The sequence below is a fragment of the Nocardia ignorata NBRC 108230 genome (assembly GCF_001612905.1).
In the GTDB taxonomy this organism is placed as follows: domain Bacteria; phylum Actinomycetota; class Actinomycetes; order Mycobacteriales; family Mycobacteriaceae; genus Nocardia; species Nocardia ignorata.
Map to the genome: position 1 here is coordinate 1 of NZ_BDBI01000052.1, position 42285 is coordinate 42285.

The window sequence follows — 42285 nt, forward strand, 5'->3', positions numbered from 1 at the left end:
CCGGACCAAATTCAGCCGTCGAGCTGGGCGGATGCGCCGCTCGTTGCTTGATTGTTATCGCCGACAACAAATCCTTTGCTCAATCCGCTGTGCAATCGGACGGGCTCGAATAAGTTGTCGAGCACAACATTCGCTCCAGCTCGTCCGCCCAGGCGGGCGGTGGTTCCACGAAAGGCCCACCCTCATGCGTCAGGGGATCTTCGGCATCGCGGCCGTCTCGATCGCACTTCTCACCTCGGTCACCGCCTGCGGTGGTGACGACAGCAGCTCCAGCTCAGGCAGCGGCGCCAGGATCGGCGTGATCCTGCCCGACAGCAAGACCTCGGCGCGGTGGGAGACGGCGGACCGCAAGTACCTGCAGCAGGCGTTCGACGAGGCCGGGATCAAGGCCGACATCCAGAACGCGCAGGGTGACAAGAACGCCTTCCAGACCATCGCCGACCAGATGATCACCAACGGCGCCTCGGTGCTGATGATCACCAACCTCGACAGCGGCACCGGCAAGGCCGTGATCCAGAAGGCCAAGGCTCAGGGTGTCACCGTCATCGACTACGACCGGCTCACGCTGGGCGGCGGTGCGCCCTACTACGTCTCGTTCGACAACGTGAAGGTCGGCGAGCTGATGGGCAATGGTCTGGCCAAGTGTCTGACCGACAAGCAGGCCGTGAAGCCGGTCGTCGCGTATCTCAACGGCGGTCCGACCGACAACAACGCGACCCTGTTCAAGAACGGCTACGACGGTGCCCTTGCGCCGAAGTTCGCCGCGGGTGAACTGGTGAAGGGGCCGGACCAGGCCGTGCCGGAGTGGGACAACACCAAGGCGGGCACGATCTTCGAGCAGATGCTCACCGGCACACCGAACCTCGGCGGCGTCGTGGCGGCGAACGACGGGCTGGCCAATGCCGCCATCGCGGTGCTGAAGAAGCAGAAGCTCAACGGTCAGGTGCCGGTGACGGGCCAGGACGCGACCGTGCAGGGACTGCAGAACGTGCTCGCCGGCGATCAGTGCATGACCGTCTATAAGGCGATCGAGCTCGAGGCCGCCGCGGGCGCGAAGCTCGCGATCGCGCTGGCCAAGGGGGAGAAGGGCGAGGCGAACAGCACCGTCGACGATCCCGAGTCGAAGACGAAGGTGCCCGCGGTACTGCTGGAGCCGAAGGCGATCTTCAAGAACAACGTCAACGATGTGGTCGCGGACGGATTCGTCGACAAGGCCGAGCTGTGCGCTGATGAGTTCGCCAAACTCTGTGCTGACAACGGCGTGCGCTGATGGACACCCCGGTCATCGAATTACGGGGCATCGACAAGAGTTTCGGCCCCGTCCACGTCTTGCACACGGTTGATTTCTCGGTCTACCCAGGCGAAGTGACCGCGCTGGTCGGCGACAACGGCGCCGGCAAATCGACCCTGGTCAAATGCATCGGCGGCACCCATCCGATCGATGCGGGCGAGATCCTGTTCGAGGGCGAACCGGTGCAGATCGGCAACCCACGTGACGCCGCCGAGCTCGGCATCGAGATCGTGTATCAGGACCTTGCGCTCTGCGACAACCTCGACATCGTGCAGAACATGTTTCTCGGCCGTGAACGCAAGCACGGGATCGTGCTCGACGAATACGGCATGGAGGAACTGGCCGGGCGCACCCTGGCCGGGCTGTCGGTGCGGACCGTCAAATCGGTGCGGCAGAAGGTGGCGAGCCTGTCGGGCGGTCAGCGTCAGACCGTGGCCATCGCCAAAGCGGTGCTGTGGAACAGCAAGGTGGTGATTCTGGACGAACCGACCGCCGCACTCGGCGTCGCCCAGACCCAGCAGGTGCTGGAACTGGTGCGCCGGCTGGCCGACAAAGGTCTTGCGGTGGTGCTGATCTCGCACAACATGAACGACGTGTTCGCGGTCTCCGATCGGATCGCGGCGTTGTATCTGGGCCGGATGGCCGCGCAGGTCCGCACCACCGACGTGACCCATTCGCAGGTGGTCGAGCTGATCACCTCCGGCCGCAGCGGCAGTCTCGGGGTGAAGGCATGAGCACGACGGTGACGGAGAAGAGCACGGCCGTGACGGCTCCGGTCAGCGAACTGGTGAACTCGTATGTCGGACGGGTGCGCAGTGGGAACATGGGGGCGTTGCCCTCGGTGATCGCGCTTGTGGTGCTGTCGGTGGTGTTCTGGATCGCGCGGCCGGTGTTCATGACGCAAGGCAATATCGCGAATCTGTTCACCCAGGGCGCCGCCATCGCGGTGATCGCCATGGGGTTGATCTTCGTACTGTTGCTCGGCGAGATCGACCTGTCGGCCGGGTTCACCAGTGGAGTGTGCGCGGCGGTGCTCGCGGTGCTGCTCACCGACAAGGGCTGGCCCTGGTATTCGGCGGTGCTCGTCGCGCTGCTCACCGGTGTGGTGATCGGGCTGGCCATCGGGGCGATCGTGGTGAAGATCGGGGTGCCCTCGTTCGTGGTGACCCTCGCGGCGTTCCTGGCGCTGCAGGGCGTGGCGCTCAAGATCATGGACAACGGGCGCAATATCTCCATCCACGACGAGACCATCCTCGCCATCGCGAACAAGAACGTGCCGCCGCTGCTCGGCTGGGTGATGTACGCGGTGCTGCTTGCCGGGTTCGGGTTCGTGCAGTACCGGAAGCTGCGGGCACGTACCCAGCTCGGGCTCACCGGCGAGAGTGCCGCGGTGGTGACGTTGCGGATCGCGGCGGTGGCGGTGGTCGCCGGTGTCGCGGTGGCGATCCTCAACGACGAACGCAGCCGCAATCCCGAAGTCAACTCGTTGCAGGGCATGCCGATCGTGGTGCCGATCATCGTGGCGTTGTTGCTGCTGTGGACGTTCGTGCTCAATCGCACCTCGTTCGGGCGCCACATCTACGCGGTGGGCGGCAATGTGGAAGCGGCTCGGCGCGCGGGTATTCCGGTGGACCGGATCAAGATCAGCGCCTTCGTGCTCTGTTCGACGATGGCCGCGGTCGGCGGTTTGATCGCCGCGTCGCGAGCCAACTCGGTCGATCCGAACACCGGTGGGTCCGATGTGCTGCTGACGGCGGTCGGTGCGGCGGTGATCGGCGGCACCAGCCTGTTCGGTGGTCGCGGCCGGATGCTCGACGCGGTGCTCGGTGCCGCCGTGGTCGCGGTCATCAACAACGGGATGGGCCTGATGGGCTACAGCGCGGGCACGAAATTCGTTGTGACAGGATTTGTTCTGCTGCTCGCGGCGGGGGTGGACGCGCTGTCGCGCAAGCGTTCGCTGCCAGGAAGTTGACCGACGACGGGGAAGGGAGGGCCGGATGAAAGCAGCACCCTCCCCGGACGAGATCCGCCGCCGGAATCTCGCGGTGCTGCTGCGCCACGTCCACGTGAGCGGACCGTTGTCGCGGGCGGAGCTCGCCGAGCGAATGGGCTTGAACCGCAGCACGATCCTCGCCCTGACCACCGACCTCGCCGCCGCGGGGTTGGTGCGGGAGGAGTTGCCGGGACAGACCGGGAAAGCGGGGCGGCCGTCGCTGGTGGTGCGCCCCGAATCCGACCGGGTCTACGTCCTCGCGCTGGACGTGGGTGCCGACCGGCTCGCGGTGGCGCGCGTCGGTTTGGGTGGCGCGATCATCGACCGGTGCGAAATGCCGCGTGACGCGGGTACTTTCGATCCGGATGTGGTGATCGCCGAACTGGCGCGGATGACGGAATCGATGATGCACGCGGCGCACAAGGGTGCGGTGTGCGTCGGTGTGGGGCTCGCGTTCTGCGGGATGGTGCGCGAGCGCGACGGGGTGGTGCGGTACGGGCCCAATATCGGGTGGGTGGATGTGCCGGTCGGGGCGTTGCTGTCCGAAAGGCTCGGTGTGCCTGTCGCGGTGGGCAACAACGCGAACCTCGGGGCGATCGCCGAGCGTGAACGTGGTGTCGGGGCGGGGGTACGCGACCTGATCTATCTGCACGGTGAGGTCGGGATCGGTGGCGGCGTCATCATGGGTGGCGAACTGCTCGGTGGCGAAGGCGGATACGGGGGCGAGGTCGGGCACATGATCGTGAATCCCGGCGGCCGGGCCTGCCGATGCGGCTCGCGGGGTTGTCTGGAAGCCGAGGCCGGTGAGCTCGCCCTGATCGCGGCGGCCGGTCGCAACGACCTGACCGGCCGGGCGGCGGTCGCGGCGATCGTCGACGCGGCGGCGCGCGGCGACGCCGACGCCCGCGACGCGCTGCACCAGGTGGGGGACTGGCTCGGGTACGGCGTGGCCAACCTGGTCAACGTGTTCAACCCGACCATGGTGGTGTTCGGTGGGGTCCTGCGTGAGATCTACCTGGCTGCCGCGGCGCAGGTGCGCAGCCGGCTGGCGGTCGACGGGCTGCTCGCGGTCCGCGAGCGGGTCCGGTTGCGCACCTCCGCGCTCGCCGACGACGCCCCGCTCGTCGGCGCCGCCGAACTGGCCTTCGCCGAGCTGCTCACCGATCCGTTGCAGACCCTGGCCCGCGCGCAAAACAGCTGACCTGCGTGCGAGCACCGAGTAGATTTGCCGATATGCCAAGTGACCTGCAGCTGAAGATCATGAACGGCGTTCACCGTGCGCTGCTCGCCGTCACCGGTGGGCGAATCGGCAAGACCGTGATGGGGATGCCGTCGCTCGAACTGACCACGATCGGACGCAAGTCGGGTCAGCCGCGTTCGGTAATGCTCACGGCTCCGATCCTGGAGGAGGACCGGATCGTCGTCGTCGCCTCGCGCGGCGGCGATCCCACCCATCCCGCCTGGTTCCTGAACCTGCGCGACAACCCCGAGGTCGAGGTCGCCGTGCAGAACGGTCCGCGCACACCGATGATCGCCCGCGTCGCGACGGAAGCCGAACGGGCGGACCTGTGGCCGCAGGTCGTCGCGACGTACAAGGGATACGGCGACTACCAGACCAAGACCACCCGCGAGATCCCGCTGGTCCTGCTCACCCCGCGCTGACCGGTCAGCGCACCGCGTCGTCGGCGCGTGGGACCACGGTCGAGGCGGGCACCAGATTCCAGACCTCCAATCGCTTGCGGATCTGCTCGGCGGCGTCGATGTTGAGCGGTCCGCTCGTCCACAGGGCGTAGGGCAGATTGAAGAAGCGGCTCTCCCGCACCGCCCGCAGGTTGTTGATGCCGGGCTTGCCGCGCAGTATGTCGACCTTCTGCGCGTAGGTCTGGCCGGGGTAGTCGACGAACATGATGGCGTCGGGGTCGGCGGCGGCCAGGCGCTCCCAGGAGACCTTGGTCCAGGTATCGGCGACGTCGTCGAGGATGTTGCGGGCGCCCGCCGCCTCCAGGATCGCCTGGGGCGCACCGAATTTCCCGCTCGAGTAGATGGTGTCGGTGCCGCTGTCGAAGAGGAAGACGGTGGGGGCCTTCGCCGGTTTCGGTGCGGCCGCCAGGGCCGCCAGCCTGGTGTCGAGATCGGCGGTGATCTCGCTCGCGCGGGCGGTGCGGCCGGTGATGACACCCAGATCGGTGAGATCGGTGCGCAGCGCCGTCCACGGTTCGACGGTGCCGCGCGCGGCGCCCCCGTCGGCCTGGCGGCAGCTCTCGGTGAGTACGTAGGCGGCGATGCCGTCCTTGCGCAAGGCGGCGGGGGTGAGGTTGCTCGCCTCGTCGTAACCATAGCTCCAACCGGCGACCATCACGTCGGGCCGTTGGGCGAGAACCGTTTCACGCGAAGGATATTCGGGAGCGACATCATTGAGGCCGTCGACGATCTCGGCGCCGTAGTGGGCGCGCAGGGTGGCCGCGTCGCGTTGGACGCTGGAGACCGCCGCCACCTGATCCTGGGCACCCAGTGCCAGCACCATGGAAATGAGATTGCCGTCGTTGACGAACATGCGCTGCGCGGGTGCCGGAAAACGATTCTCCACACCGCAATTGCGGACCGTCACGGCGGTCGCGGATTCGGCGGACGTTCCGGCGCAGGCCGCGAGTACGGCGGCGAGTGCGGTGGTGGCCAGGATCCGGCCGGGGTTCTTGTTCATCGTCGTGCCTCTCGCGGGGTGATCAACAAATGGTCCTCGCCGGTGACCGGATGCCGGACCCGGTTGGCGTCGACACCGAACACCTCGGCGACGACGGCGGGAGAGAGCGCTTCGGCCGGCGGTGCGGGCGGACGCGCACGTCCCTTGTGCAGCACGATGATCCGATCGCAATAGCGGTCAGCCAGCGACAGGTCGTGCAGGGCGGCCACCACCGTGCGGCGCAGACCGCGGACCAGGGTGAGCAATTCGAGCTGATGGGTGACGTCGAGATGGTTGGTCGGCTCGTCGAGCAGCAGGACGGGGGTGTCCTGGACGAGTGCGCGGGCCAGCAGGACCCGTTGACGTTCGCCACCGGAGAGTTGGCGCACCGGTCGTCCGGCGAAGCCGTGCAGATCGACCGACGCCAACGCCTGTGTCGCACGCTGTTGTTCGCGTGGTGCGTCCAGACCCCACGGCGGCAGGTACGGGGTGAGCCCCAGCGCCACGACCTCGCCGACCAGCATGTCGTCGGGTGGTATCTCGTCCTGGGCGACCAGCGCGACGGTCGCGGCGCGGCGGCGGGGCCGCAGATCGTGCAGGACCCGGTCGTCGACGAGTACCCGGCCGGAACGGGGGCGGTGCACACCGGACAAGGTACGCAGCAGCGTGGTTTTGCCGCTGCCGTTGGGGCCGACGATGCCGACGGTCTCACCCGGCTCGATCGAGAAGTCCACCTCCGCGAGAACAGTGCGTCGGCCGATGGCGCAGGTGAGCTCGCGCGCATGGAGCCTGCCGTGTTCGAGAAGCGGCGGCTCGGCGGCCGGTTCGTCGGTGCTCATGAGGTGCCGAACCGGTAGCGGCGTCTGCCCATCAGCAGCAGGAAAGTGGGGGCGCCGATGAGGCCGGTGAGGACACCGACCGGAATCTCGGTGGGGCGCACCAGCACCCGGGTGGCGGCATCGGCGACCACCAGGAACAACGCCCCGCACAGTGCGCAGGCGGGCAGCAGATCGCGATGCCGTGGGCCGACGATCATGCGCGCGGCATGCGGGACGACCAGGCCGACGAAACCGATCCCACCCGACACCGCGACCAGCACACCGACGAGCACCGCGAGCAGCACGAACAACCCGATCCGCAGGCCGGTCACCGGCACACCGAGCGAGGAGGCGGTGTCGGCGCCCAGGGTGAGGGCGTCGAGCCAGCCCGCGATCGCGACCAGGATCGTGGCACAGAGCGCGACGACGATCAGCGGGAGGGCGAGGGTCGACCAGTCGGCGCCCGCGAGGCTGCCGAGCAGCCAGAACAGCACCGATTCGGCAGCGGCGGGATCGGTGCTGCGGAACACCAGGTAGCTGCTGCACGCGGCGAATGCCGAGCCGAGCACGGTACCGGTGAGCACCAGCCGCAACGGGGTGAGTCCGCCCTGCGCAAGGGCGATGAGGAACACGAGGGTCGCCGCACCGAAAGCGCCCGCCAGCGCACCGCCGGACAACGCCCACATGCCTGCTCCCGCGAACAGGCCGGAGGTGATCACGGCCGCCGCACCGACGGCCGCGCCGGAGGAGACACCGAGCAGGTAGGGGTCGGCGAGCGGGTTGCGGACCAGGGTCTGCATCGCGGCACCCGCCACCGCGAGACCGGCACCGACCACGGCGGCGAGGATGGTGCGCGGGACGCGTAGCTGCCAGACGATGGTGTCGATGCCGGGGTCGGTGGGGGTGGTTCCGGTGAGCCGGGCGCCGAGGGTGTCGAGCACCGCGCGCACGGGAACGGTTTCCGCGCCGAAGCCGGTGGCGGCGATCATGGCGACCAGCAGCAACACCGCGAGCACGGGTAGTGCGAGCGAGATCCGTGCACGGATCATCGCGGATTCTCCAGAGGCAAGGCGCGGCCCTTTCAGAGGGTGCCCGGCGAGGGAGGTCTGACTTTCGCCGTGAGGCGATCACAGTGGCGCGACCGTCCCGGAATTGCACCGGATTCCCGCACCCACCGGGGATGACCCACCGACTGTAGCGCGGCACCGGGTGCCGGCACAGCGCCGGGTTCGGCTCACGGTAAGGCAAAGGGTGTTCGCCGAACACCTCTGGGCACGGCCTGCGTGGCCGCGTCACCGCCGCGTTTCTCGCGGTGGCCACCGCCGCGACTCTCGGCCTGACCGGATGCGCGGGCGGTGACGACAAGCCGCTCGGCACCCCCGACGCGCCGCCGCCGACCCGAGGTTCCGCCGGGTACCACCCTCGTGGTCGCCGCCCAGCAGGAGCGGTTTGCAGCATGCGCTTCGGCTCTCGGGGGAGCTGGACAAGCTGCCGTTCAAGATCGAGTTCGCGAACTTCGTCGGCGGGGCAGGACGTGCCGATCGCCGGCTCGTACCAGACCAACCCCCAGGCGCTGAAACTCGCTGTCACTCCGGGCTTGTCGATGCGGCGCCGCTGATCGAACCGAATGTGACCAGGTTGCTGCCCACCCTCCGGCACTTCGCTGATCCCGGATTCGGAGACGAGCGGCATCTACAGCGGGCTCGCCTATCTGTACGCGCGGCGTGCCATGGTGCAGGATCCGGCGAAGCGGCCGCGAGCCGGGCGTTGGTCGGCGCGTTCGTGCGGGCCTGGCACTGGACCAACACCCACAGCGCCGAATGGGCCGACGCGTACTACGTGCGCAACCAGGAGGTGAGCCCCGACGACGCGCGGCGGATCGTGGAATCGCTCGGCACCTATACGTTCCCGCACCTGGACCGGCAGCCGGTCGCACGTCAGCAGAGCACGATCGACGCGATCGATGCCGCCGGTGAGTTGCCGCAAAAGATCACCGCCGCCGACGGTTTCGACCTGCGTTTCGATGCGGCGATCACCGAGGCCGTCACCGCGAGCGGCGTGTCATATTGCGGGGTATAGATATTGCGATCCATCGCGGAGAGTCCCGGACGGCGCGCTGTCGTGTTCCAGGATTCGCGGCTGCTGCCCCTTGTCACGGGTACTCGACAAGGTGGCGCTCGGACTCACCGACCGCGCAGGCACGCCCACCCGCACCTATTACGAGCCGTACAACCTCGCACGGTTGTTCTCCTCGCTCGACCACATCTCGGGCGGCCGAACGGGCTGGATCATCGTCGCCACCGGAACCGACGTGGCGGCAGCCGATTTCGGCCTCGACCGGGCGGCAGGCATCTACGCGGACGCGGACAAGATTCACTCGATCGATTTCGTCGCTGAATATCTGCGCGTGCGTGGGCCTTTCAACTCGGGCCGGACACCCAGGGGCGGCCCGCGCTGGTGCAGGCCGGTGCCTCCAACGAGGGGCCGTGCGTTCGCGAGCCGGTACGCCGAGGCGATTCATCACGGCGCACCAGCGCCTTTCGGATGCCCAGTTCTTCTACGCCGATATCAAGGCGAAGGCCGCGGAGTACGGGCGTGTCACCGGCGTCGCCAGCGGCACTGTTTCGCCGCCGGTTACGCGGCACTGCCTTTCACCGATTCCGTACTCGCCATGGGCGCGGCCACCATGCTGCTCGGTCCGGCGAACGGGTTGAGCAACGGTCTCATCATGACCGTCGGGCGTTCGCAGCCCCACCGGACCGGGGGCCACGGTTGTCCGCTATCGCGCGGGTGGCTGCCACTCAGGGTCGCGACCGGTGACACCGAGGATGCGTTCGATGAGGGGGGCATCGGGGGAGACCGGCACTTCGGGACCGTAGATACCCATGCCGCGCCCTTGCTCGGCGGTGGCGGCGGTTTCGGCGTAGACGTCCGCGAGGAGATCGTCGTCCCACGACACCGGCGTGCCGAGTGCTCGGGACAGGTCCCAGCCGTGCACGATCAGCTCGCCGACGACCATCCCGCCGATCATCGCCGAGGGCAGTTCCGTCGGGCCACCCATATGGGTGACGCCGTCCCACGCGGCTGGGTCACGCCAGATGGTGGCGAGTTCGTCGAGCTGCGTTTCGAGGGCCGCCGCCCAGTCTGCGGTGACCAGGTCGACGTCGGATTCGGCAGGGGCAGGCGGCGGAACACTTTCCTTACGACCCGCCCCGATCAGCGACGGGCCCCAGAACAACAGGTGATTGAGCAGAGCACGCACATCGAACTCGGCACATGGTGTCGGCGCGGTCAGCTGATCCGGTGTGACAGTACGGATGATCTTCGACAACGGCACCGCAGCGCGGGCCACACGTTCGTTCTCGGACATAGGGCCAGCCAACCACCGGGCGCCCACCCGTGTCTTGAACAAACGCGACATACACTCCCGGCGTGCAGCGAGACCCACGGGAACTCGGCGGTGCGTGGCGGACCTCGCAACGCCACACCTTCAACGAGCCGCCCGCCGAGCTGGCGGGATACGTGGAACGGTTCTGGGCGGTCGCCTGGAATTACGACCGGCCCTACCGCCAGCTGGTCGTACCGCTGCCCAATGTCCACCTCACCTGTCGGGACGGACGCGCCGAACTGCACGGCCCGTCGTCCTCACACGTGTATCGCGAGCTCTCCGGCATCGGCTCCGTGTTCGGGGTCGCCTTCCGGCCGGGAATGTTCCGGCCGTTCCTCGGCGCATCCGTCGCGTCGTTGCGCGACCGGACGATCGACGCCACAACGGTTTTCGGACCCGGCGTGACAAGTCTCACCGATGCCGAAGCGGCCTGCCGGTTCCTCGAAGCCCGGCTGCCCGAGCCCGATTCCCGCGCCGATCTCGCGGCGCGGGTGGTGGCCGGTATCGCCGCCGACCCCACCGTGACCAGGGTCGACGAGGTGGCGGATCGGTTCGGGACCACGGTGCGCGGGCTGCAGCGGCTGTTCGCGGAGTACGTCGGAATCAGTCCGAAATGGGTGATTCGGCGGTATCGGCTTCGGGAGATCACCGAGCGCCTCGCGACCGGGGAGGAGGTCGACTGGGCGGGGCTGGCCGCCGACCTCGGATACGCCGACCAAGCCCACCTCAGCCGGGATTTCCGCACCGTTTTCGGGGAGCCGCCGACGGGTTACGCACAGCGATACGACGGCTTCGGCGGCTGACGATCGTCGGGCCGGGCCCGCGGCGGGCGCCCCTACAGTGGAGATATGTCGACGTTCGAGCGGCATCCGTCCACCGTCGCGGACTACGACGACGCGCGACGGCGGGCACGGCTGCGTGAAACCCGGGTAGGACTCCGGCGCTGGGGGCGCGTCCGGATGATGGCGATGCGAGCGGTGGGGGTGGTCCTCGTCGGGCTCATCGTGTTCGCCCAGTACTGGAAGTACGACGTGATGCCCGAGCGGGCTCGGCTCGACCAGACCGCACCCGATCTGCTGCCGGTGTCGTTGCCCGCCGACTCCCGGGATTGGGATACCGCGGTGGTCGATCTGGTCGGTCTCGGTGGGGTGAACGCCGTCCCGACCGCGTCGGCGCTGCCCGTGCTGAACCGGCTCGGTGTGGTGTGGGCGGTGCGTTACGACGATGCCGGTATCGACACCAAGGTCATCGCCGACATGATCGTGCGTGCCGCCCGCTACGGCGCCGTGCGCAACATCGTGCTCGTGGGGCACAGCATGGGCGGGGTGGTCGCGCTCGAGGTGGCCCGCCACATCCATCTGGGCAGTGACCGGCGATTGGTCGGGGTGGTTCTCGACTGCACGCCGATCGATCTCCATGCAGTTCGCCCCGAAAGTCGCAGTCGCGGAGCCGAACTGCTGCGCTGGACCGGCTGGCTGCCGGGCGCGCGGGAGAGCAGGCTGCTGCGCTTCACTGTCGAAATGGCGGCCAGGCGTGAACGTTTCACCGTGCCCGGTGCCCCGTTGCCCGGAATCGACTTCGGTGAGCTGCGCGAGGTGGCCGAAGAAGTGTTGCGCGACAAGATCTTCTCCGAGAACGCGGCGAGCAACGGCCTGATCGAATCGCAGTTCCTGGCCATCGTTGCCGGCGGTGGCGCCGCCGATCTGCGGGCGCTGGCTCGCCCCAACCCTGACCGTGAACGTCCGGCCATCGTGTTCATCCGCCCCCGCGACGCCGCTCGCGACGACGTAGTCGACGTCGAGTCCTCGCATCGGGTGCTCACCGAGCACGCGGGCGGGCCCGGCGGCAACTTGCTCGTGGTGCGGGCGAACGGAACCGGTCACGCGAACCCGATCCAGCGTCCGCGCGAATACAACGCCGCGATCGAGTCGCAGGTGCTGCCGTTTCTGTTCCGCTATCAGCAGGCGGTCCGCGACCGCCGGTGAGGAATCAGCGCACCCGGGAACCGAGGATGGTGCGCACCCCGGCGATGAACAACTGCAGGCCGAAGTCGAATCGTGCGGTGGCGTCCGGTGTCTCGAACAGGGGAGTGTTGTCGGCGGGCAGGGCACCGACCGAGTCCATCTGCATGCGCGACTGTTCGTCGACGGTTTGGCCGAGTACGTAGTAGAGCAGGGTGTAGGCCGTGAGTTCGGCTTCCTCCCTCGTCATGCCCGCCCGGATCACGATGCCGGCCAGCCGTTCTCGCGCCTTGCTCGTGGTCAGCCGTGACGCGTAGGTCGCCGAGACCAGTTCGGCGCCGTCACGGTAGGCGAGCAGGCAGTCGCGCAGCCGATGCGCGAGCTCGGTGAGCTGCTCGGGCCATTCGGTGGCGGCGATCGGCTCGTCCATGGGTGCGAGGATCCGGTCGGCCACCGCACCGAGCAGCGATTGCTTGTCCTTGACGTGCCAGTACAGCGCCCCCGGCTGCACCTGTAGCGACCCGGCCAACCTGCGCATCGTCAGATCCGCCAGCCCGTACTGATCCAGAATCGTCACCGCGGCATCGACCACGTCCGTCTTCCGCAGCTGCACAGGTGTCCTTCCGCCGATTCGCGACCCGAGTGTCGTGACTCACTACTTCCCGCTACCCTATCCTGAACACCGTTCAAGTTGCACGGCCACCACCATCACCAGCGGCGCGTGCACGCCCCCGACGAAGGGACATCACGTCGTGACGCAGGCACCCGTCCGTACCGACATTCTCGCCATCGCCCGTGAGCAGGTGCTCGAGCGCGGCGTCGGCCTCACCGAGGAACAGACCGTCGAGGTGCTGCGCCTGGGCGACGACCAGCTCGAAGCGCTGCTCGAGCTGGCCCACGAGGTCCGCATGAAGTGGTGCGGGCCCGAGGTCGAGGTCGAGGGCATCATCAGCCTCAAGACCGGCGGCTGCCCCGAGGACTGCCACTTCTGCTCGCAGTCGGGCCTGTTCCAGTCGCCCGTGCGCGCCGCCTGGCTCGACATCCCCAGCCTGGTCGAGGCCGCCAAGCAGACCGCCAAGACCGGCGCCACCGAGTTCTGCATCGTCGCCGCCGTGCGCGGGCCCGACGAGCGGCTGATGGCACAGGTCGCCGCCGGTGTGGAGGCCATCCGCAACGAGGTCGACATCCAGGTGGCGTGCTCGCTGGGCATGCTCAACCAGGAGCAGGTCGACCAGCTCGCCGCCATGGGCGTGCACCGCTACAACCACAACCTCGAGACCGCCAAGTCGCACTTCCCGAAGGTCGTCACCACCCACACCTACGAGGAGCGCTGGGACACCCTGCGCATGGTGCGCGAAGCCGGCATGGAGGTGTGCTGCGGCGGCATCCTCGGCATGGGCGAGACCATCGAGCAGCGCGCGGAATTCGCCGCGCAGCTGGCCTCGCTCGAGCCCGACGAGGTGCCGTTGAACTTCCTCAACCCGCGTCCCGGCACCCCCTTCGGTGACCTCGAGGTGCTGCCCGCCGCCGACGCGCTGCGCGCGATCGCCGCGTTCCGGCTCGCGCTGCCGCGCACCATTCTGCGTTTCGCGGGCGGCCGCGAGATCACCCTCGGCGACCTCGGCGCCAAGCAGGGCATGCTCGGCGGCATCAACGCGGTGATCGTCGGCAACTACCTGACCACCCTCGGCCGCCCCGCCGAATCCGACCTCGACCTGCTCGGCGAACTGAAGATGCCGATCAAGGCGCTCAACGAAACGCTGTAAATCGCTGTGTACGATCGGGAATCGACCAGGGCCGACACGGCGACCGAGGAGGTGACCGCCATGGACGAACGCTACAACCCGTTCACGGGCAAGCGGATCGTGCCAGGGCTCGACGACGCGATGCCTGCGGCCGCCGCGCTCGGGCTGGAACCGCCACGGTTCTGTGAGCAGTGCGGGCGCCGGATGGTCGTGCAGATCAGCCCCGACGGCTGGTGGGCCAAGTGCTCGCGGCACGGCGTCACCGAATCGGCCCAGCTGGAACGCCGGTAGTGGACGCGGTGAGCGAGCCACGGCCGCAGGTGCTGCGCCGCGAGGTGATCGGCGTCGGTGCCGTGATCGTCGCCGTTCTCGCGGTGAGTGCCGCCGCCGGTGTGGTGTGGGGTCTGCTCGCGCCGACCGAACGGTTGCGGGTGACCCAGCCCGGCCGGGCCGCGGTGCTCACCGGGGAGAGCATGCACCTGTTCGACGCCGTCGGCATGTTCCTCTGTATCGGTGCGGCGGTGGCGGTGCTCACCACGATCGCGGCCTGGCGGGTGCGAATCGTGCGTGGGCCCGCGCTCGTGCTCGGACTGCTGTTCGCCTCGGCGCTCGGTGCGGCGATCATGATGTGGATGGGGGAATGGGTTGCGGGCCTGCGGTATCCGCGGCCCGATGACCCGCCTGTCGGCCAGATCATCGCCCTGCCCGCCGAAATCGGTACCGACATGGCGCTGCTCGTGCAACCGTTCCTCGCCGCGCTCGTGCTGCTGTTCCTCGCGGCCCTGCATCCCGCCGCCGACCTCGGATCGGGAGCGGTGGGGCTGCTCGGCGATCTGCGCCCCGCCGATTTCGACGACGACGAGGACTATCGCCTGCCCTACGGAGCCGAACAGTATCGGCCCAGCGGCGATTTCGACCCGAGTTCGCAACCTCGGGGCTGAGCCTCCCCACCGCGCTACCATCGGCATATCGGCAGGTAGAGAGACTGCGCGCGGCTCGAGAGGAGCAGTCGTGGCATTCATCGGTGGTGGTCCCGTCGTCGAGGGGATCGATCCGAAATTCTGGCGGCTCACCCAGCCGCTCACCTATCGAGGTGCGGTCGAAACTTTCACCGTGCCCGCGGGATTCCGCACCGACTTCGCCTCGGTGCCCCGTGCGCTCGTCTGGCTCATACCCCGCTACGGCGCCTACACCCGCGCGGCGATCCTGCACGACTATCTGTGCCGCACAGGCGAAGTCGGGCCGGCGGACGCCGACGGACTGTTCCGGCGCAGCCTTCGGGAAGCCGGTGTGTCGATACCGCGCCGCTGGATGATGTGGGCCGCGGTGCGATTCGGTTCGCGCCTGCGTGGAGCGACAGCGGGCGATGTCCTCGGCTGGTTTTTGATCGCGGTGCCCTCGGTGCTGTTCCTCGCCGTCCCGGTCGTGGTGGTGACCACCGCACTCGTGGTGTTCTGGTTCGTGGAGCTGCTCTTCTGGGCGGTCGGCCGGGTCGCCACCCACAGCGAGGTTCCGCCGCCCGCGCCACAGATGAAAACGGCCTGACCCGCATACCGTGCGGGCCGGTAAATCGGTGGATTCCGTCGGACCCGCTGCCTACCCTGGGGACGACGAATTTCGGGGGAGGACCTGGACATGAAGACCGAAGACAAGCAGGCGCCGACCGAGCGGCCCGATCTGGCAGCTTGGCGCAAGCGCCACGCGCTGCGCAGCTCGTCCGCGGCGACCGCGGTGCCGAGTGGCCGCACCTATCGACGCTCCACCAAGCACCGTGATCGGCGCTACGAATCCTGACGGCTACGCGGCTTCGCGGGTCAGCACCACCAGCGGCAGCGGCTTGTCCACCTTGGACTGGTAGTCGGCGAGCAGGGGGTTCTCGGTGAGCGCCCAGGCGGCGAACTCGTCGTACCGCTCGCCGGTGAGCACGTCGGCCCTGGCCTGGAACTTCTCCCCGCCGAGCTCGATCGTCACACTCGGGTTCGCCTTGGCGTTGTGGTACCAGGCCGGGTACCGGTCCTCGATGAACGAACTCACATACAGCACATCGCCCCTATACAGCGCACCGAGCGGAACCACATGGGGCTTACCGCTTTTCGCGCCCGTGGTCGTGAGCAACAGCAGGGTGGCGCCCGCGTAGTCACCGCCCACCTGACCGCCGTTCTCCCGGAACTCGGTGATGACGCCGTCGTTCCAGCCGGCCATCTCCTCGGCCGAGAACTCCTTGTTCCAGGGGGCATCCGGATCGTCGTAGGAGGTGACTTTTTTCGTATCCGCCGCGTTGTTGTCCATGCGAGCAGTGTGACAGCGACCACCGACAAGTTCGGGCCGTCGACGACGTCCGTCGAGGTCAGGTCGGTGGGCGAAGAGCGGCGAATTCGTCGGTGACGCGCAGGCCCGAGTCGGTGAAGCGGTAGAGGGCCGCGGGGCGGCCACCCGCGCGGCCGGAAGGTGCCGTCGCGCCGGTGGGGGTGATGACCTTGCGGCGGGTGAGGACGCGCTGGAGGTTGGTGGTGTCCACGTCGTATCCGAGTGCGGCACAGTAGATTTCGCGCAACGTCGACATGGTGAAGGTGTCGGGGGCAAGGGCGAAGGCGATATTGGTGTAGGAGAGTTTGGCGGCCAGGCGGGTACGGGCGTGGTCGACGACGGTGCGGTGGTCGAAGGACATGTCCGGCAGATTCGACACCGGGTGCCAGGTGGTGTCGGCGGGTAGTTCGGGTTCCGTGGTGAGCGGGACCAGGCCCAGGTACGCCGAGGCGATGCGACGCGGGGCGGGCACGCGGTCGGGGGCGCTGAACACAGACAGCTGCTCGAGGTGGGCCAGTTCGCGCACGTCGACCTTCTCGGCGAGCTGGCGCCTCGCCGAGGTGTCGAGGTCCTCGTCGTCGCGCAGCCTGCCGCCGGGCAGCGACCACGTTCCCTTCTGCGGATCGAGCGCGCGTTCCCACAGCAAGACCGCCAGCTCGGGGTGCTTACCGTTTCTACCTGCGGAAACGTCGGAGCCGAAGCGGCGAACCTGGAACACCGCGGTGAGCGATTCGTGGATGGTGTTACTATGGGGCACGTTTTCGATTCTAAGTCGAAAACCTGGTTTGGTGCGAATCGTGGCGCGGATGCCGCTCGCACGAGGAAGGGAGCCACCATGGCGACGACGACTACGCAGCCGACGCTGATGGGTTCGGTCTTCGACGGACCCGGCGGATACGCGGGTGTCGAAGCGACGCCGGAGTGGGCGAAGGAGGTGCGGCGGCTGGCGCGCGAGCGCAACGCCACCATTCTCGCGCACAACTACCAGCTGCCCGAGATCCAGGACGTGGCCGACCACGTCGGCGACTCGCTCGCCCTCTCGCGGATCGCGGCCGAGGCGCCGGAGGACACCATCGTGTTCTGCGGGGTGCACTTCATGGCCGAGACCGCCAAGATTCTCAGCCCGGCCAAGACCGTGCTCATCCCCGACCAGCGCGCGGGCTGCTCGCTGGCCGACTCCATCTCCGCCGAGGAACTGCGCGCCTGGAAGGCCGAGCACCCGGGGGCGATGGTGGTGTCGTACGTGAACACCACGGCCGAGGTGAAGGCGCTCACCGACATCTGCTGCACGTCGTCGAACGCCGTCGACGTGGTCGCCTCGATCGACCCGGACACCGAGGTGCTGTTCCTGCCCGACCAGTTCCTCGGCGCGCACGTCAAGCGGGTCACCGGCCGCGAGAACATGCACATCTGGGCCGGGGAGTGCCACGTGCACGCGGGCATCAACGGTGACGAACTCACCGAGCAGGCCCGCACCCACCCCGATGCCGAGCTGTTCGTGCACCCCGAGTGCGGCTGCGCCACTTCGGCGCTCTACCTCGCGGGTGAGGGCGCGTTCCCGGCCGAGCGGGTGCACATCCTCTCGACCGGCGGCATGATCGACGCGGCCAAGGCCTCCACGTCGAACCAGGTGCTGGTGGCGACCGAGGTCGGCATGCTGCACCAGCTGCGCAAGGCCGCGCCCGGCATAGATTTCCAGGCCGTGAACGACCGCGCCTCCTGCAAGTACATGAAGATGATCACCCCGGCCGCGCTGCTGCGCTGCCTGGTGGAGAACGCCGACGAGGTGCACGTCGACCCGGCCATGGCCGAGGCCGGTCGCGCGTCGGTGCAGCGGATGATCGCGATCGGCAATCCCGGCGGTGGGGAGTGATCTCCCCCGCGCGATCGAGCGGATAGACGATCATGAACGTCTCGTGGGAGGCCGAGGCCGACCTGGTGGTGATCGGCGGTGGCGTCGCCGGGCTCACCGCGGCCCGCACCGCCTCGCTGCGCGGGCTGCGGGTGCTCACCCTCAGCAAGGGCGGCCCCACCGACACCTCCACCCAGTACGCGCAGGGCGGCATCGCCGTTGTGGCGCCGCAAGGTGATTCGGTCGACTCGCATGTGCACGACACGGTCGAGGCCGGTGCCGGGCTGTGCGATATCGACGCGGTGCGCTCGATCGTCGAGGGCGGTCAGGCGGCGATCGCGGCGCTGACCGACCTGGGCGCGGTCTTCGACCTCGGCCGTGACGGGCAGATCTCGCGGACCCGCGAGGGTGGGCACAGCACGCGGCGCATCATTCACGCCGGCGGTGACGCCACCGGCGCGGAGGTGCAGCGAGCGCTCAATGCCGCCGGACTGCCGGTGCTCTTCGGTGCCGCCGCGCTGCGGGTGGTGACCGGTCCGGAGGGCGTGTGCGGTGTTGTCGCGGTGTCGGACAACGGTTTCGGCGTGGTGCACACACCCTCGGTGCTGTTGGCCACCGGTGGGCTCGGGCAGCTCTACGCCGCGAGCACCAATCCGCCCGGCGCCACCGGTGACGGGGTGGCGCTGGCGCTGTGGGCGGGAGCGGCGGTGGCCGATCTCGAATTCGTGCAGTTCCATCCGACGGTGCTCTTCACGCCCGGTGGGGTCGGGCGGCGGCCGCTGATCAGTGAGGCCGTGCGCGGCGAGGGCGCGAAACTCGTCGACTCCCACGGTGATTCGGTGACCGCGGGGGTCCATCCTCGTGGTGATCTCGCACCGCGTGATGTGGTTTCGCGGGCCATCGCGGCGCGGATGCGGGCGCTCGGTACCGATCACGTGTTCCTCGACGCGCGTCATCTCCCCGGTTTCGCGCAGCGGTTCCCGACGATCACCGCATCCTGTCTGGCCGCGGGTATCGATCCGGCCCAACAGCTGATTCCGGTCGCGCCTGCCGCGCACTACCAGTGCGGCGGAGTATCGACCGATACCTACGGGCGCACTGCAGTGCCCGGGTTGTACGCGGCGGGCGAGGTCGCCAGGACCGGACTGCACGGGGCGAACCGGTTGGCATCCAACAGCCTGCTCGAGGGGCTCGTCGTCGGTGAACGTGCGGGCGCGGCCGCCGTGGAACGCCTTGGCGTGCGGGCCCGGGTTACGGAGATCGGTTCGTGGACAGCCGAATTCGCCGAGCGGGCGGTTGTGCAGCAGGCGATGACCGAACATGCCTCGGTGGTCCGTGACGGGGACGGTCTGGCGCACGCGCTCGAGCGCATCGAGGCGGCGATCGGAACTGTGACGGTGCCGGATCCCGGTTCCGGTGAGGCGCGGCTGCCCGCTTCCGACGTGGTGTCGGTACCCGGTGCGGCCGGGCTGACCGACTCTCGCGGGGTGATGCAGTCCGAGCCCGGTGTGGCTTTCGGGTACGCCGGTCGGTGTGGTCCCGGTCAGCAGGTGGGCGAATCCGCGTCCGTGTGGGCGCGACATCTGCGGTATGTCGAGGACGCGGCGTTGACCGTCACCGCCCGGGCGCTGTTGCGTGCGGCGGCGGCGCGCGCAGAGAGCCGAGGGTGTCACACACGCTCGGATCATCCGGGTGCCGTCGACGGTCGGCGGCACAGCACGATGGTGCGCCTCGATCCGCGCGGTGGTTTCGATGTGTCGGCTATGCCGGCAGCTACCGCGGTGGTTTGCGCGCGATGAGCGTCGTCGGCCGTTCCGATGGCGACCGCAGTGCGAGGAGGTCGTCGACTCTCTCGCGCAGGCCGATCCGTCGATGGCCCCTCGCCGGCGGCCGCTCACACGGGCGGCGCGGCGAAACCTGTAGTACCCGATGAACTGTGGTGAGGCGATGACCTCCCGCTCGACCCGGCGCGAGGTGCGCCCCGAGAACAGGAGTGCAGCAATGACTCTCGATGCCGCGCTGGACCAGGACGAACTGCTGACCCTGATCCGCACCGCCCTCGACGAGGACCTGCGATACGGACCCGATGTCACCACGATGGCGACCGTGCCCGCCGACGCCGTGAGCAAGGCGTCGGTGGTCTCGCGACAGCACGGCACCGTGGCGGGCATCGATGTCGGTCTGCTCGTGCTCGACGAAGTGCTCGGCGCGGGCAGCTACGAGATCACCGGCCGAGTGGCCGACGGGACCCGGGTGGAACCCGGCACCAGCGTGCTGAGCATCGTCGCGCCGACGCGCGGTCTGCTCACCGCCGAGCGGACGATGCTCAACCTGGTCTGCCACCTGTCCGGCATCGCCACCGCCACCGCCGCCTGGGTGGACGCGGTCGAGGGCACGCGATGCCAGATCCGCGACAGCCGCAAAACCCTGCCTGGTCTGCGCGCACTGCAGAAGTACGCCGTCCGTGTCGGCGGGGGAGTCAACCACCGCATGGGACTCGGCGATGCCGCGCTCATCAAGGACAACCATGTCGTCGCGGCGGGTTCGGTCGTCGACGCCCTGCGCGCGGTCCGGGAACTGGCACCCGACATCGCCTGCGAGGTCGAGGTCGACAGCCTCGAACAGCTCGACGCCGTCCTGGCCGAGAACGTGGAACTCGTCCTGCTCGACAACTTCCCCCTCTGGCAGACCCAGGCCGCCGTCCAGCGCCGCGACGCGACTGCTCCCGACACGAAACTCGAGTCCTCGGGCGGTCTCTCCCTCGACCAGGCCGCCGACTACGCGAGCACCGGCGTCGACTATCTCGCCATCGGCGCCCTCACCCACTCGGTGCGCGTTCTCGACCTGGGTTTGGATATGTGAGCTGCCAACAGCGCCGAGGCGCTCGGCGGAGCTCTGCCAGTGCTACGAGCCGAGTGCTTGCTCGAGCTCGCCGCGACGTAGGCGCAGCTCGCGGCGCGCTCGGTTCAGCGGTGAACCGGTGAAGGGAATCCGGTCAAGATCCACCGCAGCAGCCGCGCGGAGCGCGAGTCGTTGCGCCGAAGCCGAGGCTTTGGCCGGCAAACCGATCTCCGTGGCGAAATCTGCCCAGTGCCGGGCGCGTAAGCCCTTGGTCCGACCGGCGATCGGCAGTGCCATGGATTCGTCGTCGTAGATCAAGGTGCAGGGAATGTCGTAGATGGGCGCGATATCCCAGCGGCCCTCGCTGTCCTGAAGGACGCCGACATTCTTCGCGTGCAGGTCGCCGTTGCCTGTCAACCAGGCGAACAGGAACTGTAGGTAGAGGTTTCGTGCCGCGAGGAGTGGGGTGCGCACTACACCGGTGACGGCTGCGACAACCTGGACCGCGTCGACATTGTATTTGGCGGACGGCGGCATACCCAGCAGCTGGGTGGCGTCTTCGAACGCGAGGCGGCGCCAGGTATCTCCCTCGCGAAGGCGGTCGAAGCGGTGGACGAGCAAGCCTGATTGCCCCGCTTTGTCGTGCACAAGATCCCAATCGGCGACTGCGAGTTTCAATGCGCGAGCCGCGGACAGGTGCGTGGCCTCGTTCTCGATCAGGTAGGGATACTCCGGCTGTGGGAGTTTCAGGATGAACCGACCGAAGCCGGCTGCAATCGGTGCGCTGATCATGGACGCGCTGGCCTTGTTCTGGACACCGGGGATGGCCTGCCGGTCGACATGATCGATCAGACGGCCGAATTCGAGCTCTCCGGGCGACATGCAGTCGACGAGCGCTGGAACGTCTATCGGGTCTGTGTCGTGGGGAAACACCTGAACGTCACCGGGTGCGTCTGCCCCCACGGCCAGGAGCAGGCTGAGCTCGTCGTCGGCGCTCGTCTTCACCGCGCGGCGAAGCACGGTCAAGCGGTGGCCCTCGGGCAGGAGTCCTGCGAAGAACGGCGGAACGGACCCCGATCCGCTGACAATCGGTGCGGTGTGAAGAGGCAAGGTAGAGGCGAGCGGATCACCGGAGTAGCCGGGTTCGTAGCGAAATTCGGTGCCTCCGTCGGCCGTCCTACTGATCCTGCCGGCGAGACGGCCCGCTTTGTAGACGTCCGCGCTGCGGGCTCTGCGCAATGCTTCGAAACCGGTCACGGCACCACCGTCAATGTCAGGCCCACAGCGTCGGCCACCGCGGCGACCGTTCCGATACTGGTCGAACCGCGGCCGTGTTCGATATCGCGAACCGTGCGGGTGGAAGTTGCCGCAATCTCGGCGAGTTCCTCCTGGGTCAGCCGATGACGTCGCCGCTCCGCCCGGATCTTCCCGCCGATGTCTTCGAGTGTGCCCACCATCGCCTCCGATCGGCAGAATGTTGCCGAAATGATCGTCTCGCTCCGAAGCATACGCTCGGCACCAGGTAATCGGCAATATTCTACCGAATTCGCGGATTTCGGCTGTATTCGTCAACATGATGCAGCAAATCGGCAGAATATTGCCGGATGGGCAGGCTGTCAGGCCGTGAGTTCGCGTTGGAGTGGGGTGCGGAAGCGGGGGATGGCGCGGGTGGTGCCGAACCAGGTTGTGGTGCGGTCGATTTCGGTGTCGATGAGTTTTCGAGTTTCGGGGGAGACGTCTTCCAGGAGGCGGGTGACTATCTCGCCGTCGGGGCGTTGGGCCCAGCCGCCGACGATGCGGCCGTCGGCCCAGATGGAGGGGCCGATGTTGCCGTTGGTGTCGAAGAGGGCGGGGGCGTGGGGGCCGAGGAACCAGTCGCGGGACTGCCAGCCCATGGGGGTGGGGTCGAGGGCGGGGAGCAGGGCTGCCCAGGGCTCGGGGGTAGGGACAGGGGCGAGGTCGTCGGACAGGATGATGCCGGGGGTGCCGTCGAGATCGACTTCGGTGGTGTTCAAGGGGGACAGGGCCTTTCGGACCTCGGTGAGGGTCCAGCCGGTCCACCACTTCAGGTCGCTGACGGGGGCGGGGCCGAAGGCGTAGAGCCACCGGCGGACCAGTTCGGTGCGGGGATCGTCGGCGGGCATCGGTGTAAAGCCCTGGGGAAGCCAGGTTTCCACCGGGGACCAGGTGTACTGGCTGCTCGTCCAGCCGCCGTTGGGGCGGCCGCGGACGATGCGGCCCTCGGCGCCGAGGATCACCAGGACCCAGGTGGTGATGCTCGTGGGCTTGGAATACGACTTGCCGGGCGCGGTATCGATCTTGGTCTGCAGCCGGGGGACGTCCTTGCCCAGCTGGGCGCCGGTGGCTTCGCCGCGCGCCAGCAGCGCCGCGTGGGTCTCGGCCTCCACCTCGCGCAACCAGGTGTCGACGTCGTCGATCCCGGCCTGCTCGAGATAGCGGCCGTAGGCGCGGCGCTGCTTGTGGGCGAGCGCGTCGCAGGTGGAGGCTTGCAGGACCGGGAGCAGCTCGGTGGGGGCGACGAACATGGTGCGGCGCATGGCGAGCAGGCGCAGCAGGGTGCGGTCGGCGTAGAGCGCCTTCTCCACATCCGCCGGGGTGAGGTCGATACCGCGCGCGCCGACCGACAGGAACACCGTCGCGGGGTCGGTGGCGTGCAGGACGACCATCGACCGGGCGATGTCGACCGGGTCGGTGGACCGGGCGGAGGGGGCGAGGCGATGCCGGATCGCCAGGCGGGCCCGCCGCTGCGCGCTATCGATCGAGACCATGGGCCGCATCCTAAGCGGGGCCACCGACAGAAACGCCCGCCCACATAGTGTCCATTTTGTGCAGACCGCCCGGTCACCGTTTTCGCTCCGACGCCCGAATCCCGTTGCTATCGTCCGCACATGAGCGTTGCGCCACCCGTTGTCACCGCGGCTGAGCTGGGCGTGGACGACGAGGAACGGCCCGCACGGACCCTGTCGGGGTTCCCGGCCAGGCTGGTCGGGGTCATCGCGCTCGCGGTGGCGCTGCTGTCGATCTGGCAGGTGTTCCGGCCGCTGGCCCAGGGCAGCCAGTACTACCTGGTGGTGTTCCTCGGGATCGCCTTGCCGCTGGTGTATCTGAGCTACCGGTCCTGGTGGGGCAGGCTCGACCGGGCCGACGCACCCTCGGTGCTCGACTGGGTGCTCGCGGCGATCGCCCTGGTGGTGTGCCTGTATCCGATCCTGCCGGTGACCTTCGGTGACGCGGGCGGCGGCTACAACGCCTTCCTCGACCGCCAGGGCATGCTCGCCCCGCTCGATGTGGCGATGGGTGGGTTGCTGCTGGTCCTCGTGCTCGAGGCATGCAGGCGCACGACCGGCGTCATCCTGCCGATCGTGTGCCTGGTGTTCCTCGCCTACGGCTACTACGGCGGGCTGCTGCCGCAGAACTGGGCCATCGCCCACGCCGGGCTCGACATCGATCAGATCGTCGACGCGCTGTACAACTCGGGCAGCGGGTTCTACGGCACCCCGCTCGACGTGGCGGCCAGCTACATCGTGCTGTTCACCCTGTACGGCGCGGTACTCGAATTCTCCGGCGCCGCAAGGTTCTTCGTCGCCCTGTCGGTGTCGCTGTTCCGGCGCTCGCACAGTGCGGCCGGGCGAACGGCGGTGGCGTCGGGATTCCTGCTCGGCACCGTGTCCGGGTCCGGCACGGCGACGGCAGTGAGTACCGGTGCGGTCACCTGGCCGATCCTGAAGCGGGCGGGTTACCGGCCGGAACAGGCGGGCGGCATGCTCGCGGCGGCGGGTGTGGGCGCGATCCTGTCACCGCCGACGCTCGGGGTGGCGGCGTTCATCGTCGCCGAGTACCTCGACGTGTCGTATGTGACCGTGCTCGGCTGGGCGCTCATCCCGACCCTGCTGTACTACCTCGGCATCCTGCTGTCGGTGGAGATCGACGCCCGTCGCATCCATGCGGAAGGGCGCGCCCCGGCCGATCTCGCCGACGGCCCGCTGCCAACCCCGTGGTGGAAACTGCTGGGGCGCTTCGGGTATCACTTCTCGTCGCTGATCGTCATCGTGGTGCTGCTGCTCGCCGGCGTGAGCGCGACCCGTGCCGTCGTCTACGCCACGGCGCTCGCCTTGATCCTGGCCGTGCCGGATCGGATGCTGCGAGCTCGCGAGGCGACCGGAGCCGTATCGTCCTCAGGCGCAACGGCGACGAAGCAGGCGGCCACCACTGGCCTCTGGACGCGAAAAGCACTGCTGCGGTTCGTGTTCGAAGCCCTGCGCGCGCTCTCACTCGGGATGCGCTCGGCGCTGCCGGTCGTCGCCGTGTGTGCGGCGGCGGGTGTGATCACCGCGATGACCACCAAGACCGGTCTCGGCGCCCAGCTGGCCTCGCTGCTGGTGCGGGCAGGTTCGGTGCTGTCCGACGACCCCGCCGTCGTGCTCGCCACCACCGCGCTGCTCGCCGCGATCGCGTTGTCGCTGCTCGGTCTCGCGGTTCCGGTGACGGCGTCGTTCGTGATCGGCTGGGTGATCATCGGGCCCGCCCTGCTCGACCTGCACGTCGCCGCGCCCGCCGCCGCCATGTTCGTCTTCTACTTCTCGGTGCTCTCGGAGGTGACCCCGCCGACCGCGCTCGCCGCCGTCGGCGCCGCCGCCGTCACCGGCGCGAAGGCCATGCCGACCATGTGGTCGGCGCTGCGCTACGCGCTGCCCGCGTTCCTCGTGCCGCTGATGTTCGTGCTCACCGATTCCGGGCAGCACCTGCTCGGCCGTGGCGCGCTGCTCGACGTGCTGTGGGTGACCGCGGCCGCGTGCGTCGGCGTCGCGGCGCTGGCGGCCGCGACCGGCGGCTGGATCCTCGGCATCGGCGCGGTGGGAGCGGTGCCGCGCGTGCTCGCGGGCGCCGCCGGTCTCACACTGCTGTACCCGCATCCGACGGCGACGGCGATCGGGCTCGGTGTGCTCGTAGTCGCCGCAGCGGCGGGGGTCGTCGAACGCGTGCGTCATCGAAAAGCCACGGGCACACCGTGATCGGTCAGCAGGCGGCGCCGCCGTCGAGGAGAGAGGTCGTCATGATCAGAACACTTGGCATCGTTGTCGCGGCGAGCACCGCCGCCGCCCTGCTCACCGGCTGCGGCGGCAGACAGGACTCGCCGACGGCTGACAGCGGCGGCGAGGTGAGCTGTGAAGTGAAGCAGGACACCAGGATCGGCATCGCCACCGGCAATGCGACCGGCGTGTACTTCGCGCTCGGCAACGCCTACGCCGAACAGATCTCGGCGGCCACCGACGGCAAGGTCAAGGCGACCGCCGCCGAGACGGGCGCCTCGGTGCAGAACATCCAGCAGGTGGTCGGCGGCACCTACCAGGTCGGCTTCTCGCTGGCCGACTCCGCCGCCGACGCCGTGCAGGGCAAGGGCAGCTTCACCAGCGTCCAGCCGGTACGCGCGCTGGCCCGGCTCTACGACAACTACACCCAGGTGATCGTGCGCGCCGACGCGGGCATCGACTCCCTGGCCGACCTGCGCGGCAAACGGGTCTCCACCGGCTCGCCCAAATCGGGCACCGAGGTGATCGCCCAGCGCGTTCTGCAGGCTTCGGGTCTCAACCCCGACACCGATATCTCCGCCCAGCGCCTCGACCTCACCAAGACCGTCGACGGTCTCAAGGACGGCTCGATCGACGCCATGTTCTGGTCGGGCGGCCTGCCGACGCCCGGCATCACCGACCTGTTCACCACCGCGAAGGACAAGGTCAGATTCCTCGACATCACGGGGGCGCTGCCGAAGCTGAAGGAGATCAACCCGGTCTACGAGGCCGGCTCGATCCCGGCCGCCACCTACGGCCTGAGTGCCGACGTGCCGACCGTGGTCGTGCCCAACCTGCTCGTGGTCCGCGACGACCTCGACGCGAACCTCGCCTGCGTCCTCACCAAGACCCTGCTCGACCGCAAACCCCAACTCGAGCAGGCGAATCCGGCCGCCAAGGGGATCAATGCCGACACCGCGAGCAAAACCGCGCCCGTAGAGCTGCACCGCGGCTCGGAGGTAGCCCTGCGCTGACGTCGCCCGCCGCCACCCGCGCCCGACACGCGGGTGCCACGGTCCCCGCCACCCTCGGCTACCAGGGGTGACGGGGACCGTGTGCTGTGCGGGAACAACCCGTGGCGTGGCTCGGTTGTGCGAAACAGACGCCGACCGAAACGAGGATGCGATGACCGAGGCCGTGGCACGCGACGAACGCTGGCTGGGCGAGGAGCTCGATCTGGACGCCTATCTGGCCCGGATCGGCTACGACGGGCCGCGCACAGCCTCGGTCGACACCCTGCGCGCCCTCGTACGCGCCCACACCACGACCATCCCCTTCGAGAACCTCGAGATCATCCTCGGCCGCGGCATCCCGCTCGACCTGAAATCCCTGCAGGACAAACTGGTCCGGCACGCTCGCGGCGGATACTGCTACGAGAACGCCGGTCTCTTCGCCGCCGCGCTGGAATGCCTCGGATTCGAGGTGCGTGGCCTGAGCGGCCGGGTGACCTTCGGCTCGCTGGCCACCGGGGCGATCCGGCCCGCCACCCACGCCCTGCTCCGCGTCACCGCCCCCGACGACGACCGGGTCTGGATCTGCGATGTCGGGTTCGGTGCCGGTCCACTCGCGCCGTTCGAATTGGCCGACAGCGCGGGCGAATTCACGATGGGCGACTGGCGCTTCCGGCTCGAGCACCGCGACAACCTCTGGGTGCTCCACCAGTTCGGCCGTGACGGCTGGATCGACCGCTACACCTTCACCGAGAACCCGCAGTACCGCATCGACTTCGCGGTAGGCAACCACTTCGTGTCGACCTCGCCACACTCACCGTTCACCACCCGGCCGTTCCTGCAGCGCTTCCGGCCCGACGTCCACCACGTGCTCGACGACCTCACCCTGGTGACCGAATACCCCGACGGCACCAGCGAAAGCCGCGAGATCGATGCCACCGACCTGCCGAAGGTGCTGACCGACGTCTTCGACATCGAACTGGAACCCGCCGACGCGGACGTGCTCGTCACCACACCCTGGCGCACCATCTGAGCTGATTTCGGTCCCACCGACACGGCTCGGCAGTTTGCTTCCACCGTGTCGCTACGGCAAATTGATGGTTACTTGCCGGGAAACAAACCCGATCGCTGCGGTGGGGTCCGAATCAGTGGGGTCGTTCGTGCCGAAGGTTCATGTCGCGTTGCCGGGTCAGCCGGAGCAGGGGGCCCGTTCGAGCGGGGCCGCTGCCCGGCCCGGCTGGCGGTCGGACCTGGACGGGCTGCGCGGCGTGGCGATCGCGCTGGTCGTGGCGTTCCACGTGTGGGCGGGCCGGGTCTCCGGTGGCGTGGACGTGTTCCTCGTTCTCTCGGGCTTCTTCTTCACCGGCGCGATCGTGCGCGGGGTGGAACGCACCGGCCGGGTGGCCGCCACCGAGACCGCGCGCCGGACCCTGCGCAGGCTCACCCCCGCGCTGGTCGTCGTGCTGGCGGCGGTCGCGGTCGCGACGATCACCCTGCGGCCCTACACCCTGCTCGGTGAAACCGCCGCGCAGACTCTCGCCTCGATGTTCTACGTCCAGAACTGGTATCTGGCCGTCGCCGAACTCGACTACACCGCGCCCGACCCGACCGTGAGCCCGCTGCAACACCTGTGGTCGATGTCGGTGCAGGGACAGTTCTACCTGGTGATCTTCGCGCTTTTGGCCGGGTGGGCGTGGTTGCGCCGCCGGGGCAGGGCCGACCGGGCGACGCTCATCGCGGCGCTGACCGGAATCGGGCTGCTCTCGTTCTGGTACGCCACGGTCGGCACCGGCCACCATCAGGCCTGGACCTATTACGACAGTCTCGCGCGTGGGTGGGAACTGCTCGCGGGCGCTGTACTCGCCGTCGCCGCGCCCTGGCTGCGCCTGCCGACCCGGCTGCGCGGCCTGGCGGCTGCGGTCGGGCTCCTCATGGTGTTCGCCTGCGGTCCGCTCTTCGACGGCGCGACCCAGTTTCCCGGCGTCGCCGCCCTGTGGCCGGTGACCGCCGCCTGCCTGGTGATCGCCGCCGGATTCGGATCGGGCACCACACCGGGCACCGCGACCCGGCTGCTGTCGGGACGGGTGTGCACCGAACTGGGCGCGATGGCCTACCCGCTGTACCTGTGGCACTGGCCGATTCTCATCTTCTACCTGGGCGAGACCGGGCGGACCGACGCGGGTGTCGTCGACGGGCTGGTGGTGATCGGTGTTTCCCTGATCCCCGCCTATGCCACCGCGCGCTGGATCGAGGCACCCCTGCGGATGGGGCCGCGCGGTCAGGAGACACCGCCGCACCGGGCCACCGGGACGCTCGTCGGGGCGCTCACAGTCGCCGTGCTCGCCTCGGCCCTCGGCTGGCAGATGGTGCTGCTCGCGAACCCGGCCGTGCCACCGGAAAACCTCGACAGCCTGCGCTACCCGGGAGCGACCGCGCTGCTCTCCGGCGCCGAATTCCCCAAGGCGCCCATGCGGCCCACCGTGTTCGAAGGTCACGTCGACACCCCGTCGCCGACGACCGACGGGTGCATCACGCCCAACCGCGAGGTCCGCACCTGCGTCTACGGCGACCCCGACGCCACCCGCTCGATCGCGCTCGTCGGCGGCTCGCATTCCGAACACTGGTTGCCCGCACTCGAGGTGCTCGGCGCCGAACACGGCTTCCGGGTGGTGTCCTACCTCAAGGAGGGGTGCCCGCTGGTGCTGGTCGACGAGCCGTCCTACGCCGAATGGCCGTTCCCCGAATGTCACGAGTGGTCGGTGGAAGTGCTCGACCGGCTGGCCGCCGAGCAACCGGACTGGGTGGTCACGCTGTCGACCCGCTACCGCCAGGACGCACCGGGCGACGAGGTGCCCGGCGAATACCTCGAGGTGTGGTCGGCGCTGCAGGATCGCGGGCTCAATGTGCTCGCCCTGCGCGACACGCCGCGGCTGCGACGCGACGGTGTGTTCTATCGGGCCCCGGACTGTCTGGCCCATCGCGGCGACCCCGACAGTTGCGGGATGGACCGCGCCGAGGCGCTCGACGCGGTGGACCCGGCCGCCGAACCGGCCGCCGGCTATCCGAACATCTACCTGCTCGATCTCTCCGATGCCGTGTGCCGCCCGCAACGTTGCCGGGTCGTCGAGGGCAATGTGCTGATCTATCGCGACGAACACCACCTCACCGCCAGTTACGCCCGATCACTCGCCCCCGAACTGGGCCGCCAGATCGCCGCCGTCACCGGCTGGTGGTGAGAGCGAGATCACCACGCGCGCCGCGGATCCGGCTACCCTCGGACCGGTGCGCATACCCCGCAAGGCATCGGTCCTGCTCGTCGCGCTCGCTGTCGTGCCCGTCGCGTGCTCGTCCGGACCGGACCAGCCACAGACCGTCGCCGAGGCTTTCGCGAAGGCCCTGAGCAGTGGTGACGCGGCGGCCGCCGCGGCCCTCACCGACGCGCCCGACCAGGCCCGCCAGACGCTCACCACCCTGTTCGAGAACCTCGGCAAGAACGACACCGTGCGGGTGAGCGCCACCGACGAGGCGAGCTTCACCCTCGAATCCACCTGGAAGCTCGGCACGGGCGGTCAGGACGAATGGACCTACACCAGCACCGGAACGGCCGACGAGAACGACTGGACGATCGACTGGAACCCCGCCACCGTCGCGCCCGGCCTCGACCTCGGCCCGCTCAGCTACAGCCCCGTACCGCCGAAACCCGCACGCGTACTCGACGCGAGCGGTGGTGAGCTGATGACCGAGCAGGTGGTCACCCTGGTGACCGTCGCCCCGGACGCCGACCTGCCCGCCGTGGCCGCCGCGCTCGCGCCGCACGGCGTCACCGAGGCCACCCTGAGAACGGATCTCGATGCGGCCCAAGGCAAACCGATCACCGCGGTCGCCCTGCGCGAGGCCGACATCGCACCGGTCCGTGACACGCTGACCGGGCTGCGCGGTGTGACCCTCGCACCGCAGCCGAGGCTGCTGACCGTCGACAAGACCCTCGCGGCACCGACCTTGGCCGGACTGACCGAACTGTGGCAGCACCAGGCCGACGACGCGGCGGGCTGGGCGATACGCGCCCACACCCCCTCGGGGACCCAGCGCATCGCCGGTCCCGACGCCACCGCGACCACCGACATCGCCACCACCCTCGACATCGACCTGCAGAACGCCGCCGAAGGTGCGCTGGCGCCCGTGCCGACGCCCGCCGCCATCGTGGCACTGCGGCCCTCGACGGGGGAGGTGCTCGCCGTCGCGCAGAACGCACCCGCCGACGCGCAGGGCCCCATCGCGCTCACCGGGCTTTATCCGCCGGGATCGACATTCAAGACCGTCACCGTGTCGGCCGCGTTGCAGGCGGGCGGTGTCACCGCCGACACCGTGCTGCCGTGCCCCGGCCGCGCCACCATCGAGGGCCGAACCATCCCCAACGACGACGGTTTCGACCTCGGTGACGTGCCGCTGCACACCGCCTTCGCCCGGTCATGCAATACGACGATGGCGCAGCTCGGTGTGCGCCTGCCCGCCGACGGGCTCACCCAGGCCGCCGCGCAACTCGGCCTCGGCGTGGACTATGTGACACCCGGCTTGACGACAGTCACCGGGAAAGTTCCCGCCGCGCAGAATCCGGCGCAACAGGTGGAGGCGAGCATCGGCCAGGGCACGGTCACCGCGTCACCGTTCGGGATGGCGCTCGTCGCCGCCTCGCTCGCCCACGGAACCGCACCGACTCCCTCGGTGATCGTGGGCCGTCCGGGCGCCGCCGACCGCCGGACCGAACCGGTGCCCGCCGCGGTGACATCGCAGGTGGAAGCCATGATGGCCGAGACCGTGAGCGCTGGGACCGCCACCGCCCTGCGCGACATCCCCGGCCTGCTCGGCAAGACCGGCACCGCCGAGTACATCGACGACGAACACGCACACGGGTGGTTCGTCGGAATCCGCGGCGACCTCGCCTTCGCGGTGTTCGTCGCCGACGCGGGCAGCTCCGGACCGGCGGTCGAGTCGGCGGGCAGGATGCTTCGTGTGACACGATGAGCCATCTCACTCTCCGCAGGCGTGCAATCCCCCCGCTGCCGCACGCGGTCACCACCAGTCGAGCTACACTCGTCGGCGGGCCATACCCATGGTCAATACGCGGGATGTCACAATTTCGAGAAGGTTCGGAGTAGGCGCCATCGATACCGGTCAGAAGATCGCGGAGCATTACCGCCTGGTCGAGCGTATTGGTAGCGGCGGCACAGGCGTTGTATGGCGCGCTGTCGACGAACGCCTCCAACGCTCGGTTGCGGTGAAGCAGATCCACATCAAGCCGAGCCTGCCCGAGGCCGAGCGAGATGTGCTGCGCCAGCGTGCGATTCGCGAAGCTCGCAATGCGGCACGCTTCCAGCATCCCAATGCCATCGTCGTTTTCGACATCACCGAGCACAACGGTGATCCGTGCCTGGTGATGGAATACCTGAAGTCGGTGAGCCTCGCCGCGGAACTGGGTCAGAAGGGCCCGCTGCCGCTGCTCGAGGTGGCCCGCATCGGTGAGCAGGTGGCGTCCTCGCTGATCGCCGCCCACCAGGCCGGGCTCGTGCACCGCGACGTGAAGCCGGGCAACATCCTGCTCGGCGAGCACGGTGAGGTGAAGATCACCGACTTCGGCATCTCGCGGGCCGCGGGCGATGTGACCCTCACCGAGACCGGCCTCATCTGCGGCACCGCCGCGTACCTGGCGCCCGAAGTGGCGCGCGGCGCCGACCCGACACCGGCCGCCGACGTGTTCGCCCTCGGCGCCACCCTGTTCCACGCGCTGGAAGGCGAACCGCCCTACGGCGCCAACGCCAACCCGCTCGCCGTGCTCTACGCGGCCGCCAACGGCCAGGTGCGCGAACCGCACAATGCCGGTCCGGCCACCGATTTCCTGCTCGACCTGCTCAACCCGGAACCGCTCGATCGTCCGACGATGACCGAGGCCCGCGACGCGCTGGCCGCCTTCGCCGACGACGCCGACGCTGTGCCCGCGGGATTCGTCCCCGCCAGCGAGGCGTACGGCCGCCGCAATTCGGCCGCCACCACGCAGGTGATCCGGCAGTCCGGCGGCAGGCGTGCCTCGCACGCGGGTGCGTCCAGCGCGGCGACCCGTCAGATCCGTTCGCAGCCGCGCCCGCAGCCGCGTTACGACACCGCCGCGCATCCGCCCACCCAGGCCCAGCCCGCCCCCGCGCCCCGCAAGCAGGCGGGCAAGGGTCGTGCGGTGCTGATCGGCTCGGGTGTGGGTGCGGTGATCGCCGCGATCGCCGTCGCGATCAGCGCCATGAGTGGGTCGGACTCCGATTCGCCTCAGGTGCAGGCGAATTCGACGACGACGGCCCAGGCCGCTGTCGCGCCGACGACGACCTCGGCGATCCCCGCGCTGGGTCAGGCGCCCAATACCGGCACCGTGAACATCGGCTCGGCCGGTCTGCTGGTGGAGAACTTCTTCAGCGATCCCGCCGGGTCGTGGTCGATGCTCACCCCCGCCGCGCAGCAGGTGTACGGCAGCGAGGCCGAGTTCCGGCAGTACTGGAACTCGCGCGTCATCACCAGCTTCACCAGCATCACCGCCGTCAGCGGCAACAACGCCGACGGCTCGACCGATATGCGCCTGGCCAGCATCACCATCGACGGCCAGACCAAGTCCATGGTCATGCGCGTGGTGAACTACAACGGGAACCTACGCATCGACGGCGACACCCGCTAGATCAGCCGCCGAAAACCGCTGGTCCGCCCGATACACACGGGCGGATCGGCGCGCGAGGAGGATGTGGCGGAAAACCGGTGGTTGCCGCCCATTAGGCTGGTACCTGACCTGATGCCACGCACAGAACAGGACCGCACTCCGATATGACTCCCCGCATCGAGCTCGCCCGCGTCGATCTGCGCGGTCGTACTCCCTCCGCCGCCGAGCTGCGCACCGCGCTGCCGCGCGGAGGGGTCGACGTCGACTCGGTGCTGCATCATGTGCGGCCGGTCGTCGAAGACATCCGCGACCGGGGCGCCGAAGCCGCGCTGGACTACAGCGCGAAGTTCGACGGTGTCCGCCCCGGCGCGGTCCGGGTGCCGGTCGCCGAGCTGGGCAAAGCCCTCGACGCCCTCGACCCCGCCGTGCGCGCCGCGCTCGAGGTCGCCATCGAGCGGACCAGGAAGGTGCACGCCGATCAGCGCCGCACCGACTCGGTCACCGAGGTGGTGCCCGGCGGCACCGTCACCGAGAAGTGGGTGCCGGTGGAACGGGTCGGCCTGTACGTACCCGGCGGTAACGCCGTGTACCCGTCCTCGGTCGTGATGAACGTCGTCCCGGCGCAGGCCGCGGGCGTGGAATCGCTGGTGGTGTCCTCGCCGCCGCAGGCGCAGTTCGGTGGGCTGCCGCACCCGACGATCCTGGCGGCCGCCGCGCTGCTCGGTGTCGACGAGGTGTGGGCCGTCGGTGGCGCGCAGGCCGTGGCGCTGCTGTCCTACGGCGGCACCGATACCGACGGCGCCGCGCTGGAGCCGGTCGACCTCATCACCGGACCGGGCAATATCTATGTCACGGCCGCCAAGCGGCTGTGCCGCGGCCTGGTCGGTATCGACGCCGAGGCGGGCCCCACCGAGATCGCCGTGCTGGCCGACGCCACCGCCGACCCGGTGCACGTGGCCGCCGACCTGATCAGCCAGGCCGAGCACGATGTGCTCGCCGCCAGCGTGCTCGTCACCGATTCCGTCGCCCTCGCCGACGCGGTCGATGCCGCCGTCAATGCCCAGCTGGCCGTGGTGAAGCACCACGACCGGGTGCGGGAAGCATTGAGCGGCAAGCAGTCCGGGATCGTGCTCGTCGACGACATCGCCCAGGGACTGCGGGTGGTCGACGCCTACGCCGCCGAACACCTCGAGATCCAGACCGCCGACGCGTCGGCCGTGGCGGCGCGAGTGCGCAGCGCGGGCGCGATCTTCGTGGGTCCGTGGGCGCCGGTGAGTCTCGGTGACTACTGCGCCGGGTCCAATCACGTGCTGCCGACCGCGGGCTGCGCACGGCACTCCTCGGGGTTGAGTGTGCAGACCTTCCTGCGTGGCATCCACATCGTGGAATACACCGAGGCGGCGCTCAAGGATGTCGCCGGACATGTGGTGGCGCTGGCGAATGCCGAAGACCTGCCCGCGCACGGCCAGGCTGTGCAGGCGCGGTTCGAGGCGTTGTCATGAGCACTCCCACCGTGCCCGGCGCCTCGGCGACCCTCGATCAGCTGCCGCTGCGCGACAACCTGCGCGGCAAATCTCCGTACGGCGCACCGCAATTGACAGTGCCGGTGCAGCTCAACACCAACGAGAACCCGCACCCGCCGAGTCGTGCGCTCGTCGACGATGTCGCCGAGTCGGTGCGGGCCGCCGCCGCCGATCTGCACCGCTACCCGGATCGGGACGCGGTCGCGCTGCGCCACGATCTGGCCGAGTACCTGACCCGCCAGACCGGTGTCGCCGTCGACACCAGCAATGTGTGGGCGGCCAACGGGTCCAACGAGATCCTGCAGCAGCTGTTGCAGGCCTTCGGCGGACCGGGCCGCAGCGCCCTGGGTTTCGTGCCGTCGTACTCGATGCACCCGATCATCTCCGAGGGCATCGACACCGAATGGCTCGAGGCCGCGCGCGGCAGCGACTTCTCCCTCGACATCGACTACGCCGTCGCGCAGATCGCCGAACGCCGTCCCGACGTGGTGTTCGTGACCAGCCCGAACAACCCGACCGGGCACAGCGTCCCGATCGACGACCTCGAGCGTGTGCTCGACGCCGCACCGGGCATCGTGGTGGTCGACGAGGCGTACGGCGAGTTCTCGGCCGCGCCGAGCGCGATCACCCTGATCGACCGGTACCCGACCAAGCTGGTCGTCACCCGCACCATGAGCAAGGCGTTCGCCTTCGCGGGCGGTCGCCTCGGCTACCTGGCGGCCTCGCCCGCGGTGATCGATGCGATTCTGCTCGTCCGGCTGCCGTATCACCTGTCGGTGGTCACCCAGGCCGCCGCCCGCGCCGCCCTGCGCCACGCCGACGAAACCCTCGCCAGTGTGGCCGAATTGGCGTCCCAGCGCGATCGGGTCGCCGCGGCGCTCGCCTCGTTCGGGTTCCAGGTGATCCCCAGCGACGCCAACTTCGTGCTGTTCGGCCGGTTCACCGACGCGGCCCGCGCCTGGCAGCACTACCTCGACGCCGGGGTACTCATCCGCGATGTCGGCATTCCCGGCTACCTGCGCGCCACCATCGGGCTCGCCGCCGAGAACGACGAGTTCCTGCGCGTGAGCCGCGATATCGCCGCCACCGACCTCACTCACTAAAAGCGTGGAGAAACAGACCATGAGCAGAACAGCGCGGGTGGAACGGGTCACCAAGGAATCCTCGATCCTGGTGGAGCTGAACCTCGACGGCAGCGGCGAGACCGAGATCTCCACCGGTGTGCCGTTCTACGACCACATGCTCACCGCCCTCGGCGCCCACGCCGGGTTCGACCTGGTGGTGCGCGCCGAAGGCGATATCGAGATCGAGGCGCACCACACCGTCGAGGACACCGCCATCGTGTTCGGGCAGGCCCTGGGGCAGGCGCTGGGTGACAAGAAGGGCATCCGCCGGTTCGGCGACGCCTTCATTCCCATGGACGAGACCCTCGCCCACGCCGCCGTCGACGTGTCGGGCCGACCGTACTGCGTGTTCACCGGCGAGCCGGAACACCTGGTGCACACCATCATTCCGAGCGCGGGCCCCGGTGCGTCGTACTCGACGGTGCTCAACAAGCACGTGTTCGAATCGATCGCGCAGAACGCAAGGATCGCCCTGCACGTCCGGGTGCTCTACGGGCGCGACCAGCACCACATCACCGAGGCCGAATTCAAGGCTGTCGCACGGGCTCTGCGTGCGGCCGTCGAGATCGACCCCCGCGTGAGCGGTGTGCCGTCCACGAAAGGTGTGCTGTGAAATCCGTCGTGCTGCTGGACTACGGCTCCGGCAACCTGCACTCCGCCGAACGCGCCCTGGTGCGAGCCGGCGCCCAGGTGGAGGTCACCGCCGACCCGACCGCGGCGTTGGCGGCCGACGGGCTCGTCGTCCCCGGTGTCGGCGCGTTCGCGGCCTGCATGGCCGGGCTGCGCGCCGTGCGTGGTGAGCGCATCATCGGGCAGCGGCTGGCCGGTGGACGCCCGGTGCTCGGCATCTGCGTCGGCATGCAGATCATGTTCGACCGGGGTGTCGAGTTCGGGGTGGAGACCGAGGGCTGTGGTGAATGGCCGGGCACGGTCGCGGGGCTCGAGGCCCCCGTCCTCCCGCACATGGGCTGGAACACGGTGAAAGCCCCCGCCGACAGCACCCTGTTCGCAGGCATGGACCCCGACACCCGCTTCTACTTCGTCCACTCCTATGCGGCCCAGCAGTGGGAACTGCCCGAAGCCGACCACATTCCGCCGCCCAAACTCACCTGGGCCGAACATGGCGTGCCGTTCCTCGCCGCCGTCGAGAACGGCCCGCTCTCGGCCACCCAGTTCCACCCGGAGAAGTCCGGCGACGCGGGTGCCCAGTTGCTGCGCAACTGGATCGGGTCGCTGTAGGTCAGCCGAGCCTGGGATCGTCGGCGGTGGATTCGATCGTCTCGCCCGGCGTGTAGTACAGCTCCACGACGTTGTCGATGTCGAGGTGGCGATGCCAGTGGCCCTTCGGCACGACGACGAATTGTCCTGCGGTGAGCCGGTTCCGGTGACTGCTGTCGTCGGTGAGGATCTCCACGGTGACACTGCCGTGCAGGACCATCAGGAACTCGTCGGTATCGGGGTGCAGTTCCCAGTCGGAGCCGGGGAGTTCGGCGCCGTGATACATGCGGAACGCTCCGGTGTTGAACTGGGCCAGCTCGCGGAAGTCGAACTGGTCGAGGGTTTTCGCGGTGGTGATGGGGTCGTGTTTGCGCATGGTTCTGCCCTTCTGGGACGGGTTCGGTCGGTGATCGTCAGGAGATCGGGTGGGGTGCCGGGGCGGATTCGGCGCCGTGCCCGGCGGTGACGAAGGCGTGGATCGGGGTGGCGCAGGCGACCGCGTCGTCGAACCAGGGGTTGTGGCCGCCGGGGACTTCTTCGAGGTGCGCCGTGGGGATGTGTTCGATGCTGGGGAGAGCGTCGGTGGGGGAGAGGATGACGTCGTCGCGGCCCCAGACGAAGAGCAGTGGGATGTCGAGTCGGCTGAATTCTGTTGGGGTGAGGATGTTTTCGGGGCGTGGTGTGCGGCCGTCGAGGAGTCGCTTCAGCAGCGAGCGATAGGCGGCGGCTTGGCTTGGCCGGCGGAGGGGGAGCCGGTGCAGGTCGACGAGGTCGTCCGACATGGCGGCTACCGCCTGCTCGCCGAGGGCCTCGCTCAGGGCGGCTTCGGCGAGGAACCGCGGTGAGGGCAAACCCATGAGCGCCTGCTCCAGGCGGCCACGGAGCGGGGTGGAGAGGGAGACCATTGCGGGAACGGGCCGGGCGCCGGGCAGGGCGGTAGCCGGTGCGCCGATGAGTACGGCGCGCGAGATTCGGTCGGGCGCGTCCAATGCTGTCCAGAATGTGCACAGGCCGCCCAGGGAGTTGGCGATGACGGTCGCTTTCGGCAGGCCGAGTGCGTCGAGAGTTCCGGTCAATGTGGTGACGGCGAATTCGCGCAGTGAAGGGCCGGTCCACTGCGGTGCAGGGGCCAGTCCGTGACCGGGGAATTCGACCAGGATGTGGCGGTAACCGGGGAGTTCGGACAGTAGCGGTGCGAAGCCTAGCGCCGGTGCGGTGATGCCGTTGAGGTAGATCAACGGACTTCCCGCGCCGACGCTGAGCACTCTGACGCGCGGATCACGTTGCGGCAGTGAGTGCTCGGTGATGGTCAGACCGTGTGCACCGGCAACCCGGTGTTCGATCGCGCGAATCCGATTGTCGAGAGAGGACGTCATGGATCAACTGTCGCGCGGGGAGCTCGCGTAGGTCTTGAAAGAATGTCCGCTCTGGGAGCGGAAGTTGCAATGCTCAGTGCGTCAGTGCGTCAGTGCGTCAGTGGGTTGGTGCGTCGACACGTCGGTGCGTAGGTGCCGCCGCGGCGACCAGCGCCTGCGCGGACCTCTCGTCGGTGCCGACCCCGACGACTGCGATGGGGTGTGGGGTGGCGGACGCGGGGATGTCGTGCGCGATGACACCGGGTGGCGGTGTGTGCGGGTGGCGGTGGGTGTGGGCCGGTCGATCAGTGGGTGAGGGTGCGCGGCGTGGTGCCGGCGAAAGCGACGACCTCGCGATGGAGGTGGGGCTGATCGGCGTAGCCACAGATCGCGGCGACGTCTGCCACGGGCTGCCCGGCGGCGAGGCGATCCAGTGCGTGCCGGAACCGAACTATCTTCGCGGCCTGCTTGGGGGTGACACCTACTTGTGCGGTGAATCGGGACCACAGTCGCTGCCGGCTCCACCCGGTCCACTCCGCCAGCTCCTGCACCCGTACTCGGCCACCGGTGGCGACGATGCGGTTCCAGCATGCCGCGACCTCTGGGTCGGCGGCGCCGACTGGTTCGCGGTGGGCGAGGAATGTCGTCAGGATGGTGAATCGCGCTGCCCACGTGAATGTTTCGGACAGTTGCTCGCGCAGTAGGGTTGCTGCGCGTCCCCACACTGCGTCGAGATCGACCACCTCGCCGCGCAATTCGGAGGGAGCGGCGCCCAGCAGAGTGCGCGTGGACAGGGGCGACAGCCGTATCTCGAGGCATTCGATGCGGTCGGCCGTCACCTGCTGCGGCATCGGTACCAGTCCGGCGACCACACCGCCGAGCTGCCGCTGTTCACCACCGGCTGTGACCCGCAGCGGAGCCTCGCCGAACTGGATCACGACGGTCACCTCGGGCCGCGCGCACACCCGCATCGGCGCGCCTGCCCCGACGCGCTCCAGGAACCCACCCATCACCGCGCCCGGAACCGGGTCGGAACCGGGAGCCGCAACCTCCCAGCCCCCACCCAGTTCCGCTTCGGACACGATCGGGCGCATCTCACCAGCGTAGGTGGGTGGTGACGTATGCGCCGCCGATCAGTCGCAGCGGGGCGCTGCACGCGCTCGGGGCGTGTCGACCGTCGTAGTGTCGTCGAGGCGTATGGGCGGCCACCCAGATGGCGGGGTCGATGGGCACGCCGCACAGATGAGGTCGAAACCTTTACTGACCGGCTATATGTCGATCAGGAAGGGTCGACGCGGGCTTCGGTTGCGGCCTCGGTACCTGCGGCCCAGCCTTCGGCGCTGCGGATGGTGATGCCTTTGGCGCGGGCGGTGGGGAAGTAGGTGTCGAAGGCCTTGTCGATCTGGTGTTGCCGGGCCGCGAGGACGGGGAGGAGGTGGTTCGGAGCGTGGGCGATCGTGGTGTCGGTGGCCTCGGTGAGGCGCTCGCCGATGCGGGCCGCGTAGGCGGTGAGGAAGGCTTTGCGGTAGTGGCGGGAGCGGGATTCGCCGGTGTCGGCGGTGTCGATCATCGTGCGGGTGGCCTGGACCAGCAGGGAGGTGGACAGGAGTTCGACGAGGTCGAGGTCGGTGTCGTCGCCGACCACGGTGACGAAACCCCATTCGGCGGCGAAGATCGCGCGGCAGCGATTCGCGTGCGCTACCCGGTCGATGAGCAGGGCTTTGGCGTCGGTGTAGGGGGTGTCGAGCCAGATGCGGCGGGTGGCCGGGAGATCGCTCGACGGCTCGAGCAGCAGGTGATCGATGGCGTACTTGGTCATCAGCTCCTGCGCCTTGGCCGACAGCGTCTCGGCCTCGTCGGGGAACGAGGTCGATTCGGCCTTGGCGAGCAGCCCGCGCACCCGGCCGAGCACCTTCTCGTCCACACCGTGCCGAGGCCGGACCGGCCCGGACGATTCGAGCTTCGGCAGTCGCAGCAACAGCGCGAGCGCTTCGATCACCGTTGTCAGCGCCTCGCTGCCGGTGAGCAAGGCACGATCGGCCCACGCCCGCAGGTGGGGAGTCGTCCACCAGACGGAGGCATCGAGCTCGTCGAGCTCCGCGTCCCACCTCGCATCGGGATGATGCGCCGCCATCAGATCCAGCAGATACCCCACCGCGAACTCGTCGAGGCGTCGGCGCGCGGCCTGATGGATGTCCCCCGGCAGCCAGCCGAGATCAGAGGCGTGGGAAATGAGCCGCCGACCGGCCAGTTCGACCCCTGCGGCGAGCTCGTCGGTAATAGTCACCGTGCCGAGCGACTCGGCCCCGCCCTGCGCGGCAGCGGCGATGATCGCCTCGGCGATGGCCGCCGGATCACCCGACAGCGCGTCGAAAGCGGTCGGCGGAGCGGGCTTGCGTCCGGTGCGACGCCGACGGTTCTGTTTGGCCATGGTCTACCGATCGTCCCCCGCTCGCGGCCCGATAGACAAACGCACGGGATCGCCGCTCCGATGCGTCATCGCGGGGCCCGGCCACCTGTCACATCCGATGCTGGTTCGTGCGCAGGAGCGGCTTGCGCGGTCTCGGTGATCGTGCGGACGAAGGCGGTGCCGGCCGGGGACAAACCGGAGGCGCGCCAGACCAGGCCGTATTCGATGGGTGGGAGGTCGTCGAAGGGGAGGTAGACCAGGCCTGGGGCGGGGGTAGAAGTGACCGGCTCGGGCGGCGGCGAGGGCTATGCCGTTGCCCGCTGCCATCTGGACCATGACTTCCTGCCAGTACGGCATGGTCATCGAGCGATGGATCGGTCGGCCCGCGGGGGTGTGGGTGGGGAAGTGGTACTCGAGGAAGACCAGGTCGAGTTCGCGGTGCCGCAGCTGACCGAACCGGTCCGACAGCTGGACCTCACGCAGCTCCACTGTGCACGCGGGCCGCTCGGCGCGGAACGTCGTGGCAGCCGAAGTGCAGTTCCTCGGCCACCGCGAGGAACGTTTCGATCTCTTGCCAGTTCATCCCTCACCTCTTATCGGTAAAGATTCTTTACCGACCGGTGAGTATTTTGCCTGGTGTTCGCCTGTATCACGCTCCGACCGCCTCGTCGGCGCCCGCCCGACACGCGAAGGCGCTGGGCGACAACGCCGAATCGGACAGTGTCCGGTGCTGATCGGCTGCCGACCGGGCACCGGCAACGGAATCGGTAATCCTGCCGCAAACATGACGGCAATTGTTTATGGCCCGAAATGTATGTGGCGACAGAAGAATGCGGTGACGTGCACCTGGCACGTCACCGCATTCGACACCGACCTGAGGGGAGTGGTCGGCAAGTCCGGCTATACCGAATTACTCGGCGGGGGTGTTGAGTTCGCGCGCGCCGAGCAGGATGTCGACGATGTTGGCGCCACCGCTGGTGAGGCTGTCGAATGCCGAGCTGCCGGTCTCGAGCACCTCGAGGCCCGCGAGAGCGGCGGCCGAACCGGT

The 42285-nt window shown here is 68.8% G+C and carries 40 protein-coding genes and 1 pseudogene; 27 read left to right on the forward strand and 14 right to left on the reverse strand.

All coding sequences use genetic code 11. From position 1 onward, the window contains the following. Nucleotides 1–184 precede the first annotated feature (184 nt). The 5 genes from NI2_RS31510 to NI2_RS31530 are packed head-to-tail and all read left to right on the forward strand — an operon-like array spanning nucleotide 185 to nucleotide 4946. Nucleotides 185–1270 carry a sugar ABC transporter substrate-binding protein gene (locus NI2_RS31510; RefSeq protein ID WP_067498703.1) on the forward strand — a complete coding sequence of 362 codons (1086 nt, stop codon included), beginning with the start codon at nucleotides 185–187 and terminating at the stop codon, nucleotides 1268–1270. Next, on the forward strand, nucleotides 1270–2025 hold the full coding sequence (locus NI2_RS31515) for an ATP-binding cassette domain-containing protein (RefSeq protein WP_067498705.1): 756 nt from the start codon (nucleotides 1270–1272) through the stop codon (nucleotides 2023–2025). The genes NI2_RS31510 and NI2_RS31515 overlap by 1 nt, the downstream gene beginning before the upstream one ends. Further along, nucleotides 2022–3263: a sugar ABC transporter permease gene (locus tag NI2_RS31520; RefSeq protein ID WP_067498707.1), complete on the forward strand. Its 1242-nt coding sequence runs from the start codon at nucleotides 2022–2024 to the stop codon at nucleotides 3261–3263. The genes NI2_RS31515 and NI2_RS31520 overlap by 4 nt, the downstream gene beginning before the upstream one ends. Before the next feature lie 25 nt (nucleotides 3264–3288). Then, on the forward strand, nucleotides 3289–4485 hold the full coding sequence (locus NI2_RS31525; RefSeq protein WP_067498709.1) for an ROK family transcriptional regulator: 1197 nt from the start codon (nucleotides 3289–3291) through the stop codon (nucleotides 4483–4485). A 32-nt stretch (nucleotides 4486–4517) separates the two neighbouring features. Then, a complete protein-coding gene (locus NI2_RS31530; protein ID WP_067498711.1) occupies nucleotides 4518–4946 on the forward strand; it encodes a nitroreductase family deazaflavin-dependent oxidoreductase in 429 nt (142 codons plus the stop codon). Nucleotides 4947–4950: 4 nt separating this feature from the next. Here the strand turns inward: NI2_RS31530 and NI2_RS31535 are convergent, their stop codons facing one another. Genes NI2_RS31535 through NI2_RS31545 form a run of 3 tightly spaced genes read right to left on the reverse strand, consistent with a single transcriptional unit; the run spans nucleotide 4951 to nucleotide 7831 of the window. Then, nucleotides 4951–5985 carry an ABC transporter substrate-binding protein gene (locus NI2_RS31535; protein ID WP_174552260.1) on the reverse strand — a complete coding sequence of 345 codons (1035 nt, stop codon included), beginning with the start codon at nucleotides 5983–5985 and terminating at the stop codon, nucleotides 4951–4953. Continuing rightward, nucleotides 5982–6803 (reverse strand): ABC transporter ATP-binding protein, encoded by an 822-nt coding sequence (locus NI2_RS31540; RefSeq protein ID WP_067498713.1) that lies wholly within the window; start codon nucleotides 6801–6803, stop codon nucleotides 5982–5984. The genes NI2_RS31535 and NI2_RS31540 overlap by 4 nt, the downstream gene beginning before the upstream one ends. Further along, nucleotides 6800–7831: a FecCD family ABC transporter permease gene (locus NI2_RS31545; protein ID WP_067498715.1), complete on the reverse strand. Its 1032-nt coding sequence runs from the start codon at nucleotides 7829–7831 to the stop codon at nucleotides 6800–6802. Before NI2_RS31545 ends, NI2_RS31540 begins: the two co-directional genes overlap by 4 nt. Before the next feature lie 400 nt (nucleotides 7832–8231). Here NI2_RS31545 and NI2_RS31550 point away from each other — a divergent pair, with 400 nt between their 5' ends. Further along, nucleotides 8232–8861 carry a type 2 periplasmic-binding domain-containing protein gene (locus tag NI2_RS31550; protein ID WP_243750126.1) on the forward strand — a complete coding sequence of 210 codons (630 nt, stop codon included), beginning with the start codon at nucleotides 8232–8234 and terminating at the stop codon, nucleotides 8859–8861. Nucleotides 8862–8967: 106 nt separating this feature from the next. Further along, a pseudogene (locus NI2_RS35465) lies at nucleotides 8968–9379 on the forward strand (LLM class flavin-dependent oxidoreductase); the annotation flags it as partial. A gap of 182 nt (nucleotides 9380–9561) precedes the next feature. On the opposite strand, the gene NI2_RS31555 reads toward NI2_RS35465, so the two are convergent. Then, the gene (locus NI2_RS31555; protein WP_133734243.1) at nucleotides 9562–10152 is read right to left on the reverse strand and encodes a TIGR03086 family metal-binding protein; all 591 of its coding nucleotides are present in this window, start codon (nucleotides 10150–10152) and stop codon (nucleotides 9562–9564) included. A gap of 62 nt (nucleotides 10153–10214) precedes the next feature. On the opposite strand from NI2_RS31555, the gene NI2_RS31560 reads away from it, so the two are divergent. Together NI2_RS31560 and NI2_RS31565 are read left to right on the forward strand one after the other, a co-directional pair. Continuing rightward, nucleotides 10215–10973: a helix-turn-helix domain-containing protein gene (locus NI2_RS31560; RefSeq protein WP_133734244.1), complete on the forward strand. Its 759-nt coding sequence runs from the start codon at nucleotides 10215–10217 to the stop codon at nucleotides 10971–10973. A gap of 45 nt (nucleotides 10974–11018) precedes the next feature. Further along, nucleotides 11019–12155, forward strand: coding sequence for an alpha/beta fold hydrolase (locus NI2_RS31565; RefSeq protein WP_067498717.1), 1137 nt, complete (start codon nucleotides 11019–11021; stop codon nucleotides 12153–12155). A gap of 4 nt (nucleotides 12156–12159) precedes the next feature. On the opposite strand, the gene NI2_RS31570 is transcribed toward NI2_RS31565, so the two are convergent. After that, a complete protein-coding gene (locus NI2_RS31570) occupies nucleotides 12160–12744 on the reverse strand; it encodes a TetR/AcrR family transcriptional regulator C-terminal domain-containing protein (RefSeq protein ID WP_067498719.1) in 585 nt (194 codons plus the stop codon). A gap of 139 nt (nucleotides 12745–12883) precedes the next feature. Between NI2_RS31570 and bioB the strand changes: the two genes are divergently transcribed. The 5 genes from bioB to NI2_RS34585 all read left to right on the forward strand — a co-directional run bounded on the left by bioB (nucleotide 12884) and on the right by NI2_RS34585 (nucleotide 15670). Continuing rightward, nucleotides 12884–13897 carry a biotin synthase BioB gene (bioB, locus tag NI2_RS31575; protein WP_067498720.1) on the forward strand — a complete coding sequence of 338 codons (1014 nt, stop codon included), beginning with the start codon at nucleotides 12884–12886 and terminating at the stop codon, nucleotides 13895–13897. A 60-nt stretch (nucleotides 13898–13957) separates the two neighbouring features. Further along, nucleotides 13958–14167 carry a biotin synthase auxiliary protein BsaP gene (gene bsaP, locus NI2_RS31580; RefSeq protein WP_067498764.1) on the forward strand — a complete coding sequence of 70 codons (210 nt, stop codon included), beginning with the start codon at nucleotides 13958–13960 and terminating at the stop codon, nucleotides 14165–14167. Between the two features lie 8 nt (nucleotides 14168–14175). Further along, nucleotides 14176–14817: a DUF2567 domain-containing protein gene (locus NI2_RS31585; protein WP_243750127.1), complete on the forward strand. Its 642-nt coding sequence runs from the start codon at nucleotides 14176–14178 to the stop codon at nucleotides 14815–14817. 70 nt (nucleotides 14818–14887) lie between these two features. Continuing rightward, nucleotides 14888–15421 (forward strand): DUF1353 domain-containing protein, encoded by a 534-nt coding sequence (locus NI2_RS31590; protein WP_067498724.1) that lies wholly within the window; start codon nucleotides 14888–14890, stop codon nucleotides 15419–15421. A gap of 90 nt (nucleotides 15422–15511) precedes the next feature. Next, nucleotides 15512–15670, forward strand: coding sequence for a hypothetical protein (locus NI2_RS34585; RefSeq protein WP_166655832.1), 159 nt, complete (start codon nucleotides 15512–15514; stop codon nucleotides 15668–15670). Between the two features lie 3 nt (nucleotides 15671–15673). Here the strand turns inward: NI2_RS34585 and NI2_RS31595 are convergent, their stop codons facing one another. Both NI2_RS31595 and NI2_RS31600 read right to left on the reverse strand, forming a co-directional pair. Further along, entirely contained in the window at nucleotides 15674–16165 is a 492-nt protein-coding gene (locus tag NI2_RS31595) for a nitroreductase/quinone reductase family protein (RefSeq protein WP_067498726.1), read from the reverse strand. Between the two features lie 58 nt (nucleotides 16166–16223). Further along, complete coding sequence (locus NI2_RS31600; RefSeq protein ID WP_067498728.1) at nucleotides 16224–16940, reverse strand: NUDIX hydrolase; 717 nt, start codon at nucleotides 16938–16940, stop codon at nucleotides 16224–16226. Between the two features lie 78 nt (nucleotides 16941–17018). Between NI2_RS31600 and nadA the strand changes: the two genes are divergently transcribed. The 3 genes from nadA (at nucleotide 17019) to nadC (ending at nucleotide 20897) form a co-directional block, all read left to right on the forward strand. Beyond that, a complete protein-coding gene (nadA, locus tag NI2_RS31605) occupies nucleotides 17019–18056 on the forward strand; it encodes a quinolinate synthase NadA (RefSeq protein ID WP_067498729.1) in 1038 nt (345 codons plus the stop codon). A 32-nt stretch (nucleotides 18057–18088) separates the two neighbouring features. Further along, nucleotides 18089–19834, forward strand: coding sequence for an L-aspartate oxidase (locus NI2_RS31610; RefSeq protein ID WP_067498731.1), 1746 nt, complete (start codon nucleotides 18089–18091; stop codon nucleotides 19832–19834). A 202-nt stretch (nucleotides 19835–20036) separates the two neighbouring features. Further along, nucleotides 20037–20897 (forward strand): carboxylating nicotinate-nucleotide diphosphorylase, encoded by an 861-nt coding sequence (gene nadC, locus NI2_RS31615; RefSeq protein ID WP_067498733.1) that lies wholly within the window; start codon nucleotides 20037–20039, stop codon nucleotides 20895–20897. A 42-nt stretch (nucleotides 20898–20939) separates the two neighbouring features. Here nadC and NI2_RS31620 read toward each other — a convergent pair whose 3' ends face one another. The 3 genes from NI2_RS31620 to NI2_RS31630 form a co-directional block, all read right to left on the reverse strand. Further along, a complete protein-coding gene (locus NI2_RS31620; protein WP_067498735.1) occupies nucleotides 20940–22133 on the reverse strand; it encodes a type II toxin-antitoxin system HipA family toxin in 1194 nt (397 codons plus the stop codon). Further along, nucleotides 22130–22330: a helix-turn-helix domain-containing protein gene (locus tag NI2_RS31625; RefSeq protein ID WP_067498766.1), complete on the reverse strand. Its 201-nt coding sequence runs from the start codon at nucleotides 22328–22330 to the stop codon at nucleotides 22130–22132. Before NI2_RS31625 ends, NI2_RS31620 begins: the two co-directional genes overlap by 4 nt. Nucleotides 22331–22492: 162 nt before the next feature. Beyond that, the gene (locus NI2_RS31630) at nucleotides 22493–23665 is read right to left on the reverse strand and encodes a winged helix DNA-binding domain-containing protein (protein ID WP_084477068.1); all 1173 of its coding nucleotides are present in this window, start codon (nucleotides 23663–23665) and stop codon (nucleotides 22493–22495) included. 120 nt (nucleotides 23666–23785) lie between these two features. Between NI2_RS31630 and NI2_RS31635 the strand changes: the two genes are divergently transcribed. The 10 genes from NI2_RS31635 (at nucleotide 23786) to hisH (ending at nucleotide 37493) form a co-directional block, all read left to right on the forward strand. Next, nucleotides 23786–25909, forward strand: coding sequence for a TRAP transporter permease (locus tag NI2_RS31635; protein WP_067498739.1), 2124 nt, complete (start codon nucleotides 23786–23788; stop codon nucleotides 25907–25909). Between the two features lie 41 nt (nucleotides 25910–25950). Then, the gene (locus NI2_RS31640) at nucleotides 25951–26940 is read left to right on the forward strand and encodes a TAXI family TRAP transporter solute-binding subunit (protein WP_067498768.1); all 990 of its coding nucleotides are present in this window, start codon (nucleotides 25951–25953) and stop codon (nucleotides 26938–26940) included. Between the two features lie 151 nt (nucleotides 26941–27091). Beyond that, nucleotides 27092–27949, forward strand: coding sequence for an arylamine N-acetyltransferase family protein (locus tag NI2_RS31645; protein WP_067498741.1), 858 nt, complete (start codon nucleotides 27092–27094; stop codon nucleotides 27947–27949). 127 nt (nucleotides 27950–28076) lie between these two features. After that, nucleotides 28077–30152, forward strand: coding sequence for an acyltransferase family protein (locus NI2_RS31650; RefSeq protein ID WP_243750128.1), 2076 nt, complete (start codon nucleotides 28077–28079; stop codon nucleotides 30150–30152). Between the two features lie 46 nt (nucleotides 30153–30198). After that, nucleotides 30199–31938 carry a penicillin-binding transpeptidase domain-containing protein gene (locus tag NI2_RS31655; RefSeq protein WP_067498743.1) on the forward strand — a complete coding sequence of 580 codons (1740 nt, stop codon included), beginning with the start codon at nucleotides 30199–30201 and terminating at the stop codon, nucleotides 31936–31938. An 88-nt stretch (nucleotides 31939–32026) separates the two neighbouring features. Continuing rightward, nucleotides 32027–33628 carry a serine/threonine-protein kinase gene (locus NI2_RS31660; RefSeq protein ID WP_084477072.1) on the forward strand — a complete coding sequence of 534 codons (1602 nt, stop codon included), beginning with the start codon at nucleotides 32027–32029 and terminating at the stop codon, nucleotides 33626–33628. A 143-nt stretch (nucleotides 33629–33771) separates the two neighbouring features. Continuing rightward, a complete protein-coding gene (hisD, locus tag NI2_RS31665) occupies nucleotides 33772–35109 on the forward strand; it encodes a histidinol dehydrogenase (protein ID WP_067498745.1) in 1338 nt (445 codons plus the stop codon). Continuing rightward, entirely contained in the window at nucleotides 35106–36233 is a 1128-nt protein-coding gene (locus NI2_RS31670) for a histidinol-phosphate transaminase (RefSeq protein ID WP_067498747.1), read from the forward strand. The genes hisD and NI2_RS31670 overlap by 4 nt, the downstream gene beginning before the upstream one ends. Before the next feature lie 19 nt (nucleotides 36234–36252). Beyond that, complete coding sequence (gene hisB, locus NI2_RS31675) at nucleotides 36253–36867, forward strand: imidazoleglycerol-phosphate dehydratase HisB (RefSeq protein ID WP_067498774.1); 615 nt, start codon at nucleotides 36253–36255, stop codon at nucleotides 36865–36867. Beyond that, entirely contained in the window at nucleotides 36864–37493 is a 630-nt protein-coding gene (gene hisH / locus NI2_RS31680) for an imidazole glycerol phosphate synthase subunit HisH (protein WP_067498749.1), read from the forward strand. Before hisB ends, hisH begins: the two co-directional genes overlap by 4 nt. 1 nt (nucleotide 37494) lies before the next feature. Here hisH and NI2_RS31685 read toward each other — a convergent pair whose 3' ends face one another. The 4 genes from NI2_RS31685 to NI2_RS31700 form a co-directional block, all read right to left on the reverse strand. Then, entirely contained in the window at nucleotides 37495–37848 is a 354-nt protein-coding gene (locus NI2_RS31685; protein WP_067498750.1) for a cupin domain-containing protein, read from the reverse strand. 37 nt (nucleotides 37849–37885) lie between these two features. Beyond that, the gene (locus NI2_RS31690) at nucleotides 37886–38848 is read right to left on the reverse strand and encodes an alpha/beta fold hydrolase (RefSeq protein ID WP_067498752.1); all 963 of its coding nucleotides are present in this window, start codon (nucleotides 38846–38848) and stop codon (nucleotides 37886–37888) included. A 284-nt stretch (nucleotides 38849–39132) separates the two neighbouring features. Then, nucleotides 39133–39921 (reverse strand): helix-turn-helix domain-containing protein, encoded by a 789-nt coding sequence (locus NI2_RS31695; protein ID WP_067498754.1) that lies wholly within the window; start codon nucleotides 39919–39921, stop codon nucleotides 39133–39135. Between the two features lie 185 nt (nucleotides 39922–40106). Then, nucleotides 40107–41258, reverse strand: a complete 1152-nt coding sequence (locus NI2_RS31700) for a DUF2786 domain-containing protein (protein WP_067498756.1) — start codon at nucleotides 41256–41258, stop codon at nucleotides 40107–40109. Nucleotides 41259–42285: the final 1027 nt, after the last annotated feature.

Coding starts and splice junctions, on each gene's coding strand:
- NI2_RS31645 (WP_067498741.1), top strand. CDS start 27,092: ATGACCGAGGCCGTGGCACGCGACGAACGCTGGCTGGGCGAGGAGCTC.
- NI2_RS31515 (WP_067498705.1), top strand. CDS start 1,270: ATGGACACCCCGGTCATCGAATTACGGGGCATCGACAAGAGTTTCGGC.
- NI2_RS31670 (WP_067498747.1), top strand. CDS start 35,106: ATGAGCACTCCCACCGTGCCCGGCGCCTCGGCGACCCTCGATCAGCTG.
- NI2_RS31635 (WP_067498739.1), top strand. CDS start 23,786: ATGAGCGTTGCGCCACCCGTTGTCACCGCGGCTGAGCTGGGCGTGGAC.
- NI2_RS31630 (WP_084477068.1), bottom strand. CDS start 23,665: ATGGTCTCGATCGATAGCGCGCAGCGGCGGGCCCGCCTGGCGATCCGG.
- hisD (WP_067498745.1), top strand. CDS start 33,772: ATGACTCCCCGCATCGAGCTCGCCCGCGTCGATCTGCGCGGTCGTACT.
- nadC (WP_067498733.1), top strand. CDS start 20,037: ATGACTCTCGATGCCGCGCTGGACCAGGACGAACTGCTGACCCTGATC.
- NI2_RS34585 (WP_166655832.1), top strand. CDS start 15,512: ATGAAGACCGAAGACAAGCAGGCGCCGACCGAGCGGCCCGATCTGGCA.
- NI2_RS31660 (WP_084477072.1), top strand. CDS start 32,027: ATGGTCAATACGCGGGATGTCACAATTTCGAGAAGGTTCGGAGTAGGC.
- NI2_RS31610 (WP_067498731.1), top strand. CDS start 18,089: ATGAACGTCTCGTGGGAGGCCGAGGCCGACCTGGTGGTGATCGGCGGT.
- hisB (WP_067498774.1), top strand. CDS start 36,253: ATGAGCAGAACAGCGCGGGTGGAACGGGTCACCAAGGAATCCTCGATC.
- nadA (WP_067498729.1), top strand. CDS start 17,019: ATGGCGACGACGACTACGCAGCCGACGCTGATGGGTTCGGTCTTCGAC.
- NI2_RS31690 (WP_067498752.1), bottom strand. CDS start 38,848: ATGACGTCCTCTCTCGACAATCGGATTCGCGCGATCGAACACCGGGTT.
- NI2_RS31545 (WP_067498715.1), bottom strand. CDS start 7,831: ATGATCCGTGCACGGATCTCGCTCGCACTACCCGTGCTCGCGGTGTTG.
- NI2_RS31520 (WP_067498707.1), top strand. CDS start 2,022: ATGAGCACGACGGTGACGGAGAAGAGCACGGCCGTGACGGCTCCGGTC.
- NI2_RS31535 (WP_174552260.1), bottom strand. CDS start 5,985: ATGAACAAGAACCCCGGCCGGATCCTGGCCACCACCGCACTCGCCGCC.
- NI2_RS31555 (WP_133734243.1), bottom strand. CDS start 10,152: ATGTCCGAGAACGAACGTGTGGCCCGCGCTGCGGTGCCGTTGTCGAAG.
- NI2_RS31640 (WP_067498768.1), top strand. CDS start 25,951: ATGATCAGAACACTTGGCATCGTTGTCGCGGCGAGCACCGCCGCCGCC.
- NI2_RS31540 (WP_067498713.1), bottom strand. CDS start 6,803: ATGAGCACCGACGAACCGGCCGCCGAGCCGCCGCTTCTCGAACACGGC.
- NI2_RS31565 (WP_067498717.1), top strand. CDS start 11,019: ATGTCGACGTTCGAGCGGCATCCGTCCACCGTCGCGGACTACGACGAC.
- NI2_RS31525 (WP_067498709.1), top strand. CDS start 3,289: ATGAAAGCAGCACCCTCCCCGGACGAGATCCGCCGCCGGAATCTCGCG.
- NI2_RS31695 (WP_067498754.1), bottom strand. CDS start 39,921: ATGCGCCCGATCGTGTCCGAAGCGGAACTGGGTGGGGGCTGGGAGGTT.
- NI2_RS31595 (WP_067498726.1), bottom strand. CDS start 16,165: ATGGACAACAACGCGGCGGATACGAAAAAAGTCACCTCCTACGACGAT.
- NI2_RS31700 (WP_067498756.1), bottom strand. CDS start 41,258: ATGGCCAAACAGAACCGTCGGCGTCGCACCGGACGCAAGCCCGCTCCG.
- NI2_RS31530 (WP_067498711.1), top strand. CDS start 4,518: ATGCCAAGTGACCTGCAGCTGAAGATCATGAACGGCGTTCACCGTGCG.
- NI2_RS31685 (WP_067498750.1), bottom strand. CDS start 37,848: ATGCGCAAACACGACCCCATCACCACCGCGAAAACCCTCGACCAGTTC.
- bsaP (WP_067498764.1), top strand. CDS start 13,958: ATGGACGAACGCTACAACCCGTTCACGGGCAAGCGGATCGTGCCAGGG.
- NI2_RS31510 (WP_067498703.1), top strand. CDS start 185: ATGCGTCAGGGGATCTTCGGCATCGCGGCCGTCTCGATCGCACTTCTC.